Annotated in this window: 51 protein-coding genes (2 of these 51 only partly in view); 30 read left to right on the top strand and 21 right to left on the bottom strand. The window is 46.9% G+C overall.

The window, feature by feature from the left end; translation table 11 throughout:
• The 3 genes from ASG33_RS08750 to ASG33_RS08760 form a co-directional block, all read left to right on the top strand.
• On the top strand, positions 1 to 2,007 hold the 3' portion of the coding sequence (locus ASG33_RS08750; RefSeq protein ID WP_056282694.1) for a DUF3857 domain-containing protein. The gene continues 666 nt to the left of window position 1, outside the view; the window shows 2,007 of its 2,673 coding nt (coding positions 667–2,673); its start codon lies beyond the left edge, outside the window; its stop codon occupies positions 2,005 to 2,007.
• A 39-nt stretch (positions 2,008 to 2,046) separates the two neighbouring features.
• Positions 2,047 to 2,934, top strand: a complete 888-nt coding sequence (locus ASG33_RS08755; RefSeq protein ID WP_082489125.1) for an AraC family transcriptional regulator — start codon at positions 2,047 to 2,049, stop codon at positions 2,932 to 2,934.
• 88 nt (positions 2,935 to 3,022) lie between these two features.
• On the top strand, positions 3,023 to 4,024 hold the full coding sequence (locus ASG33_RS08760) for an aldo/keto reductase (protein WP_056282697.1): 1,002 nt from the start codon (positions 3,023 to 3,025) through the stop codon (positions 4,022 to 4,024).
• A gap of 101 nt (positions 4,025 to 4,125) precedes the next feature.
• Here ASG33_RS08760 and ASG33_RS08765 read toward each other — a convergent pair whose 3' ends face one another.
• From ASG33_RS08765 to ASG33_RS08785, 5 genes are all read right to left on the bottom strand, one after another.
• The gene (locus tag ASG33_RS08765; protein ID WP_056283522.1) at positions 4,126 to 5,817 is read right to left on the bottom strand and encodes a RagB/SusD family nutrient uptake outer membrane protein; all 1,692 of its coding nucleotides are present in this window, start codon (positions 5,815 to 5,817) and stop codon (positions 4,126 to 4,128) included.
• A gap of 10 nt (positions 5,818 to 5,827) precedes the next feature.
• The gene (locus ASG33_RS08770) at positions 5,828 to 8,815 is read right to left on the bottom strand and encodes a TonB-dependent receptor (RefSeq protein ID WP_056282701.1); all 2,988 of its coding nucleotides are present in this window, start codon (positions 8,813 to 8,815) and stop codon (positions 5,828 to 5,830) included.
• 353 nt (positions 8,816 to 9,168) lie between these two features.
• On the bottom strand, positions 9,169 to 9,402 hold the full coding sequence (locus ASG33_RS08775) for a hypothetical protein (RefSeq protein ID WP_056282704.1): 234 nt from the start codon (positions 9,400 to 9,402) through the stop codon (positions 9,169 to 9,171).
• 64 nt (positions 9,403 to 9,466) lie between these two features.
• On the bottom strand, positions 9,467 to 12,010 hold the full coding sequence (locus ASG33_RS08780; RefSeq protein WP_056282707.1) for an ABC transporter permease: 2,544 nt from the start codon (positions 12,008 to 12,010) through the stop codon (positions 9,467 to 9,469).
• 13 nt (positions 12,011 to 12,023) lie between these two features.
• Positions 12,024 to 12,692, bottom strand: coding sequence for an ABC transporter ATP-binding protein (locus ASG33_RS08785; RefSeq protein ID WP_031527537.1), 669 nt, complete (start codon positions 12,690 to 12,692; stop codon positions 12,024 to 12,026).
• A gap of 187 nt (positions 12,693 to 12,879) precedes the next feature.
• Between ASG33_RS08785 and ASG33_RS08790 the strand changes: the two genes are divergently transcribed.
• On the top strand, positions 12,880 to 13,566 hold the full coding sequence (locus tag ASG33_RS08790; protein ID WP_056282709.1) for an arylesterase: 687 nt from the start codon (positions 12,880 to 12,882) through the stop codon (positions 13,564 to 13,566).
• A 79-nt stretch (positions 13,567 to 13,645) separates the two neighbouring features.
• Here the strand turns inward: ASG33_RS08790 and ASG33_RS25530 are convergent, their stop codons facing one another.
• The gene (locus ASG33_RS25530) at positions 13,646 to 13,810 is read right to left on the bottom strand and encodes a lmo0937 family membrane protein (RefSeq protein ID WP_082489155.1); all 165 of its coding nucleotides are present in this window, start codon (positions 13,808 to 13,810) and stop codon (positions 13,646 to 13,648) included.
• Positions 13,811 to 13,982: 172 nt separating this feature from the next.
• Between ASG33_RS25530 and ASG33_RS08795 the strand changes: the two genes are divergently transcribed.
• On the top strand, positions 13,983 to 14,795 hold the full coding sequence (locus ASG33_RS08795; protein WP_056282713.1) for an alpha/beta hydrolase family protein: 813 nt from the start codon (positions 13,983 to 13,985) through the stop codon (positions 14,793 to 14,795).
• 108 nt (positions 14,796 to 14,903) lie between these two features.
• Here ASG33_RS08795 and ASG33_RS08800 read toward each other — a convergent pair whose 3' ends face one another.
• Together ASG33_RS08800 and ASG33_RS08805 are read right to left on the bottom strand one after the other, a co-directional pair.
• The gene (locus ASG33_RS08800) at positions 14,904 to 15,764 is read right to left on the bottom strand and encodes an HNH endonuclease (protein ID WP_056282716.1); all 861 of its coding nucleotides are present in this window, start codon (positions 15,762 to 15,764) and stop codon (positions 14,904 to 14,906) included.
• A gap of 6 nt (positions 15,765 to 15,770) precedes the next feature.
• Complete coding sequence (locus ASG33_RS08805) at positions 15,771 to 17,333, bottom strand: AAA family ATPase (RefSeq protein ID WP_056282719.1); 1,563 nt, start codon at positions 17,331 to 17,333, stop codon at positions 15,771 to 15,773.
• A gap of 125 nt (positions 17,334 to 17,458) precedes the next feature.
• Here ASG33_RS08805 and fucP point away from each other — a divergent pair, with 125 nt between their 5' ends.
• The 4 genes from fucP (at position 17,459) to ASG33_RS08825 (ending at position 22,551) form a co-directional block, all read left to right on the top strand.
• Positions 17,459 to 18,703 (top strand): L-fucose:H+ symporter permease, encoded by a 1,245-nt coding sequence (fucP, locus tag ASG33_RS08810; protein ID WP_056282722.1) that lies wholly within the window; start codon positions 17,459 to 17,461, stop codon positions 18,701 to 18,703.
• A gap of 204 nt (positions 18,704 to 18,907) precedes the next feature.
• Complete coding sequence (locus ASG33_RS08815; protein WP_056282725.1) at positions 18,908 to 19,807, top strand: ROK family protein; 900 nt, start codon at positions 18,908 to 18,910, stop codon at positions 19,805 to 19,807.
• A gap of 71 nt (positions 19,808 to 19,878) precedes the next feature.
• Positions 19,879 to 21,069: a DUF1624 domain-containing protein gene (locus tag ASG33_RS08820; protein ID WP_229238598.1), complete on the top strand. Its 1,191-nt coding sequence runs from the start codon at positions 19,879 to 19,881 to the stop codon at positions 21,067 to 21,069.
• Between the two features lie 72 nt (positions 21,070 to 21,141).
• Positions 21,142 to 22,551: an alpha/beta hydrolase-fold protein gene (locus ASG33_RS08825; protein WP_056282729.1), complete on the top strand. Its 1,410-nt coding sequence runs from the start codon at positions 21,142 to 21,144 to the stop codon at positions 22,549 to 22,551.
• Between the two features lie 48 nt (positions 22,552 to 22,599).
• Here ASG33_RS08825 and ASG33_RS08830 read toward each other — a convergent pair whose 3' ends face one another.
• Both ASG33_RS08830 and ASG33_RS08835 read right to left on the bottom strand, forming a co-directional pair.
• The gene (locus ASG33_RS08830; RefSeq protein ID WP_056282732.1) at positions 22,600 to 23,076 is read right to left on the bottom strand and encodes a group II truncated hemoglobin; all 477 of its coding nucleotides are present in this window, start codon (positions 23,074 to 23,076) and stop codon (positions 22,600 to 22,602) included.
• A gap of 28 nt (positions 23,077 to 23,104) precedes the next feature.
• Positions 23,105 to 25,219 carry an alpha-amylase family protein gene (locus tag ASG33_RS08835; protein ID WP_056282734.1) on the bottom strand — a complete coding sequence of 705 codons (2,115 nt, stop codon included), beginning with the start codon at positions 25,217 to 25,219 and terminating at the stop codon, positions 23,105 to 23,107.
• A gap of 167 nt (positions 25,220 to 25,386) precedes the next feature.
• Between ASG33_RS08835 and ASG33_RS08840 the strand changes: the two genes are divergently transcribed.
• Positions 25,387 to 26,499 (top strand): BamA/TamA family outer membrane protein, encoded by a 1,113-nt coding sequence (locus ASG33_RS08840; RefSeq protein WP_082489157.1) that lies wholly within the window; start codon positions 25,387 to 25,389, stop codon positions 26,497 to 26,499.
• On the opposite strand, the gene ASG33_RS08845 is transcribed toward ASG33_RS08840, so the two are convergent.
• Positions 26,496 to 27,632, bottom strand: coding sequence for an MFS transporter (locus tag ASG33_RS08845; protein WP_056282739.1), 1,137 nt, complete (start codon positions 27,630 to 27,632; stop codon positions 26,496 to 26,498). The two genes, ASG33_RS08840 and ASG33_RS08845, sit on opposite strands and share 4 nt — an antisense overlap.
• A 72-nt stretch (positions 27,633 to 27,704) precedes the next feature.
• On the opposite strand from ASG33_RS08845, the gene ASG33_RS08850 reads away from it, so the two are divergent.
• Positions 27,705 to 28,454: a DeoR/GlpR family DNA-binding transcription regulator gene (locus tag ASG33_RS08850; RefSeq protein WP_056282741.1), complete on the top strand. Its 750-nt coding sequence runs from the start codon at positions 27,705 to 27,707 to the stop codon at positions 28,452 to 28,454.
• A gap of 32 nt (positions 28,455 to 28,486) precedes the next feature.
• A complete protein-coding gene (locus tag ASG33_RS08855) occupies positions 28,487 to 28,717 on the top strand; it encodes a DUF433 domain-containing protein (RefSeq protein WP_056282744.1) in 231 nt (76 codons plus the stop codon).
• A gap of 71 nt (positions 28,718 to 28,788) precedes the next feature.
• Here the strand turns inward: ASG33_RS08855 and ASG33_RS08860 are convergent, their stop codons facing one another.
• The 3 genes from ASG33_RS08860 to ASG33_RS08870 all read right to left on the bottom strand — a co-directional run bounded on the left by ASG33_RS08860 (position 28,789) and on the right by ASG33_RS08870 (position 31,781).
• Positions 28,789 to 30,510 carry a GMC oxidoreductase gene (locus tag ASG33_RS08860; RefSeq protein ID WP_056282747.1) on the bottom strand — a complete coding sequence of 574 codons (1,722 nt, stop codon included), beginning with the start codon at positions 30,508 to 30,510 and terminating at the stop codon, positions 28,789 to 28,791.
• Between the two features lie 27 nt (positions 30,511 to 30,537).
• On the bottom strand, positions 30,538 to 31,068 hold the full coding sequence (locus tag ASG33_RS08865) for a gluconate 2-dehydrogenase subunit 3 family protein (protein ID WP_056282750.1): 531 nt from the start codon (positions 31,066 to 31,068) through the stop codon (positions 30,538 to 30,540).
• 374 nt (positions 31,069 to 31,442) lie between these two features.
• Entirely contained in the window at positions 31,443 to 31,781 is a 339-nt protein-coding gene (locus ASG33_RS08870; protein WP_056282753.1) for a DUF3592 domain-containing protein, read from the bottom strand.
• 173 nt (positions 31,782 to 31,954) lie between these two features.
• On the opposite strand from ASG33_RS08870, the gene ASG33_RS08875 reads away from it, so the two are divergent.
• Positions 31,955 to 33,004 carry an aldo/keto reductase gene (locus tag ASG33_RS08875; RefSeq protein ID WP_056282756.1) on the top strand — a complete coding sequence of 350 codons (1,050 nt, stop codon included), beginning with the start codon at positions 31,955 to 31,957 and terminating at the stop codon, positions 33,002 to 33,004.
• Between the two features lie 4 nt (positions 33,005 to 33,008).
• On the opposite strand, the gene ASG33_RS08880 is transcribed toward ASG33_RS08875, so the two are convergent.
• Entirely contained in the window at positions 33,009 to 33,653 is a 645-nt protein-coding gene (locus ASG33_RS08880; RefSeq protein WP_056283526.1) for a response regulator transcription factor, read from the bottom strand.
• Positions 33,654 to 34,200: 547 nt separating this feature from the next.
• On the opposite strand from ASG33_RS08880, the gene ASG33_RS08885 reads away from it, so the two are divergent.
• The 3 genes from ASG33_RS08885 (at position 34,201) to ASG33_RS25535 (ending at position 38,807) form a co-directional block, all read left to right on the top strand.
• Entirely contained in the window at positions 34,201 to 37,830 is a 3,630-nt protein-coding gene (locus ASG33_RS08885; protein ID WP_056282760.1) for a putative Ig domain-containing protein, read from the top strand.
• 164 nt (positions 37,831 to 37,994) lie between these two features.
• On the top strand, positions 37,995 to 38,495 hold the full coding sequence (locus ASG33_RS08890; protein WP_056282765.1) for a hypothetical protein: 501 nt from the start codon (positions 37,995 to 37,997) through the stop codon (positions 38,493 to 38,495).
• A gap of 117 nt (positions 38,496 to 38,612) precedes the next feature.
• Complete coding sequence (locus ASG33_RS25535; protein ID WP_031527555.1) at positions 38,613 to 38,807, top strand: hypothetical protein; 195 nt, start codon at positions 38,613 to 38,615, stop codon at positions 38,805 to 38,807.
• A 181-nt stretch (positions 38,808 to 38,988) separates the two neighbouring features.
• Here the strand turns inward: ASG33_RS25535 and ASG33_RS08895 are convergent, their stop codons facing one another.
• Entirely contained in the window at positions 38,989 to 39,522 is a 534-nt protein-coding gene (locus ASG33_RS08895) for a YfbU family protein (RefSeq protein ID WP_056282767.1), read from the bottom strand.
• A 152-nt stretch (positions 39,523 to 39,674) separates the two neighbouring features.
• Here ASG33_RS08895 and ASG33_RS08900 point away from each other — a divergent pair, with 152 nt between their 5' ends.
• Positions 39,675 to 39,914, top strand: a complete 240-nt coding sequence (locus tag ASG33_RS08900; protein ID WP_056282771.1) for a hypothetical protein — start codon at positions 39,675 to 39,677, stop codon at positions 39,912 to 39,914.
• Here the strand turns inward: ASG33_RS08900 and ASG33_RS08905 are convergent.
• The 4 genes from ASG33_RS08905 to ASG33_RS08920 all read right to left on the bottom strand — a co-directional run bounded on the left by ASG33_RS08905 (position 39,908) and on the right by ASG33_RS08920 (position 44,554).
• Positions 39,908 to 41,179, bottom strand: coding sequence for a replication-associated recombination protein A (locus ASG33_RS08905; RefSeq protein WP_056282775.1), 1,272 nt, complete (start codon positions 41,177 to 41,179; stop codon positions 39,908 to 39,910). The genes ASG33_RS08900 and ASG33_RS08905 overlap by 7 nt on opposite strands.
• Before the next feature lie 90 nt (positions 41,180 to 41,269).
• On the bottom strand, positions 41,270 to 41,851 hold the full coding sequence (locus ASG33_RS08910; RefSeq protein WP_015815162.1) for an RNA polymerase sigma factor: 582 nt from the start codon (positions 41,849 to 41,851) through the stop codon (positions 41,270 to 41,272).
• A 160-nt stretch (positions 41,852 to 42,011) separates the two neighbouring features.
• Entirely contained in the window at positions 42,012 to 43,649 is a 1,638-nt protein-coding gene (gene ade, locus ASG33_RS08915; RefSeq protein ID WP_200942730.1) for an adenine deaminase, read from the bottom strand.
• On the bottom strand, positions 43,646 to 44,554 hold the full coding sequence (locus tag ASG33_RS08920) for an AraC family transcriptional regulator (RefSeq protein ID WP_056282782.1): 909 nt from the start codon (positions 44,552 to 44,554) through the stop codon (positions 43,646 to 43,648). Before ASG33_RS08920 ends, ade begins: the two co-directional genes overlap by 4 nt.
• A 157-nt stretch (positions 44,555 to 44,711) precedes the next feature.
• Here ASG33_RS08920 and ASG33_RS08925 point away from each other — a divergent pair, with 157 nt between their 5' ends.
• The 7 genes from ASG33_RS08925 (at position 44,712) to ASG33_RS08955 (ending at position 51,098) form a co-directional block, all read left to right on the top strand.
• Complete coding sequence (locus ASG33_RS08925; protein WP_056282785.1) at positions 44,712 to 46,367, top strand: UxaA family hydrolase; 1,656 nt, start codon at positions 44,712 to 44,714, stop codon at positions 46,365 to 46,367.
• Positions 46,368 to 46,449: 82 nt separating this feature from the next.
• Positions 46,450 to 47,223 carry an SDR family NAD(P)-dependent oxidoreductase gene (locus ASG33_RS08930; RefSeq protein WP_056282789.1) on the top strand — a complete coding sequence of 258 codons (774 nt, stop codon included), beginning with the start codon at positions 46,450 to 46,452 and terminating at the stop codon, positions 47,221 to 47,223.
• Positions 47,224 to 47,455: 232 nt separating this feature from the next.
• Positions 47,456 to 48,325 (top strand): fumarylacetoacetate hydrolase family protein, encoded by an 870-nt coding sequence (locus ASG33_RS08935; RefSeq protein WP_056282792.1) that lies wholly within the window; start codon positions 47,456 to 47,458, stop codon positions 48,323 to 48,325.
• An 8-nt stretch (positions 48,326 to 48,333) separates the two neighbouring features.
• Positions 48,334 to 49,164: an amidohydrolase gene (locus ASG33_RS08940; protein ID WP_056282795.1), complete on the top strand. Its 831-nt coding sequence runs from the start codon at positions 48,334 to 48,336 to the stop codon at positions 49,162 to 49,164.
• 10 nt (positions 49,165 to 49,174) lie between these two features.
• The gene (locus ASG33_RS08945) at positions 49,175 to 49,510 is read left to right on the top strand and encodes an L-rhamnose mutarotase (protein WP_056282798.1); all 336 of its coding nucleotides are present in this window, start codon (positions 49,175 to 49,177) and stop codon (positions 49,508 to 49,510) included.
• Positions 49,511 to 49,537: 27 nt separating this feature from the next.
• Complete coding sequence (locus ASG33_RS08950; protein WP_229238599.1) at positions 49,538 to 50,320, top strand: endonuclease/exonuclease/phosphatase family protein; 783 nt, start codon at positions 49,538 to 49,540, stop codon at positions 50,318 to 50,320.
• A gap of 1 nt (position 50,321) precedes the next feature.
• Positions 50,322 to 51,098 (top strand): (Fe-S)-binding protein, encoded by a 777-nt coding sequence (locus ASG33_RS08955; RefSeq protein ID WP_056282801.1) that lies wholly within the window; start codon positions 50,322 to 50,324, stop codon positions 51,096 to 51,098.
• 65 nt (positions 51,099 to 51,163) lie between these two features.
• On the opposite strand, the gene ASG33_RS08960 is transcribed toward ASG33_RS08955, so the two are convergent.
• Entirely contained in the window at positions 51,164 to 51,559 is a 396-nt protein-coding gene (locus ASG33_RS08960) for a hypothetical protein (protein ID WP_056282803.1), read from the bottom strand.
• A 243-nt stretch (positions 51,560 to 51,802) separates the two neighbouring features.
• Between ASG33_RS08960 and ASG33_RS08965 the strand changes: the two genes are divergently transcribed.
• The 6 genes from ASG33_RS08965 to ASG33_RS08990 all read left to right on the top strand — a co-directional run.
• A complete protein-coding gene (locus ASG33_RS08965) occupies positions 51,803 to 53,179 on the top strand; it encodes a lactate utilization protein B (RefSeq protein WP_056282805.1) in 1,377 nt (458 codons plus the stop codon).
• Positions 53,179 to 53,766, top strand: coding sequence for an LUD domain-containing protein (locus ASG33_RS08970; RefSeq protein WP_056282808.1), 588 nt, complete (start codon positions 53,179 to 53,181; stop codon positions 53,764 to 53,766). Before ASG33_RS08965 ends, ASG33_RS08970 begins: the two co-directional genes overlap by 1 nt.
• Position 53,767: 1 nt before the next feature.
• Positions 53,768 to 54,274, top strand: a complete 507-nt coding sequence (locus tag ASG33_RS08975) for a GNAT family N-acetyltransferase (RefSeq protein ID WP_056282812.1) — start codon at positions 53,768 to 53,770, stop codon at positions 54,272 to 54,274.
• 138 nt (positions 54,275 to 54,412) lie between these two features.
• Positions 54,413 to 55,123 carry a (d)CMP kinase gene (gene cmk, locus ASG33_RS08980; protein WP_056282815.1) on the top strand — a complete coding sequence of 237 codons (711 nt, stop codon included), beginning with the start codon at positions 54,413 to 54,415 and terminating at the stop codon, positions 55,121 to 55,123.
• A 2-nt stretch (positions 55,124 to 55,125) separates the two neighbouring features.
• Positions 55,126 to 56,193, top strand: a complete 1,068-nt coding sequence (locus tag ASG33_RS08985) for an FAD-binding oxidoreductase (RefSeq protein WP_056282818.1) — start codon at positions 55,126 to 55,128, stop codon at positions 56,191 to 56,193.
• 16 nt (positions 56,194 to 56,209) lie between these two features.
• On the top strand, positions 56,210 to 57,671 hold the 5' end (the start) of the coding sequence (locus ASG33_RS08990; RefSeq protein ID WP_056282821.1) for a hypothetical protein. It continues 1,748 nt past the right edge of the window; 1,462 of the gene's 3,210 nt are visible here — the first part of the coding sequence; its start codon is at positions 56,210 to 56,212; the stop codon falls past the right edge of the window.

Below are 57,671 nucleotides of genomic sequence, written 5' to 3' on the forward strand. Positions count from 1 at the left end.
GGCCAAAATGTTTATGAATGGGAAGCGACCAATGTAAAAGCCATTACTTACGATGATTACGTGCCGGAATGGTACAATAAAACTCCGTTTGTGCAGGTAACCGAATTCAAAACCTGGAAGGAAGTAGTGGATTGGGGATTAGGTTTTTATGGTGAAACAAAACTTGCCGGAGCAATCAAAAGCAAGGTAACAGGGTGGAAAAAAGAAGGGGAAAGCGACGCGGAGTTTATTGGTAAAGTCGTACGGTTTGTGCAGGATGAGATCCGCTACCTGGGTGTTGAAAGTGGATTGAATTCGCATCAGCCGCATTCGCCTGAGCAGGTATTCCGGCAGCGTTACGGGGATTGTAAAGACAAGGCATTTTTGCTGTGTGCAATCCTTCTTGACCAGGGAATTGAATGCGATCCGATGCTGGTCAATACCTATAAACGCTCACATCTACCCGAGTACCTGCCCTCACCAATCGATTTTAATCATGTCGTGGTGCGCATTCAGGAGCACGCTGGTATTCCCGGCAGGCCGGAAACGAAAGTATTCAGATTTGTAGATCCTACCATTGCTTTGCAGGGTGGCAGTTTAAGCACAATGAGCTTTCCGCCTTACGGTCGCGGGTTATTGCTGCGGAAAGGACAGATCCAGCCGATCTCAATTCCATTGCAGGGCACGGGCAATATTTCCGTCACCGAGGATATCTTCCTGCCGCTTCGCGGCGATACCTCGGCACAAGGTCAGTTCCAGGTAAAAACGGTGTATTTTGAGTCGCTTGCAGATGAGATACGGTCGACGTTCCAGCAAAATATAACATCGAAAACCGAAGAAGCTTACCTCAATTATTACCGCGAGGTTTACAAGCATACGGAACTGGACCTGGCTGATACGCTCACCTACTACGACCAGCGCGATGCGAATAACTTTTCATTGCTGGAAAATTATACAATGCGAAATGCATGGCAGTATGATTCGGCCACCGGGCGTGAATACTTCCACGCGCCGGGACAATTGCTTTACGACCAGCTGCGCATTTTACCTAAGAAGTCGAGAAAAGATCCGGTAGCCCTGCAATATCCTTATCATAATACTTACAAGATCCGGGTCCATATGCCCGAATATTGGAGTATCAAAAAGGAAGCCTGGCGCATTGAGCGGGCCGCTTACACGGTGTCGTTTAGCTCGGATTACATTCCAAAAGAGGCTGTATGGGAACTCTCGTATGAGTACAGGATCCTGCAAGACCATGTTGCCGTTGAAAATATTGCCGAGTTCAGGAAAGATATGTCCAGGTTGGCAGAAAACCTTGATATGGAACTCCGGGCGCCGATTTTAAATTCATCTTCCGGCTCGTCCACTAACTGGGCGGCATTGCTGCTGTCGCTACTCACTGCAGCAGGCTGCGCAGTGCTTTTTCGCAGACTTTACCGCTACTCGCCCCTCAACGGACAGATTTCTGAACCCGCGCTGCCCTTCGGTTCCTGGATACTGCTGACTGGTGTTCAGATTGTCATTTTTCCGTTTGTTACCTTCATAAACCTCACATTCACGGGAGGTGTGCTCTATTTTACAACTGCCGGATGGAATGTGATGACCGGCCACTCGGCGTTGATGGAGTCTCTCTACAAAGCTTCGCTGGTGTTTGAGATAGTTGTATCCACCATTATTTTTTGTTTTTCAATCTTTCTGGCTGTTTTGTATTTCAAAAAGCGTGATTCTTTCCCGCAGCTTTTTTCCTTTTTCCTGATTGGAAATGTTGTATTCGCCATCATCGGTGTCATTGAAGCCCGGACTGTTTATGCAGAGATCGCGGGCTTCGAGGCTGATATTGTCTATAAACAGATCGTCAGGACGCTCATTTCAGCGGCAATCTGGGTGCCTTACTACTATCAATCGAAGCAGGTAGCGGAGACGTTTGTTAATACTTACCCACCGGCAGTCCAGGCGGAATATGCATACGAAGAAAGCCAGGATGAATCAGAAAGCGATTCCGGTGAAATGCGCCATGATGAGGCTTAATGCAGCGCACATTCTCCTTTGAAATTCTTAACTTTGGAAATGCTGGAAACAAGACAACCTCTGCCTGTAAAAGTACCCTCGCCGACCATTGCTGCTCAGACAACGCAGTTCAGGGTATCAGGCGCCAATGAACAAAGCTGTGACCTCGGATCCTATAACCGCCGGGATTTTTACAAGATATCTTTAATCATCGAAGGCGACAGTCAATTGCTTTACGCCAATCGCGGCATCGTGATCGATCGGTCGGCGCTGGTATTTACCAACCCGCTGGTTCCTTATTCCTGGGAAGCGACCAAGCCCCAGTTTGACTGTTTCTTTTGTGTGTTTACGCAGGAATTTCTGAGAGCGGGCAACAGAATGGAGAGTTTTCAGGAATCCGTTTTGTTCAAGCCAGGCGGGGAACCGGTGTATTTTTTAGACGATGATCAGGTAAGCTACCTGCGTGGGATCTTCCAGCGAATGTGCCGGGAAATGGAGAGTGATTACATTTACAAATATGATTTACTCAGAAATCATGTTAATCTCATTATTCACGAGGCTATTAAAATGCAGCCAGCTGTGGCGTATTTCAATCCGCCCAATGCAGCAGCGCGGATCAGCAAGCTATTTTTGACGTTACTCGAAAAGCAATTCCCGGTGGAGTCGCCGCAGCACAGTATTTCCCTCAAAAAAGCGAGTGAATATGCCAGTCAGCTTTCGGTGCACGTGAACCACCTCAATGCGGCAGTACAGGAAGTCACGGGTAAGTCAACCACCGCGCATATCAACGAACGGATCTTGACAGAAGCAAAATCCTTGCTCACCCACACGGACTGGAGTGTTGCAGAAATTGCATTCAGCCTGGGCTTTGAATATGCCTCCTACTTTAACAATTTCTTCAAAAGACACGCGGGTACCACGCCGCTTGCAATCCGGAAATCACTTTGAAAAGTGTAATAATCACTTTGAAAGTCTTAGCAGCCGCCGCCTGAACTGCGTCTACATTTGTGCTTACTAAAAAACAAATAGCAAGCACATGAAAACGACACAATTAGGAAGTCAGGGACTGCAAGTGCCCGTTCAGGGACTGGGCTGCATGGGAATGACTACCATCGCAGGCGGAAATATATACGGTCAGGCAGACGAAAAAGAATCAATCGCTACCATTCACCGCGCATCGGAGCTCGGTATCAATTTCCTCGATACGGCCGATTTGTACGGTCCGCTGCTAAATGAGAGGCTGGTAGCAAAGGCGATTCAGGGAAACCGCGACAAGTATATCGTAGCTACGAAATTTGGTTTTGAAGTGGATGACAATGAGCAGCTTACCTGGGGTTTCAATGGCAAGCCCGAGTATGTTAAAAAGGCGATAGACAGGTCACTTAAGAACCTGGGTACAGATTACGTCGACCTGTATTACCTCCACCGCCTCGATCCCAACACACCCATTGAAGATACAGTAGGCGCGATGTCGGAACTGGTTCAGGCTGGTAAAGTGAAGTACATCGGACTATCGGAGGTATCAGCTGCAACGATCCGGAAAGCACACGCGGTTCATCCGGTGACTGCCGTTCAGACGGAGTATTCACTGTTTGAAAGAGACCCCGAAGTAAATGGCGTGCTGGATGCGACGAGAGAGCTGGGTATAGGCTTTGTGGCTTATTCTCCGCTGGGAAGAGGCTTCATTACAGGGCAGATCAAAAGTCCGGATGATTTCGAAGAAAACGATTTTAGAAGAGGGATACCCCGTTATCAGGGAGATAATTTTTACAAAAACCTCGATCTGCTGAAAGAAATAGAATCCATGGCAGCAAGCAAAGGTATTACCCCTTCGCAACTGGCACTTGCCTGGGTTTTTGCAAATGACATCGTCGCAATCCCAGGTACCAAAAGGATCAAGTACATCGAAGAAAACGCAGCCGCCGCCGAAGTGGTACTTACAGCCGGAGAGAAACAGAAGCTGGAATCAATCGTGCCTGTGGGTGTCGCGGCAGGTACCCGGTACGAAGCTTCGCAAATGCAATGGGTGAATGTGTAGTGCCAGCTGAAAAGCATTGGTTGACAAAAAGCGCGAATTCAAATCAAAAAAACGCCAGCCTGACAGCTGGCGTTTTTTGCATTTATAACAATCAAACAATATCAATACCCTTCGTTCTGAACCAGGTATCCGGGTAGGTTCGAGGCACCGTCGATGGCTGTTTGTGGAATTGGGAAAATACGTTTGCGGACGTCGGAGTTGGTTTTCTCAGCCCATTTGCCTTCATATTTTCCAAAACGGATCATATCCGTACGGCGCAGCATTTCCCAGTAGAATTCAAATCCCCGTTCACGGAACAGCAGGTCAAGGTTCATGCTGGTCAATGCAGGTGGCGCGAGCGTGGCCGTGCGGGAGGCGCGTACCAGGTTCACGTCCGTCAATGCACTTGCCGCATCGCCTTTACGCAGCTTGGCTTCTGCGCGCATCAGGTAAACGTCTGCAAGGCGAACAATTACAATATCCGCTTCCCCTTTGTTCCGGCCCGTGTTGGACTTGCTGCTGAATTCATATTTGGCCACGCGGTATCCTGTATTGTAGTTGCTTCCCACCGCACTGAAATTGATCAGCTCTGAAAAACTTACAGGAAGATCGGGACGGTTGCGCGTCAGGTAAGTAAGCTTGCCTACTTTCAGTCTCCCGTCGGGGCAACGAAGGAATGCGCCATTCACACGGAGCGCACCAAATTGCTGACCTCGCAGGATACCCCGGTTGATCTTATAGTCTGCGTCATTCACGCAGGTATCTGCCGCATTGGTGTAAATGGACATATTTTGCTTGTAAAAGCGCGGGTCGCGGCTTGGGTCAACCGCGCCGTAAGCCTGTACCCACGACTGGTAAAAGTCTGACGTAATACCTGGTCCGTCCGTACCATTTGCGGCGGGGAATTCAGCTAATGGAAACTGGTCTCCCGAGATCGAGAAATACGCCATACGGTTGTGACCATTCAAATCTTCACGCTGGTCCACAGCAAAGATCAGCTCTTCGTTAGTGTGGTTGTTGTTTCCGAATATTGAAAAATAATCAGCCGATAATTTCGCTTGTCCGGACGCAATTACCTTATCTGTATACTGGATTACCTTGTCAAGATCTTCGTTACGGAACTCGATCGCAGGCGCATAACGGTTGCGGTAAACCCCCGCATTCAGGTATAGTCTTGCCAGCAGGCTCCATGCAGCAGCCTGGTTCAACCGGCCCGGACCAACAGCTGATTTCGGTTTCAGCAAAGGTTCGGCTGCGAGCAGCTCACTTTCAATGTACTTCACAGCTTCTTCGCCGCGGATGATCGTGGACGGTGTTCCCGGATCTTCTTTCACAAACACAATCCCGAACATATCGAGCAAAACCATATTGTAGTAAGCACGCATTGCTCTTGCTTCTGCCAGGTAAATGGCCGCACTCGGGTCGGTAGACTGTTTGTAGCTCGTAATCGCGGTAATGGAGCGGGAAATGGATTGTACCAGCTGGTTCCAGGTGTTGTTCACGTTGGGATCAGTGGCGGTGGTATTATGCTGGTGCAGTGCCAGGTAAATCCCGTTATCACCCCAGTCGGTACCGCCGCGATAGGGTAGTATCGCTTCATCCGTGCTGATTTCCTGCAATGCAAAATAATTGGTATGCAGGAACAGGTTGGGCAGCAATGCATAAACGGGCGCGATCAATCCATTTGCTTCATCCTGGGGAGAAAGCTTGTTGCTCAGCGTTTCGTCCAGCACTTCTTCCTGCAGATTGGTACAGGCAGTAGTAAAATATAGCAGGCTGGCTGCCGTGAATATGAGGGATAGTCTCTTTTTCATTTTGTAATAATTAAAAACCAACATTGACACCAAACAGCACAGTTCTCGCTTTCGGGTAGCTCAGGTAATCGATACCATAGGAAGTAACCCCCTTGATTTCGCGGTCGTTGTTCACTTCCGGATCGTACCCGTTGTATTTCGTCCATACAGCCAGGTTCTGGCCGGTAACTGAAAGCCGCACGGTTTGCACCCATTTGTTGATGCCCAACTTGGTCGTGTTCAGGTTGTATCCCAATACAAGATTGTTCAACCGCAGGAATGCGCCGCTTTTCAGAAACCTGGTTGACACAGGCGCTGAGTTGTTGATCGATTCCTCGGTGGTAGTCAATGCGTCGCGTGTTACATTCAGACCTTTCGATAATTTCAATTTGAAGAAATTTGAGTTGGCTGTGTTATCGTAAACCTTATTGCCTGCTACCCCATTGAAATTGGCTGCAAGATCAAAACCTTTGAAACTTACATTTCCATTGAAATTGTACATGCGGGTTGGAAGCGCGGTACCTGCGGCAATCCGGTCGTTGTCGGTAACAATGCCGTCGCCGTCCACATCACGGAACTTGCTGATCCCGTTTTCATCAAATCCAATGTGTTCTTTGAGGAAAAACGTACCAATCGGCTGGCCGCTCAGATACCCATTGATCGTAGCAGATGTAAGTCCCGAGCCCTGCGCAGAACCAGAAGGAATGACCGAGTATGGAGAGCCTGTCACTTCATTTTTGATGAATGTGATATTTCCGCCAAGTCCGTATCTCAAACCATTTTCAAGCGAGTTCCGGTAATTCAGTTCGAGTTCAACACCGCGGTTAACAATGCGCATGTCAGGTACATTGGTCCAGAATGTTCCTGCCGGCTGCACGGGATCGGCAGGGATTACTTCCAGCAATATTTTTCTTGAAGCCTTTAAGAAATAGTCGATTTCTCCGCTTAATGCACCTTTGAACAAACCAAAATCAAGTCCGATATCCGTTTGCTGCGATACTTCCCATTGAATGTCAGGATTGGCAAGACGCGTGTAGGTAGTACCTGCCGGATAAGGACTGGTACCGTCGAGCGGGTAGCTGGTTGTTCCCGAAACGACGGAAGTAAATCTCGCCTGTGTGATTTTGGAAGGAATTTCCTGGTTACCCGTTGATCCCCAGCCTGCGCGTAATTTCAGCTCCGAAAAGGGTGAAGATTTCATGAATGGTTCTTCCGAGATCCGCCAGCCAAGCGAGAAGGAGGGGAAAGAACCATATTTATTGTTGGCACCAAACTTCGACGAACCGTCAACCCTCAGTGTCGCCGTGGCGAGGTACCTGTCTTTGAAACCGTAGTTTACACGTCCAAAGAACGATTGCAGCTCATTGATCGTCGCAAAACCCCCTGGTTGGTTCAATACCAGCGTCAGGTCTTGTCCCAAACCTGGGTTATAAATGGGTTCAATGTCCGAGATCGGGAATTTATTGATGCTGAAATTTCTCTCCTGCAGGAAGATGCGCTGGTAAGAATGTCCCGCCAATGCGCTGAAACTATGAACCTTGCTGTTGAATGTATAGGTCAGGTAGTTTTCGATCAGGCGGTTGGAGTTTTTGTTGCTCCAATTTTCCAGGCGGCCAATTTCGTAAGGAACTGTGTTGGGCAGCGTTTGCTTGTCTTCCACGGAAGTAGAGTGGTCAAGACCAAAGTTGAGCTTGTATACCAGTCCTTTGATGATCGTCACAGAGGGCGAAATGCTGGCCAGCACACGGTTGGTGTTCACCAGTTCTTTATAAAGCCGCAGCGAAATCAGCGGGTTTGTACCATCCTGGTATTGGAATGGTTCGCCATTGTCATTATACGGTTTGTAAGTCGGGTTTGCCGTGATTGCGCCACCGATGATACTTTGAATATTTGGGCGCTGTGTTTTGGTGTTGGTCGCATTCAGGTTTACATCCAATGTAACGCGGTCATTCAGCAGCTTTTGAGAAATATTGATGCGGCCTGAGTAACGGTCCTGGCTGCTGCCCCTCAGGATGCCCTCCTGTTTTTGAGCGCCAAATGACGCATAGTAAGTCATGCGATCGCTTCCGCCACCGATGGAAAGGTTATGGTTGTGGGTTTTGGCTGTCCGCGAAATCTCCTTCTGCCAGTCGGTATCAGCTCCTTCGTTGATCACGGTACTTCCCAGTTTCTTAGCCTCAGAAACAAAATCAGCACTGTTCAGTACATCCAGCGGGCGCGCCATTTTGGAGATCCCCAGGCTACCCGAGTAGGTAATGCTCGCCTGTCCCGACTTACCCTTTTTGGTAGTGATCAGGATAACACCGTTTGCTCCCCGTGCACCATAAATCGCTGTGGCAGAGGCATCTTTCAGCACGTCCATGGACTCAATGTCCTGCGGATTGAGGAAATTGAGAGGGTTACCATCTCCACCTGTGCTGCTGTTGTCCAGCGCCATTCCGTCTACCACAAACAGCGGTGTACTTCCCGTACGCACGCCACCCGGGCCACGAACTGTAATGCTGTTTTTCGCACCTGGCTCACCGGTAGCAGAAGTAACATTGACACCGGATACCTTACCTTGCAGCAATTGTTCCGGCGAGTTGATGATACCGGAGTTGAACTCTGTGCTTTTGAGTGACTTAACCGAACCTGTAATATCTTTTTTAGCAGTACTTCCGTAACCTACCACTACTACTTCGCCCAGGTTTTCAGCCGTTTCTTTAAGGCTAACCTGCACCGAAGCTGCATTCGCCGCAGTCAGAAGGAAATTGGACAATGTTTGTTTTTCAAAACCGATGTAGCTGAATTCCAGGTTGTAACTTACTTCTGTTTGCAGGTTTGCAAATGAGAAGCTACCATTTTCGTCGGTTGTAGCGCCCTGCTTGTTGCCACCAGTCACGTCCGAGATAACAACAGTAACGCCCGGGAGTGGCTCTGAGCTGCCTGCTGCAAGTACTTTTCCTTTGAGGGTCACATTCTGCATTAACGGGGCCGGCGCTGCGTACGCGTGCAGGCTCAGCAGCACCGCAAACAGCATTGCATAACTTCGCCACAGACCAGTTCCGACTGATCGGGATAGAGTTTTCTTCATACTTGTGGATTATTAAATTGGAACAACATTAATGGTGAGTATTTATAAAGAAGGATTGAATGCAAGATTGCAATTGTATTTTTGAAACAAATTATAGAATATAGCTAATACTGATTTCAAACGTTTGAAATTCTGTGCAAACGTTTGAAAAAATAGAGGAACAAATAGGATGAAATTGATATTGCTATCAATTTACTGGATTTAGGAGGGCGCAAAAGTGGCAGTTGCGTTCGGAATGAAGGCAATCCGGAAGTTTAAGGAATTGTTAAATTGTGACAGAATGAGAAGTAAAATAAGCGTTACGCCGCGCTTTCAAGCGGACTGATCTTGATAGTGAGACCATAAGCCTGCATCAACTCGTCGAGCTCCATTTTATGCTTTTTTAGCAAAGAGCGGTAGTCATTCACCTGACCTTGGGGGCTGTTATGATCTTCATGGAGCTTCAAAGTCTGATTGGTCAATGCAATCAGTTCCAGTAAACGGGATACGCGAAGCCCCCATTCTTGTAGTTGAGGTAATTCCTGCTCCTGCATAACTTAATATCTTAGTTCTATAATACCCTTTCCTTGTCAGTTCTTGATCTCGAAATGTCGGAATTCAAACATCTTGCCGCAAGACTTCTAATGGCGGGCGGGACAGGATTCCGCGGCTGTTGATTAATCCGATGATGACAGTCAGCAGCGAAACGAAGAAAAACACGCCTAGCACCGGGAGCAGCTCTGGTTTGAATTCGGCTTCAAAGCTGAATTTGGCTAATGCGAAACTGCCGATCAATGCGATGATGATGCCGGTTAATGCAGCCAGAGCACCCAGGAAGAAGTATTCCAATGCGGTGATCGCGAAAATTTGTCTGCGGCTTGCACCCAGCGTTCTCAGCAGAACGCTCTCCTGCAAGCGCTGGTATTTACTGATCATCACAGAAGAGATCAGCACGATCAGTCCTGTCAGAATACTGAACCCTGCCATAAACCGGATCACAAAGCCTATTTTATTGAAAATATCATCGAGCAAACGTAGCACCAGTGCCAGGTCAATAATGGCGATGTTGGGATACTTTCTCACAACCGCCTGCTGAAATGTAGCAGATACCTCCGGGCTCGGCACGTGCGTGAGCATGGCGTGGAACTGCGGCGCATCTTCCAGCACACCCGTTGGGAATACCACCAGGAAGTTGGTCTGCACCTCGCCCCAGTTTACCTCCCGCAAGCTGGAAACCCGCGTGTTCATCAAGGTCCCCTGCACGTTGAAAACCATGGTATCTCCAAGCTCAATCTTGCTGCGGTCTGCGAAACCCTCTTCCAGCGAAATGGGCACGAGTCCTGTCGCAGGATCATATTTTCCTTCCCATTTACCTTTTGTAATCTTTTCAGAAGAGGTAGTTGAGTCGCGGAAAGTGACGCGGTACTCTCTCCCGAAAATCCTGCGCGATTGTTCCATGGTGGTATCGCCCTCAAAATCGGCCGCCGTTTTTCCATTCAGCTCTTCCAGTCGCATATTCACAATGGAAACACTTTGGTTCACCGGCACCCGCTGCGCCTTGGCAATGGCGAGCACGCCTTCCTTCTGATGGCCCTGAATATCAAAAAGCACAATATTGGGTTGGTTGCCGCTGGTTGATAGCTTGACGCGTTCCAGCAAAATGCTTTGTACAAAAAACAAGGTGCAAATGAGCGTTGTCCCCAGACCAATCGAGACGATCAGTATTGTAGTCTGGTTGTTGGGCCGGTAGAGGTTAGCCAGTCCCTGGCGCCATAAGTAGCTCCAAGAAACCGGAAAAAACCGCCGCACAAGCCAGGTAAGCAGCAGCGCCATTCCATATAACACCAAAAATGAACCGAGGATACTCGCTGTAAATGCCAGCGCTTCAACCCAGGTACGCATTTGTAAAAACGAGAACCCGAAAATGAACAGCACGATCAAAAGATATAGCAGCCAGGTAACCGGGTCTCTTTCAAGCTTTACGGGATCAAGCGAAACGCGGAGTACGTTCAGCGGGGATACGCTGCGAATGGAAAGGAGCGGGGGTAATGCAAAAAGTACGGAGATCAGGATGCCGATCGCCAGCCCCTGTGCGATCGCCGTCCAGGAAATTGCGGTTGTGAGTTCAAACGGAAGTAAGTCTTTGATCACAACCGGTAAAAACTGCTGGATCGCGGTACCAAGTGCGGCTCCTATTACTGAACCGATAATGCCGATGCCGAGGATCTGGATCAGGTAAATGAGGAATGCCTGAGATGCTTTTACACCCAAACACCTCAGAATAGCAATGGATTTCAGTTTTTCGCGTATGTAAATGTGAATGGCGCTCGCCACTCCGATGCAGCCCAGCAGCAATGCAACAAAGCCAACCAGGGCCAGAAAGCGTGTGAGGTCCCGGAAGGAGCGGCCCGTGTCTTCCTTTTGCTGCTGTACCGTGTTATGATCGAGGTCAAACTTCTCAAAACGCGGTTCCAGATTTTTGACCAGCTTTTCAACATCGGTACCCGGTGCGAAACGGAAATAGTAGCGATAAGCCACGCGGCTCCCTTTTTGCATTAAGCCTGTCTCGCCAAGGTACTGCATCGGAATGTAAACCGTGGGGGCAACAGAGCTTGTGATGCCGGTTGCTCCCGGCGCTTTTTCAAGGATTCCGGCGATCGCGAAGGTTACTTCACCAATCCTGACAGAGTCGCCCACTTTGGCATTATATTGCAGCATCAGCGTCTGATCCACCAGCGCCTCGCGTCTGGTCCTGAACGTTTTCTCAGCTGTAACCGGAACCGTCTCGAATTTTCCATAATACGGAAATGCACCTGACAATGCTTTTACCTGCGCCAGTCTGTTGCCGCCGCTTTTTGTAAAATAAACCATTGATGCAAAGCTGCGCTCCTCCGAGCGGATTTTGCCGAGTGAATCCACCAGCTCTTTGGCTTTTCCCTCCACCGCGCGATTTCCGTAAAGCGCAAGATCCGCACCGATGAGAGTAGCGGCCTGGTTGTCAATGTTCTCTTTCAGGTTGTCGCCCAGGGCGTAAATGGCGACCAATGCGGCTATGCCAAGAATGATCGAAGAAATGAAAAGTACCAGGCGGGAGCGGTTTTTCCGACTGTCGCGCCACGCCATTTGCAGCAGCCAGGATATATTCAGGTTGTTGGAGTCCATCAGGGATTCGGGGTTATGCTACCAGTTTTCCGCCTTTGATGCGGATGATCCTTTGCGTTTTTGCGGCCAGTTCCAGGTCGTGGGTTACTACCACCAGCGTAGTCCCGGCTTCTTTATTGAGGTCAAAAAGCAGGTTAACTACCTTCTCGCTGGTTTCAGCGTCGAGGTTTCCGGTAGGTTCGTCGGCAAAAAGGATCTGCGGTTGATTGGAAAACGCGCGAGCGAGCGAAACGCGCTGCTGCTCTCCGCCGCTCAGCTGGGTAGGGTAGTGGTGGCTCCGCTCTGCAAGGCCGACCTTGTCAAGCAGGTCAAGTGCGCGGGATTTGATATTTCTTTCACCCCGAAGTTCAAGAGGTACCATTACGTTTTCCAGGGCTGTGAGGGTGGGAAGCAGCTGGAAATTCTGGAAAATGAATCCTACATATTTGTTTCTTACCGCAGCGAGCTGGTCTTCATTCAATCCGTTGAGCCTGGTACCATGCAGCTCCACATTCCCGGAAGTTGCCCGGTCAAGCCCCGCGCACAAGCCGAGCAGCGTCGTTTTTCCGCTTCCCGACGGACCTACAATGGACATTGTCGAACCTGCTGCTACTGAAAAATGAATGTTGTCTAATACGGTCAGCGATCGGTCACCGCTCTTATATATTTTACTTACCTGCTGCAGATCGAGTATTGTATCCATCTAATGTTCCTATTTTTATGATTTCGTGGTGCTAAGCTTGGGCAACCTGTTTTATTCTAATTTGGTTCTTTTGGTTTTATGTCGATTATAAATATAGGTTAAACGGCATTGAAAACTAAATGAGCGGTTTGAGGGCAATTTCCAGGAGGGTTTGTCTTTTTAATTTCAGTCAAAATCAATATCTGTTATGAAGCGCATTTCATTTTTTATTTACACACTTTTCATTCCGCTGCTGCTGTTTTCTTGTGATAGCGGGAAAAAGGAGGGAGCTGAATCCGGCGAAGAAACAGCCAAAGCGCCGGCCCGGCAGGATTCTGCTAAGAAGAAGACCATCGTATTTTTCGGGAACAGTCTTACCGCTGCCTACGGGCTCGACGATCCTAGCCAGGGTTTTGTTGGATTGATCCAGAAGAAAATAGATTCACTCGGACTTAACTATAAGGTAATCAATGCAGGGGTGAGCGGCGAAACTACCTCCGGCGGAAACAGCCGCATTGACTGGCTGTTGAAGCAGCCGCTTGATGTATTTGTTCTGGAACTTGGGGGGAACGACGGCTTGCGGGGTATTCCTGTTCCTGAAACAAAAAAGAACTTGCAGGCGATGATAGATAAGGTGCACTCAAAATATCCCCAGGTGAAAATTGTGCTCGCAGGAATGCAGATACCGCCTAACATTGGCCAGAAGTATGCTTCCGATTTCCGCGCTGTTTATGCTGACCTGGCTAAAAAGAACAATATCACGCTGATCCCGTTTTTGCTGGAAGGGGTAGGTGGCGAAGCGAAACTCAACCTGCCCGACGGCATTCACCCTACCGCAGAGGGTCACAAGATCCTGGCTCAGAACGTGTGGGTGGTCATTGAAGACATGCTTTAAGAATACTAGTTTAAATAAAAAGGCCCGGAGCTGTTTAAAACAGGACTCCGGGCCTTTTTTATTTCAATGTCTCCTTGCTCTACACAACCCTGTCGCCACGAATCAAACGAAGAATAATCGCCACTACGGCAATCACTAAAAGAATGTGGATAATGTTACCAAGTCCAAAGCTTGCGAAGCCGAAATAGCCTATCAACCAAAGGATTACAAGGATGACAGCTATTGTATAAAGAAGATTTCCCATTGTCTTGTGTTTTGAGTTAGAGATGTTAGAGATATGATTACATGCTATCAATTTAGATGCCAGCAATAAATACCTGCATTTCGCGCCATAACTTTCCCCGGATTCTACAATATTTGCGCTGCATTGAAATTACATAGCCATAAGTTGTAGAAATTTATCTCAAAGCTCTTCTATGAAGCGAACATTACTAAGCCTGCTCATTCTTTTAACAATTTCTTTTTCCACAAAGGCTGCCGTTGTCGATACTGTGGACACTTACAGTGCCGCAATGAAGAAAAATATCAAGGCAGTTGTGATCCGGCCGGACAACTATGCGACCGCCGGCGAGATGCCCGTCGTTTACCTTTTGCACGGTTACAGCGGCAATTATGCAGACTGGGTGAAGAAGGCAGCCGGTTTTCAGAAAGCGGCGGATTTGTACCAGATGATGATCGTTTGTCCCGACGGCGGCTTTGGAAGCTGGTACTGGGACAGTCCCGATCCGGCATTTAAATATGAAACCTACGTGGCCAAAGAGCTCGTGGCGTTTGTGGATAGCAAGTATAAAACGATCAAAGACCGCAAAGGCCGGGCCATTACAGGGCTGAGTATGGGCGGGCACGGCGGGTTATACCTCGCTTTCCGGCACCAGGATGTATTCGGCGCGGCGGGCAGCATGAGCGGGGGAGTGGATATTCGTCCTTTTCCCAATAACTGGGATATGGCAAAAAGATTGGGCAAGTACGCCGAGAAGCCGAAAGAATGGGAAGAAAATACGGTGATCAACATGCTGCATTTGCTGACCCCGAACACATTGTCTTTAATTATTGACTGCGGCCGCGAAGACTTCTTTTTTGAGGTAAATGAAAAACTGCACCGCGAGCTGGCCTACCGCAACATTCCCCACGATTACATTGTCAGGCCCGGCGCGCACAACTGGGCTTACTGGACCAATGCAGTACAATACCAGCTGCTTTTCATGAGCAACTTTTTTAACAGGAAATAAGCGAAATGATTTTTCGCGTAGACAATTGTGCTCAGAATAGGTGGTGAATGACACTCTAGATGACTAATAGCTCTTTGTAAATCAACACCAGGGGGGGGGTATATTTTCTTATAAAGACCCGGCTTTAAACAGTTCAAACAACTTCTTTACGGCATGTTTCTGTTTATCCTCAAAGGAGTTTGCAATATAAACATCAAACTTATAGAACATGAAATAGCCGAAACGAGAATACTGCTTGCTGACAAGTTGCAGTTGTGCTAACCTCCTAAATATGCCTTTAAGTGAATAACGACATTGATCCAGTGTAATGTGTTTTAAGAGATATTCGGATAGGATTTCTTTAATGTCTGTTCTGTATTCTTGCAAAAGTGAGTAGCGCTTGAAAATTAGCTCATCTCTGTTCAAATCACACACTATAATTGTTTGTTGAGCTCTCTCATTGAGCCCGACGATTTCTCCATTGTGGTTGAATAAGAATTGATCTTCGACTTTGTCAATTTCGGGATGCAATAACTGAGGATTCTCTGCTAGAAAATTCTTCGAGTTTGCTAACACAAATTCTTCACTAGGCATGCCCATGTTTAAAATGCCTGGTGTACTTATTCTCTGTCCTGATATAGGAAATCTGTTGCGCTTCTTATTATTGCACTTGCTGCAGCTAAGAATTAGGTTACTCCATTCATAAGCAAGCCAATAATATCCCTGGTGCTTTATATCTTCCAGAACCTTCGCTTTTGGCCGATAATGCTCCACTTGCATCGGAGCTCCTGCAGATGTATCGGTTTCACAATAACCACATTTCGAATGGTACAACTCAATCAGCGATGAGATAGTTAAGTCCCTGTAGAGCTTTGAGTTAAAAGGATGTTTGTTCTTTCTTGATAGAGCGTCAAGTATATGGGATGTTCTGGTTAAAGAGGTAGCTAGGCTTTGCGGAGGATTCTTAAAATCTTTTTCTATACTGATCATTTCATTCTATCCATTGGTCTTTGGTTCAAATAATTCGTCTGGGAACTGTTCATTGCTGCTTTCAAACTCCTTTAAAAATTCATCAATAGCCTCATTTTTCTCCATTTCTTCAAATGTGTCCTCAGTGCGTACCTCTGTAAGCTCCTCTATTTGAGACGAAAAAATATTATCCATGTCAAATATACCTGAGGTTAAAAGTAGATTTGGAGTCAATGTTTTGAGATCTACATCTACTTTCTGTATTGTTATTCCCTCTTCTTTAGTTCGTGTGACTTTGAGGATAGTCGAATTTTTAGGTGCGCCTAGCAATGGAATTGGGCTATGAGTAGAAACAATGAATTGAATTTTTGGAAAAACTTCACTAAAAAGCTCTGGAATCTGTTTCTGCAATTTGGGGTGCCAATGTAGATCAAGTTCGTCGATTATAACAATCCCAGTTAGATCAGAAGGGTCAAGTATATCTTTTTGAGTATTTGACAACCTGATAATCATATCGCCAGCTATACCTACGATGCTTCGAAATCCGGAAGCTATTTTTTCAAAAGTAAGCGGTTCATATCTAGCGTTTTCATTGAATACATCTTTCTCTATGTACTCAATTCGATCTGTGTCTTTGTTTAGCTGAATGTCAGCTAAATAAGGGACAAGTCTGCAAAAGGCAGTGCGAACCAGCTGGAACCTTTTATCACCCTTCAATGCCCATTTAACCAACTCAAATTCAACATTAAGTAAATCGCCGTCGGTTCTGAATAAACTGTACAGTGTTCCTTGTTTTTCCGATATCTCGCTGATTGAACTGTTTGATTGCATATTTAATCTTACGGGGCCATAAGCTGCAATATGAGTCAACGGAGAAGGGTTGGTTCGAAAGTCATTGATAAGGTTGTCTTCATGGCTCTTGTATTCAACTCTTATTCGCGAATTCTCTTCCTGGTCAAAATCGTAAGGTCCGTCCTTTGAACCATGCAGCCCTAAAAGGATGGATTGCAAGACCGTGCTTTTTCCGAAGCCGTTTTCGCCAACCAAAAAGACCCAATGCGTATCTACGGGCAAATTTTCAATTGTAGCTCGTTTGATCCCCTGGAAGTTAGAGACAGACAGGCTTTTTAGACAATGGTCGAGTATATTGTTTTCTTCGAAATACCTATTAGGCTCGTTCTGGAGAAACAGTTCATCATCTTCTAAGAAAAACAGGCTAGTGAAATCTATGGAATCCAGGCGAATGAAGGACTTTATAAGATCTATCCATTCCTTGAAAGCGCTTGTAACTTCATAATCATGTAAATTCCGGGCCTCTTGTAAAGATTGATCAATAGGAGTGAACTTGTCCTCGGGTACCTGTTCCACAACATATAGGACCTTCATCTTATTCATGAAGCCTTGAACTACCTCATAATCAGAAATTTCGAAGTAAATCTTTCTAAATTCCTTGTATGTTATTTTCAGCCCAAAGTGCTTGTGAGCCTTGATCTCGAATTTTATTGCCGAATCATTAATTTGCTGTTTGATACTTTCCGCAATTCTATGCCATTCGTTAACAACTTGAATCGGGTGACTTTTAGCATTCATAAAATCTCAAATTAGGAGCAGTTCAAAAATACTAATATCTGCTCATAAATGTCATTTTTAAAGATCTCTACTTTACATTTGCATAACTAGAGTTAACCTACAAATTATTTCACTATTCAGCTATAATGAGCAATTATTCCTCTCCTGCACCGGCTGGCGCTCCCAAATTCACTGAAAACAGATACCTGATTACCCTCATTTTTGTCACTTCGCTTTTCATGTTCTGGGGCATCGCCATTACCATGGGAGATGTTTTGAATAAGCATTTTCAGCACGTACTCAGCCTGACCAAGACGCAGTCTGCTTTTGTGCAGTTTGCGATTTTCGGGGCTTATGGTGTAATGGGGATACCAGCGGGGCTTTTTATGAAGCGTTTCGGTTATAAAAATGGGGTACTCTTCGGTCTGGCGCTTTTTGCACTCGGATCGTTTTTGTTTGTTCCCGCGGCGGCGGCGGCTTCATTCCCGTTTTTTGGTGGTGCATTGTTCATTCTGGGCTGCGGTATTTCCACGCTCGAGACAGTAGCGCACCCGTTTGTTGCCTCGCTCGGTGACCAGCGTACCAGCGATATGCGCATCAACTTTGCACAGGCATTTAATGCATTGGGTACCATCATCGGTCCTGCGGTAGGTTCTTATTTTTTGTTGAGAAACAATGTTGAAGGCAGCACTGACCTTACTTCGGTTAAAACATTATATATCGTAATCGGAAGTGTTATCGCGACGATCGCCGTGCTTTTTTCTTTCGTTAAGGTACCTGCATTAACTGACCCGCACGTGGCAGCAGATCCCGCGGCTGCGAATGTGGATACCCACCCTGAGAAGGGTCTTTTTGAGCATACGCATTTTAAGTGGGCGGTATTTGCGCAATTTTTCAATGTAGCCGCACAAGCAGGTACCTGGGCGTTTTTCATTAATTATGGTCATGAGAAAATGGGCTTCACGGATGCGGTCGCAGGTAACTGGATGATCCTCTTTTTCGTGCTGATGCTTGCCGGCCGTTTCATCGGCACGTTCCTGATGCGTTTCATCGCACCGCCTTCCTTACTTGCCATTTTCGCAGCATGTAATATCGTGATGTGCCTTATTATCGCGCAAAGTCTGGGCTGGCCGTCGTTTATCGCATTGCTGATGCTCAACTTCTTTTTCAGCATTATGTTCCCGACGATTTTTAGTCTGGGTTTAAAAAACCTTGGAAAACATACGCAGCAAGCTTCTTCCTTTATTTCAATGGGTGTAGTAGGAGGCGCATTTTTCCCATTCGCAATGGGAGCGGTAGCAGAAACCAATGTAGCACACGCCTACTACCTGCCGATTATCTGCTATACTGTGATATTCCTGTTCGGATATAAGTTTTATAAGGTAAAATAACTTCGGCCGTCGGCTTTCGGCAGTCGGCTTTCGGCTGTTGGCTATTAGCCGTTAGCTTTTAGCCATTAGCTAGTCAAGGGTACATAGGATATATTACAGTTAAGTAGATAGCAAACGCTAATAGCTAACAGCTAACAGCTAACAGCTCATAGCTGACAGCTACCAGCTACCAGCCAAAAACATTTAAACAAGAGATTACAAATAATGAAACTCTGGGGGATTGACTTAGGAGGTACTAAAATAGAATGTGCGGTGCTGGACTCTGCGCAGAATCTGGAAGTGATTGCGAGAATGCGCCTGCCGACTGAATCGGCGAAAGGGTATGAGCATATTTTGTCTCAGATCAAGAGACTGATAGATATGGTAGCAGAACAGGTGGGAGAGCGCCCGACCAAAATCGGGTTTGCTACGCCAGGAGTACTGGAACCGGATTCTCAGCTGATGAAAAACTCCAATACTACCTGCCTGAACGGAATGCCGCTCAAAGCTGATTTGCAGAAAATTCTCGATGTACCCTGTCAGCTTGCAAATGACGCCAACTGTTTTGCATTGGCAGAGGCGCTAATGGGAGCGGGCAAGGAGCACCATGCAGCCGAGGTTGTTTTCGGTGTGATCATGGGTACCGGAGTCGGTGGCGGTTTGGTTGTGAATAATAAAATCATTGCCGGTCACCACGGTATCGGCGGAGAATGGGGCCACAATATATTGGAAGAAAACGGCCAGCCTTGTTACTGCGGTAAAGCCGGTTGTGTGGAGCAGGTTATTTCTGGTCCTGCATTGGAGAGATTTTACGAGCAGCAAAGTGGCGAGCGTCTTACCATGAAAGTGATTCTGGAAAGGTACCGAGAAGGAAATGACGTGCACGCGAGTGCTACGATCGAGCGGCTGCTTGAATATTACGGCCGCGCCATTTCCACATTGATCAATGTGATCGATCCGGGATTGATCGTAATTGGTGGTGGGGTAGGTAATGTGGACTTGCTTTATACAGCGGGTTATGAGCGGATCAGAAAGTACATTTTTAACAAAGGTGTGGTTACCACACCGATTGTGAAACCCAAGCTGGGAGACAGTGCGGGTGTTTTTGGCGCAGCTTTGCTCTAAAGTTCACGCTATTAACCAGTGCCGGTCTGTCGTTTGAAAAATAGTTCGTTAAACCATAACGCTCCATTACAGTGACAAACGCGAAGGCAGTTCAGCGTATCCAATCCATTGACATTGTCCGGGGCCTGATCATCGTGATCATGGCGCTGGACCACGTCCGTGATTACTTCCACATTACCGCTTTCACCGGCGACCCGCTCGATCCGAAGACTACGACGGGAATGCTCTTCTTTACGCGCTGGATTACCCACCTTTGCGCACCTTCTTTCATGTTACTTTCGGGCATTTCCGCCTATTTGTCCGGGCAGAACAAAACGCCGGCAAGTACCTCTTCTTTCCTGATCAAGCGCGGTTTCTGGCTGATCCTGGTGGATATAGTCTTCATGACATTCGGCTTTACGTTTGATATTACCTTCAAAACAATCCTGCTGGCGGTACTCTGGGCTTTGGGCGGGAGTATGATCCTGCTTGGTTTGCTGGCACGTTTCCTGTCTCCGAAAGCTATTTTAGCTGTCGGACTGGTTATCGTATTTGCCCACAATCTTCTGGATTACATTCAGTTGGTGCCCAATTCTCCTGCCGACATTGTACTCGGTATATTCTTTACGGGAGCAGGTACGTTCATTCCGCGGGGTGATGGGGGTAACATTGCATTTTTGTACGTGATTGTGCCCTGGGCTGGCATTATGATGTCCGGCTACGGACTGGGTACCCTCTATAACCGGAGCTTTCCAGCTGAAAACCGCAGAAAGATCCTTGTGATCACAGGCATCGTGCTGACGATCCTTTTTGTTTTGCTGCGTTTTATCAATAAATATGGCGACCCTGCGCCGTGGAGCGTGCAGCAGGAGAGTTTTCGTACTTTTCTGTCTTTTATGAATGTACGTAAATACCCGCCTTCGCTGATATTCACACTCGCAACACAAGGTCCGGTACTGCTGCTGTTAGCCTTTTCAGAGCGTTGGAATAATGCATTTACCCGCTTCTTCACGGTTTATGGAAAAGTGCCGTTTTTCTTCTTTTTGGTACATTTCTATCTGATACACCTGGTGAGTGCAATCGCGGTTCTTGCTTCGGGTTACACCTGGGCGCAGGCTACGGATGATAAGCTGTTTTTTAAGTTTCGTCCTGATGATTTTGGTTACGGGCTTGGCTGGGTTTACATTATCTGGATCCTGATCGTGCTGGCTCTTTACATTCCCTGTAAACGGTTTGGTGAATACCGGGCCCGTGAGCGCAAATGGTGGCTGAGCTACTTATAGCTTGTCTCTTTAACCCTGGCAAGTAGAATTTTATCATCTTCATTTTATTACAACAACCTAAACATTGCTGTAATGAAATACCTGTTTTCACTGGCTTTGTGCCTGTGCGCTTTCCGGAGTTTGGCGCAAGACAATGCTGAAACTTACCCGGTTGATCCTGCTTCGCAACAACAAGCCAATGTGCCGAAAGGCGAAATCCTGAAATTTACATTTGAACAATCCAAAATATTCCCCGGTACCTGGCGCGAATACTGGGTGTACGTGCCTGCACAGTACAAACCGGATCAGCCTGCCTGTGTGTATGTGAACCAGGACGGGATCCAATGGAATGCGCCAACGGTCTTTGACAATCTCATTCACAGCAAAGAAATGCCGGTAACAATTGGCGTATTTGTGATGCATGGAAAGGTACGAGCCGCTGATCCGGCAAAGGCAAATGACCGCTTTAACCGCAGTTTTGAGTACGACGGATTAGGCGATGCTTACGCAAAGTTTATCCTGGAAGAGCTTCTGCCGGAAGTAGAGAAGCAAAAAACAAGCGACGGAAGAGCAATCCGCCTTTCAAAAAGCGGGAACGACCGGGCCATAGGCGGATCAAGCAGCGGGGCAGTTTGTGCATTTACCGCCGCCTGGGAGAGACCGGATGCATTTACCCGCGTTTTCAGCGCAATCGGGACTTATGTAGGTCTGCGAGGCGCCGACCGTTACCATACATTGGTCCGCAAATTTGAACCAAAACCAATACGGATCTACATGCAGGACGGTGCTAACGATCTGAACATCTACGCTGGTGACTGGTGGATGGCGAACCAGACCATGTTGCGTGCGCTTACATTTGCCGGCTACGAGGTGCTGCATCAATGGGGCGAAGGCGGGCACAATGGAAAACACGGCTCGGCTATATTTCCGGAAGCAATGCGGTATTTATGGAAAAACTGGCCTGAACCTGTGAAGAAAGGTACTTCGCAAAATCAGGTATTGTCTTCGATTTTAATCGAGGGACAGGATTGGGAAGCAGCAAACGACGGCGCTCAGGTTCTTGCCAAAAAGTCAAAAGCCAAACTCGGTGCCAATCGGGCATTGTCCCCTGATCAGACGCTGCTTTACGAGACAGAACCCGCATCCCATTGGGTATGGTCCTCGCAGATCCAGCGAGACGGAACAAAGGCGCATAGACAGAAATATGGCTGGCTGCACGTGAATGATTCAGAAGAAAGCGCGCTGGCCGGCGGGCTGGTGTGTGATATGGAAGGCCGCATATATGTGGCAACCGCAGCCGGTATCCAGATTTTAGATCAAACCGGTCGCGTAAATGCAATTATCCCGATGCCTGAGGGTGTACCGTTAAAGGTTGCATTTGGCGGAAAAGATTCAAACGAATTATATGCAACCACATCCCACAAAATCTACAAACGTAAATTAAACACAAAAAGCACAGCTGCATCTGAAACCCCAACAAAGCCCGCTCCACCAAAATTATAAAGCATCAGTATTCCCAAAAGGGCCCACTAGGGCCCAAACATCGGTAGATCAAATATAAGGGCCGCCCGGCACGCCCCAGCCCCATTTCGGCATCGGTTCGTCCGGGTTCATTTCAAGTGTTTCGGCATTGGAATTGATCACCGCAATGCGCGTGCCCCATTCAATGTAAGCGACGAATGCGGATCGGAATTCGGGATCGTCGGGCAGGTTAAGTTCATCAGCAGTTTCCAGCAGCAGCGCGACCCAGCGCTGGCGATGTTGTTCGGTAAGGTGTTTGGATAAGTGTTTTTGGATCATTTTGAAGTGGCTGCCTTCTTCGCTGCTGTACATTTCGGGGCCACCGAAAACCTCTGCAAGGAAATGGGCAACATGGAGCTGATGTTCCGGCGACATGTATTTGAAAACCGGTTCCAGCAACGGGTCATTCAGCACCTTTTTGTAAAATTGCTGCGTCAGGTTTTCGAAGGTGGACATTCCGCCGGCCCATTCGTACAAAGTAGGTACTGATTTTTCGGATTCACTCATTTCAGTGCTGTTTAGCGATGTTAATCTGTCAATTCCACTCCATAACAATCCCGTCAAATCCATTCAGTCCGGCAAGTTCAAGTTGAATCTGGCCATTTTTCCAGACAAATTTCACAGGTTTCCCGCTGGCCAGGGAGAATACCTTTTCAGGTTTTTTCTCGCATTCAAACTGAAAATTCAGATTGTACAAAGGCAAAGGTTCAAAATAGGTATTGCCACTGAAACCGGTCAGGTTGATCAGGTGCAGGATCAAACCGTCGCTTGTTTGTCCGCTGTTATTATTGTTGACGGTATTCCGTGTAAATTCCTTTAAAATAGTTTCAACTCTTGCCGGCGCATTGGTTCTGATCTGACGTGTGTTTTCCGGTAAAACATAACTGATTGCGTCCAGAAGCAGGTTTTTGTGTTCCTGGTACCCGTGCATGTAGTAGATTTTACCAAGGTTAACAGGAAAAATAAGCGCCTTGCTTTTAGGGTGGTTTTTGATTCCCATTGCATAGTAGCCTGTCGGATCGTGGCCGCCGATGATTTCGGGCGGACCGGGGCGGCCTTTTGCAAGTACCGGCAGCAGCTTCTGGTCAGCACCTGACAGGTCATACAAACCGAGATTGAATTTCCAGAAAATCATCTTCTGTCCAGCAAAACTTTTGAATATCGCACGGTTGTCGGGCACGAGGTAGTTGCCCGCGCCGTCATTGTCTTTCTTTTCGATCTTTGCGCCAAACAGCGTCTGCAAAGTTTCCGGACTGTCGAACAGGGTGCGGTTCGTGGCGATCACGTGCGTGCCTGCATTGACGGCTTCTTTCAAAACCTGCAAAGCCTCGGGTTTAAGGTAAGTGATCTCAGGCAGGATCAGCAGCTTGTAGCCTTTCACTTTCTCTGCGAGGTTGTGTATCTGCCCGTCTTCAATGATATCGAATGGGATATGTGCCTCGCGCAACATCAACTGGATGCCGCGGTATTCCTGCATCGGATCACCGCTTGGCCAGGCGCCGGGAGCCACGACAGCAATCTTCGCAATGGATTTGTATTTGCCAAAATAGGGCTCATGCTTCTTGTGAAATGCATATACCTTTCTGAAAACCTCAAAATTGCGCTCGTCTTCATAGCCGCGCATATCGCCCATCATGCTCATATCCAAGCCTGATCCATTTGCAATATTCTCATAGAGCCGGATCTGTACTTCCTGCGGTTCCACTGCATTGTACCTCGACTGAAAAGAAATTTGCTGGATACTTGCATTGCTGATAATGTGGTCCGGAAAGGAGTTTACCGCATTGCCAACATTGTCGCTCGCGGAATACGGCCAGTAGGGAAGGGTTGTCATGCTCTGGGATTCGTGGCGGATAATATCCACGAACTTATCGGAATAGGTGCAGATCGCAACTTGCTTGTTTTTGGACTTTACCAGCTTGTGCAGCCGCTCCGACCAGTCTTCGACAGTATGTTTTTTGAATTCCAGGTATCTCTGAAAAAGAGGGTCCGCCTTGTTTTCTTCGGTAGGTAACTGCTGCCCGCCTGAAAACGCAGCAAAGCGTTTTTTGTCAAACTCATTCTGATCAATGCCGTGGTATTTGCCTTCGTAGGGATTGTTGACCTGGTAACCCGGCATATTAAGGAAAATACCATCGATCGGAAATTTGTCCATCACTTCTTCAATGATCTGGAAGGATTTCTCCTGCACATAAGGCGCATTGATGGAAACCACGTACATATCGGTATTGATGATCCTTTCGCCCTTCGGTGAGATATAGCACCATTCAGGATGCGCTTTGAAAATGCTTTCATGCACACGGCTGAAATCGAATCGGACAATTACTTTGATCTGCTGTTCATGGCATTTTCGTATGATATCGCCGAGCACATTGTTTTTTACGTGTGGGTTCTGATAATGGAAGTCCAGATTGGTAGGGTAAAAAGCCATAATACCGCCTGCATTGATGAGCAGCGTGTTGGCTGAGCACTTGACGAGATCTTCCACAACAGAATCTGCGTGAATTGTAGCTGCCTCGTAGTCGGGCAGGTTCATTTGAATGACGCGCAGGTTATTCCTTTTCCACCAAAGCTCCTTGTTTGTAGTGTTTTGGGCAAAAGTGATCGTGGAAAGTAGTAGCAGAATGGTTAGGAAAAGGTATTTCATCATATAATGTTCATTTCGCTGAAAAGGGGCCGGTGTTTTTGTATCTACTTGGAAAATCGCATTTCAAGGTATCCCGAAGAGCCAAATAGAAGCTGGCTTAATTTTTTAACGTAGTAAGCTATTGCTACTCATAACTCCTAAGTATCCTGAAATTGAACAAGTTTACATTTTTGTTCCTGCTTGCGTCTGTGGTGACGAACATACCTGCCGCTTTCGGTCAGGGTGACTGGTTTAAGCGTTTTGTTGCAAAAACGGTATCGGATACTACTTCTCCTGGCGAGTCGAGTTTCAGGATTTATCCCACATTAGGTTATTCTCCTGAAACGAGCTTTGAGTTTGGCTTGTCATCCCTTTTGATTTTTCAGGCAAAAAAAGATACACTCAACCGCCTGAGCGAGGTTCAGGCTTTTACGTTCGTGACTCTGGAGGGGCAGTACGGTATCTGGCTCGACAATGCGATATATGGAGATAAGGACAAATGGTTTTTTCTTGGACGTACCCGCTTCCAGCGTTTTCCATTACTTTATTATGGCATTGGTCCCAAAACACCCGATAAAGATCCTGCGCTGATCGATGCGAACTACATTCTCCTGAGGCAGAGGGTCTTGCGTAAAATCGTTCCTGATCTTTTCGCAGGCCCGGAAATTGATTACCAGCAGCTTTATAATGCCGGTTTTGAACAGCCCGACGATCACTTTTATGACAAGCCGCTTGGCGCCGACGGAGCCAGAAATATCGGACTGGGCGCGGCGCTCGTATATGACACCCGGCACAATGTGCTTAATGTGAGAAAAGGGTTTTTTGGAGAAATATCTTTTCTGAAATACAGTCCGGCACTGGGCAGCAATCAAAACTTCCGAACAATCAACCTTGATGTAAGAGGATCACATCCGACCAGCATCCGGAATGTATTGGCCTGGCAGGTTTACGGAAATTTCAACACTGGCAATGTCCCGTTCAACCAGCTTGCATTAATGGGCGGCGAGATGATCATGCGCGGCTATTACTACGGCAGGTACCGCGATAAGAGTATGCTGGCTACGCAGGTTGAGCATCGCTGGCTTCCATTTGGGTTCAGCAAACGTTTTGGCGCAGTCGCTTTCGCGGGTACGGCGGTAGTCGGGCCACGGATCAGGGACTTCTCGTTCAAATACATCCGCCCGTCTGGCGGAGTAGGTTTGCGTTACTTGCTTTTTCCTAAAAAAGACATATTTCTGCGTCTGGATGTTGGTTTTACCAAAGATGGCCCGGGCTTTTACTTGTTTACAGGAGAAGCATTTTAATCACGGTGCTTGTAACCAAATGCAACTATAAAAAGCAGTATGCCCACCAATCCCAGTGCCGCTGAGAGCGAGGTGATCTCTGCAATGATCCCGATCAAAGCCGGCCCGGCGAGCTGTCCCGAATAGCCCAGTATGGTCACTGCTGACAAGGCAATGGATGGAGGAATGCCGGGAATGCGGCCCGCAGCTGTAAAGAATACAGGAACCACATTTGCTGCACCTAATCCTACAAGTACAAAGCCGAACAAAGTCGTAGCAGCCCAGGGAGCCAGCACGGCAATCAGAAAGCCTGTTCCGGCCAGCAGTGTTCCGTATAAAACTACTTTTGCTGGCCCGAGCCTATGGATGATCCCGTCGCCGGCAAGGCGCATGACGGCCATTGCCACCGAAAATGCAGCATAACCCATTCCTGAAAGTGACGGATCAAAGTCGCGCGAGAATTGCAGGAAAACCGCACTCCAGTCGAGCATAGAACCTTCTGCAAGGAAGATAATGAAGCACATAATGCCGAGAACCAGCACAGGTCCTTTGGGTAATACGAAATTGGTACTATCCATTTTTGCCTCTTCTGAATGTGGCAGCAGGTGTTTGATCTGGGTGACGGTAATAAGTACGAGCATCGCGGAGATCGTCATAGCGGCGATGTTGGGCGATAATCCTGCCTTAATCAAAAACCCGAGTCCGATTGAACCTAGCAGTCCGCCGACACTGAACAATCCGTGAAATGAGGACATAATGTGGCTTCCGAAGCGATCCTGAACGAGTACCGCCTGTGCATTCATCGCCACATCAATGGAACCTACTCCTGCGCCGAAGACGAACAGGGCTGCGGCAAGCTGATAGGATGAAGTGGTTAGCAGCAGCAAAGGAAGTAAGGCAGCGATCACGAATGCGGAGATCAATGCGATAACCCTGCTGCCGTATTTGTTGATCAGAAACCCGGAAACCGGCATTGTAAAGATCGCGCCGGCGCCAAGTGCGAGTAGTACGACGCCAAGATCGGCATCATTGAGGCCCAGCCGGATTTTGGCAAAGGGTACCATAGGTGCCCAGCTCGACAACCCAATGCCGCAAACCAGGAAAATGAGTAAAACTGCTTTGCGTGCCCGTTTGATCTTTACTTGTTCATTCATCAGGATAGTAGTTCGTATTTCGTTTTGCAAACTAATGCAAATTTGCATAATATTGCAAAAACTATTTTTGTTATGTTAAAGGAGAAACGCTTCTCTTATATTCTGGCCAAATTGCAGGATAACCAGCAAGTCGGTTTTGCAGAACTGAGTGAAGAGCTGCAGGTATCCGAGGATACGGTCAGGCGTGATATTGACACTTTGTCGAACAATGGCTTGTTAATGAAAGTACGGGGGGGAGCTATTCCACGTTCGCATAATCCATTGACTTTCAAAGAGCGGATCAGTTACCTGAAAGATGATAAGGAAGTGATTGCATTAAAAGCCCAGTCGTTGATCAGGAGCGGACAAACGATATTCCTCGACGGTGGTACCTCGGTTTTCACACTTGTTTCGCTGCTTCCTACGGACATCAAATTGACGGTAATTACAAACAATACCGCAATTATTCCAGCACTTTCGGCGTATCCGGGTATCCGGTTGATTTTACTGGGAGGCATTTATTTTCGGGAGTTGGAGACGATCGTGGGGACGCAGGCAATCAAAATGGTCATGAACTTTCAGGCGGATCTGTATTTTATGGGTGTTTGCGCGCTGGATGTAAATAAAGGTGTTACTGCCAGCTATCTGGAAGAAGCCGAGCTGAAACAGGCTATGCTTCAAAACGCCGCCAGCGCAGTTGCATTAAGCACCTTTGAAAAGCTCGAAACTTTCGAAAGCTATCGCGTATGTGCGATCGCTGACCTTCAATGCATTATTACCGAACTGGATGCAGCAAATCCAAAGTTGCTGCCGTTCCGCGCAGAGGGTGTTAAAGTTCTTTGAGAATATGTATTTTTGAGTAAAACAGAGACGATATGAAAAGCTGGCAGGAACGAATCAGTATAGATAATCAGGTGCGTTTTGGCAAACCGTGCATCACCGGGACGCGCATTGCGGTTTTGGATATTTTGGGGTGGCTGGCTAATGGTATGTCTTACGACGATATTATGGCAGACTTTCCATCATTGACCAGAGAAGACATCCTGGCTGCCCTTGCATTCGCTGCTAATCGCGAAGAGAATACACGGATCTTAGTATCTGCCTGAAAGCAAGGTATTCTTGAAATATTTTGAAACGTAAAACGGTCGCTTATTAAAGGCGACCGTTTTACGTTTTACTAGATATTCTTCTTCTTACTTTCTTTAACAGCAAAGTCAACTGCCCGGGCTGTGAGCGCCATGTAGGTGAGCGACGGGTTTACGCAGGAGGCGGAAGTCATGGAGGCTCCGTCTGTTACAAACACGTTTTTCACAGCATGCAACTGGTTGTTTCCATTCAGGACAGAGGTTTTAGGATCACGTCCCATTCTTGCTGTGCCCATTTCATGGATCGCCATTCCCAGGTAAGATCCATTGTCATAGGTTTTTACATTCTTAACTCCTGATTTTTCCAGCATTTCTGCTGCATCATTCATCATATCCACGCGCATTTTCTTTTCATTCTCGCGAAGATCTGCATCGAAAACGACAGTAGGGATACCAAACTTGTCTTTCTTCTCTTTGCTGAGGTACATGTGGTTTTCATGGTAAGGAAGTGTCTCCCCAAAACCGCCGAAGCCCATTGTCCAGCTTCCAGGTGTGGTAAGCTCTTCTTTGAAATCCGCACCGAAAGCGAGTTCGGCCACATTGCGTTGCCAGCCCTGCCGGCCGCCACCACCCTGGTAGCCGAAACCACGGAGGTAGTCGCGTTTGTCGGATCCGATGTTGCGGTAGCGCGGTACATAGATACCGTTTGCGCGCCGGCCGAAATAATATTTGTCCAGGTCACCTTCCCAGACGCCGCTTGCGCCGGTGCGGAAATGGTGGTCCATTAAGTTATGACCCAGCTCGCCGGAATCGTTACCCATTCCATTTGGAAAGCGGTCGGAGGTGGAGTTAAGCAATAATGCCGCAGAAGCAATTGCGCTGGCACAAACGAAGATGATACCCGCGAAATACTCTCTTTCCTGCAATGTTTTAGTATCCACCACCCGCACGCCGGTTGCTCTTCCGCCTGCTTTTTTGCCGTCGTACATAATTTCCTTTACAGCAGAATCAGGACGCAGTGTTAGCAAGCCTGTCTTAACCGCAGGTGGCAATGTACTCGATTGTGTACTGAAATAAGCGCCGTACGGACAACCGTAAGAGCAGCGGTTGCGGTACTGGCACGGAGAGCGGCCCCCTTCCAGTTGAATTTTCGTAGGCTGGGACAAGTTAGCCACGCGGCCGATTGTCATTGTGCGTCCGGGGAATTCCTTTTCCAGGCGCTTCCTTACCTCTTTTTCCACAAAATACATATCCATAGGAGGAAGGAACTCGCTGTCCGGCAACTGTGGCAAGCCCAGCTTTTCGCCCGAGATACCCACGTGTTTTTCAACATAAGAGTACCAGGGAGCAATGTCTTTGTAGCGGATCGGCCAGTCAACTGCGATACCATCTTTCAGGTTGGCTTCAAAGTCGATGTCACTGAGCCGGTACGATTGTCTTCCCCACATAATGGACTTACCGCCGACGATATCAGGACGGAACCAGTCGAAGCGCTTTTTCTCTTCGTAAGGTGCGTCCATATCGTTCATCCAATACTTCTCGGTATTCTCATTATAGGGATAATCGCGGGAAAGGAATGGGTGTGTTTCTTTTTGTTTTACGGTTAAACGGCCGTTGTACTTGGTTTCCCAGGGTGCTTTCAATGCATTTTCGTAACCTGTCACGTGTTCCAGGTTCTTGCCTTTTTCGAGCATCAGTACTTTGAGCCCTTTTTCAGTGAGCTCTTTTGCGGCCCAGCCGCCGGATACGCCAGAACCGATCACGATTGCGTCGTAAGTGTTTTCTTTTAATGCGTCAATATTGAGATTCGCCATTTTTGATAGATTTAGCAGGGTTTTGGATTAAAGTGCCCAGCTTTTCTGGCCTTTTGGCATTTGCCAAGAACCATCAAAGCGGCCAGGGATCGGCAGGTAGTCGAGCGCCTGCGTAGCGCCGATCTCGGAAGTAAAGTAACCTGTCACAGTTAATCCTTTCATCTGCAGGAAAAAAGGCTTGTCAGCAACGGTAGTTTTCTTGATGATCTCGTTCTTTTGCGTTTGATCGAGTGAAACAAATCCCTTGTTGTAAGTCTGCTTACTCAATGCATCCACCTGATCGAGGCCGGCATAAAACTTCTTCTGCTCGTCGATCGCGTAACAATCCTGCAATACGCGGGTTATAAATTTCTCTGCACCGGCAGCTTTGGCGCCTGGCGTGCTGGTAGTGGGAATAATTACGTCAGCAACTTCTGCCAGAAGCGCTTCCTGGCTTTCTGTAATGGAAATAGAAGGGCCAAAATTCAACTTTTCCCCCATGATCCCGGCCATTAAAGGGGCCGAGAGGGTACCTCCCATGAGGAAGGTTATTTTTTGAACAGCTTCTCTACGGTTCATGGATTGGGTTTGATATGGTGAAATACGAAAAGGTAAAATTGATCTTTAAATATAACACTGATCTCTTTTCAAACCAGCAATTTGGGATAGGAATGATGGAAATTCCCGATTGTTAATCCAACAGCGCCGCTTGCTCATCAAATATTTGAAGGTAGATTTTGAGGTAGCATATTTGAAGCATATTCTAGGCCTTTCTAGATCGCCGATCTCCCCGGTCGGCATATGACTGAAAAGGTTAAGTAATAGAGGAACGTTGAGTAAATAATGCAAATAACTTCTCTGAGATTTCAGGGAAGTTATTTTTTTGGCTCAAAATGAAGGCCGAATCATTATCCTGCCAAGTCTTAAAATGACGTTTCCTATGCCAGAAGGCATTAAAGCATAATCACCCGCTTTGGTTTGCTGGGATCATATTTTACGTGAATGCGCGCGCCGATCCGCAATGCGGCCAGTTCTGACACTTTTGTCCACCGGTCCAATTCAATCACGTAGTTCCGCATTCTTTTTGGCTCGACCTGCAATCTCAGCCTTATTTTGGCAATCGGGCCGCTGCGCGCTGCATTCAGCATTTCAACATCCAGGATCGTAGCCGCAGTTTCTTCGCCATGCGTTGCGATATCGCTCTTACATTGCTTTATCAGACGTTTTCGGATCACTTTTAAAAGTGTCGAAATGCCGAAGACAATAATGCCGGTCAGTAAGAATGTTTGCATATTTTTAGTTTAATTGAGCGCAGCTCAATTAAGGACGGCGGAAAGCCTTTCGCAAACGCGATTATTCAAAGGCTGAACAGCAATGAGCAACCGAAATAAGTTTGTGATGGTTTGTAGTAAATGTTCTATAATCCTCGGGGGCAACTTATCTAAATTATTAAACTGTCATTGATATGGAATACAGACAATTGGGCGCATCGGGCTTGAAAGTGCCTGTGCTGAGCTTCGGTACCGGGACTTTTGGCGGTGGCGGAGACTTCTTTAAGGCTTGGGGCAACACACAGGTGGACGAGGCTAAACAGCTGGTGGGCCTGTGCATGGACGCTGGAATCAACTTTTTCGATACTGCGAATGTGTACTCACAAGGTGCAGCTGAGGAAATACTTGGTAAAGCAATTATCGGAATGCGCGACCAGATTATCCTGTCTACAAAGGCTACATTTAAAATGGGGAGCAAGCCCAACGATTTCGGCTCGTCGCGGTTTTATCTTGTAAAAGCCTGCGAAGATAGCCTGCGTCGCCTGCAAACCGACTATATAGATATTTACCACATGCACGGTTTCGATGGCGTAACTCCCGTTGAAGAAACACTAAGTGCATTGGACGATCTGGTTCGTGCTGGAAAAATCAGGTATATAGCCTGTTCTAATTTCTCGGGCTGGCATCTGATGAAATCCCTTTCCGTTTCTGAACGGTATGGTTGGTCGAAGTACATTGCGCACCAGGCACATTATTCTTTGCTGAGCCGGGAGCTTGAATGGGAGCTGATGCCGCTTGCGTTGGATCAAAACGTTGGTACCATTGTGTGGAGCCCGCTTTCGGCTGGCCGACTGGGAGGTAAGTACCGCCGCAATCAGCCCATTCCCGCAGATGGCCGCATTGCGCAGGGCGGGGGAGAGGGGCCGGCTATTCCGGAGGACTTTTTCTATAATCTGATCGACGTGCTTGACGAGGTGGCGGGTGAAACCGGGAAAACAGTCGCGCAGGTTGCATTGAACTGGCTTTTGCAGCGCCCAACAGTGAGCAACATTGTTATTGGTGCCAGAAACGAGGACCAGCTGAAACAAAGTCTCGGCGCTATCGGCTGGAACCTCAGCCTCGATCAGGTAAAGAAACTCGATGCAGCTAGCGAGAAAGCGCCTGTATATCCGTACTGGCATCAAAGAAAAAATCCGGATCTCAATCCGCTCCCTGATTTTTACGATCGCTTGAATCGCAGCTAGCGCCTTATTGCTTTTGCAGCTCGGGAATGAAGAGCTTGTGCTGGATTGCGTACACGATCAGATCAGTCGTGCGTTTCACCTTCATTTTGTCCATTACACTGCGGTGGTAATACTGTACGGTATGCACGCTCAATTTGAGATCGTATGCAATCTCCTTGATCGTGTGGCCGCCGCATACCCGCTGTAATACTTCATTTTCCCTGGGCGACAGGTGAAAAGCGAGCTGCTCGCCGGCAAATACGCTATTGATCAGCATATCCTTCAATGCTGTGCCAATAAACTGTTTGCCGGCGGCTACTGCAAAAATGCATTCACTGAATTCTTCAAATAAGGTATACCTGGACAACACGCCGTGTGCTCCGCGTTTGATTGTGCTTTTTACTACGTGAACGTCAGGCTCGTCGCAAAGCACGATTACTTTCAGCCCGTCGGGCAAAGCTGATTTACACTTTTCGAGCATATCGTGACCTTCCTCATCTACTATTGATGAGTTTACTACTGCTACGTCCGGACACTCGTCTGCCAACTCTTCCAAAAAGTCTTTTCCGGTAATGAATGTGTTTATACTATCGAACTCCGGATTTTGTAGTAGCAGCTGTTTTAGTGAGTCAATTAAAAGTAGGTTTACGTCTACAAGTGCAATTCTCATATCATTTTCGTGATTGGCTTCAAAGTCAGGCTTTAAAGCTTTTACATGTGTCTGCAATCTGGTTTTCAGTTACGCAGATAACACGATTTTAAGTGTTCAAATGGTGAATAATGCCTAAATAAAGCCATTTATTCGGATTAAGCTTCATTTTTCCTTCGAAAAATAATACTATTTATTTACCGGACGAGGCTATTCCTGTCGAAAATACCTTTCCTCTTTGTAGCTAAAATTAATTCGATACCTACTATAAACAACTGGTAAAATTATAGTAAAAATATGCGGGTTTTCTTTGATGGTTTAATGGACAATATTTGTGGCATATAGAACTATTGCTGCGCATAAATAGGACTATATCTGTCTATTCACATCAATTTAATTCGCAAACTATGTCTTCATCAGCTACCTAATTACCAGTCGCCTTTCTAACACGTTCTCCGGGGCTTTGAACAGGAAGCCGTTCCGCTAAACCTTGGTCCTTCTGTTCTGCGATCATCTCAGCATACGGGTTTTCCAGCCTATGCCATTACTCTACTAACTCATCTTTTCTATGACAACACGTTTTCAAAACCACTATCTATCGGAATATTCAGGCCGCCACGACGCTGCCATATTCTCGGATCAACCAGGATCATTTAAAAAATATACGGGCAAGTTCTTTGCTTTGATACTGAGCTTGTTAATGCTGGCGCAAGCTTCCTTTGCGCAGCAGTCAAACCTGGTTTGTAACGATCAGACCAACTTTTCGGCACCAACGTTTGGCAATTTGACAGTAACGACAACAGTAGCCCCCAATAGCGGAGGAAATCAGACAACTGTAGCAAATACCTCTAATTTGACGGACAATGATGCTGCGACATCTGCTCAGGTTACACTGCGGGCGACCCGTAGTGGCACACTGTGTGGTACGGCCACAAATGCATCAGGAGTGATCAGGGTGGAAAGTCCCTCTGGTACTACTTACCAGCTAGGCAATTATGTAGGATTTATAACCAGTAATGATCTGGCGGATTTTGCCAGTGTGAACGTGGCAGCGACATTAAACGGGACCAGTGTCTCATCAACTTCAACCCCAATAATCTCTCAAATCGGGTCAAACCTTTATGAAGTCGGATTTGTAACAACAGGTAGCGGTAGTTTTAACGGTATTGAGATATCGCTCACTTTGAATGCACAACCATTACTTACCGGCTGCGGTACCGTTGAAGAATCTGTAAACGTATACAACGCATTTCAGGTAAATTACTGCACAACGCCAAGTTTCCCTGTTAATATTGCCAAAAACGCGAGCCTACCTGATTTTAATGTAACTGCATCCAGCAGTGGCGGGAACCTCGCTCAACTTTTAACTGTGGGCGGCATCGTTGATGAAGGAAATGCGATCAGCAGAAGTACAGATGATTATGCGCGCCTTGTTCAGTTGGTAGGTAGCTTAGGAACTAAATTCCTTCAGGTTCATGATAATGTCACTACTTATCCCTCCGGAACGTTCGCCGGATTTGAAATAAGTACAGCAAGTACGCTGCAGGTTAATTTGCTATCTGATATTACCATACAAACAAGCCTGAATGGAACAGTTGTTGACTCTGAATCGGGCACCGGCCTTGTCGTATCGGGAGAGTTGCTGTCGGCAGGCACCAGGAAGACAATTGGTTTTACCTCTACCGGACCTTTTAACGAAGTCCGCATTATTTTCAACGGCTTGGGATTACTCGTAGGTGAAACGCGAATCTACAATGCGGTTTTCCAGCGCTTCGCAGAAGGTCCCGCGCTGGCGTGTAACACACCTACGCAACTGACAGCTCCTGCTTATCCGCTCACAGTTGGTCTTACCAATACCGGTCTTTCCGGAACTGCCTGTGTGGCTTGTTCTATCTCGGATCAAAACAATGTGATAGACGCAGATGTAAATACCCCTGCCACCATTAACGTTCTGGCTGCTGTGGGTGCAGAAGGTTCTATATCTGTTAAAAAAGAGGGGATTTCTTATCAGGCTGGTACTTTCGCAGGGTTCTCGATTGGTAATGCGCAGCTGGTTGGTTTGAGCCTTTTCAAAAACATTACCATTACGACTTACCTTGACGGAGAAGAGCAGGAATCTCAAAGTGGCACGGGAGGGCTGATCAATGTCGGCGTACTCACCGGCTCCCGTCAAACTGTCGGTTTTGTGACGAATGAGGAATTTGACGAAATCAGGATCACGGTCGAGCAAACGGCAGATGTTACTTCTACAACGCTGGTTTACGGACCTGTGATTACAAACTTCTGTAATGATGGGGCGCTCACCTGCAATACACCGGTTAATGTAACAAATCCAAACTATGCAGTTTTTGTAAATGCAGCTAATACCGCGATCAACTCTGCACTATGTGCCAATTGCCAAATCACAGAATCGCAGGCTGTTGTGGATGGGTCGTCTTCCGACGATTACGCGAGCATCAATCTGGCTGCAGCAGTAGGCAACATAGCAGGATTTTCTGTTAAAAATGCGATCACCGACTATCCTGCCGGCACATACGCCGGGTTCGATATCCTTACCGGCTCTTTGCTGAATGTGGATGCGCTGGCAGCGATCCGGATCCGGACTTATCTGAACGGCGCTGAAACTGCTTACTCGGCGGGTACTGGATACACTGGAACTGCCTTGTTGGTAGGAGCGGGGCTACTTACATCATCCGGCCGCCAGACAGTTGGAGTTGTTGCAGAGGATGTGTTTGATGAAGTTAAGATTGAATTTACAAATCTCTTGAATGTGCCACTTGGTACAGTGCGTATTTACAATGCGGTTATTCAGCAGATGTGCAACAACAATCCGGTTGTTTGCGGAACAACAGGCTTACTGGTTGCTCCCGCACAGCCGGTCGTGGTGGAAAGCTCCCGCACAGGTCTGACAGGTGTATGTGCATTATGTGAGGTGCAGGATGCGAACAACGTCATTACCGCATCTACTTCGGACTTTGCAGTGCTAAGAGTTCCGGTAGGTGCAGCAGGCTCTGCGTCCGTTTCTGTGAAAAACGGCGTGGTAACTTATGGTGCAGGAACAGTCGCAGGTTTTACCATCCAGGATCTTCAAGGGATTGTTTCATTGGATTTACTCCAGTCGCTGACACTCTCTACCTACCTGAATGGACAGCCAACCGGCGAAACTGCGTCAGGTAATACGCTGATCGCCCTACGTCTGCTGCTTCCATTGATTGGCAATGGTACGGAAAACGATATTTACAATGTGAACTTTACAGCTACCCAGCCGTTTGACGAGATCAGGCTTTCTGTTAATTCACTAGCTGGCTTGCTTAATCAGGTTCGGGTTTACGGAGCATTTGTAACACCATTTGCAGATGGTTGCCTGACACCAGGTCTGACATTCAATGAAATTCCTTATAATGCTTATGTAGCCACTGCATATAATGGAGTGAATCCTGTAAGTGTTGCAACATACACAGGTGAGGGTGAAACTTATTCAGTTGTGTCAGGAACTGGCTTCAACAGGCTGCCACCAGGATTGTCAATCGACCCGAATACGGGAGTGATCAGCGGGTTCCCGGATGAAAATTCACAGGGTATCTACACTTTCCTTGTAGAGGTGAGGGATTCAAATGGCAACCGGATTGGACAGAGAACATACCAGATCAATGTACAGGACAGTTCGCTACCCGTTACCCTGGCCAGCTTCACCGCCATCGCGGAGGGCATAACTACTTCGCTCAGCTGGGCTACTTCCGAAGAGGCAAACAGTGACCGCTTCGATGTGGAACGCAGCCAAAATGGTAAGGTTTGGTCGAAAATAGGCTCCGTTCAATCTGCTCAGGAGAGCAAAGGGATGAAGTACTACAACTTCTCGGATAACATGCCGGCAGGTGGAATGAATTACTACCGCTTGAAAATGGTCGACCTCGACGAAAGCTTTGCTTACAGCCAGATCAGGGAGGTAAAATTCGGATCCACTGGCTTTGTTTCTCCAAACCCGGTAAGATCAGGTGAAATGCTGAAAATCACGCTGACCGACTGGTCAAAAGTGAAGCAGGTACAAGTGATCAATGCAGCTGGAAAAATAGTGTTTGAATCCAGCAATGCGTTTTCTGCCGGTATCAACACCACTAATTTGTCGACTGGCTCTTACATTGTCAAAGTAATCCAGCTTGACGGCAATGTGTCGACGCACAGATTTGTTAAACAGTAGCCCTGTAAACACGATACACATTCAGACCGCCGGAATTTATCCGGCGGTTTGTTTTTTTATTCAACGGATTCGCCTCAATACACTCGAATATATTTGACAGCTGCGATATATACATATATTTGCGCAATAAGTTCTTGTACAACCTAGCCTAGTTATCGCACCTTATGCCCGGAAGAAAAAGCAAAAAACGTAAATGGAAAAAAGCGGCCATTGTCGTACTTAAATGGGTCAGCGCTATTTTGCCGGTTTGCGCGTTTATTTACATTCTTTATTACTACAAACAATTCGATTTTTTAAAGGAGAAAAAAGAAGCGGTTTCCAAAACCGAAGTAATCTCCAATTCGGACTCAGCGGCTACATTTTCCATGAATGCCAAAGAGGCGCTACTCAAAAAGATCCTGATTCAGAATAATGAGTGGCATTCCGTCGGTGGGGTAGCAATCCACAGTATGACAATCGTGAACGGAACAGACAAAAAACTGTCGAGCGTAGATGTGGAATTTAAATACCTGTCTGAAACGCAGTCGGTGGTTACCTCCAAGATTGTCAACGTAAAAGCGGCTGTTGCGCCTGGTAAGTCCTACAAGGTTTCCGGCGTAAGTGCCGGGTACGTCAACAACAGCGTAGTAGGTTGCGACACCAAGGTCGCCAACGCCAGATTCTAAGTTAAGTTGTGGTGTAAATTCCTCAAATTCATACTGTAACGCTTGCAAAAGCCTGGTATGATATTTTCATGTTTAAGGTCAGTAGTGTAAAACATCCTGACTAAAAACCTGAAAATTATGGCACAGCTACTTCAAAACTTCTACCTGATACTTCCGTATCTGTTCTTTGTGTTATTGCTGGTTGCCGGCGGCGTTGGAGTGTGGCTGATAGCACAACTGAAAAAGGGGAGCCACTACCAGAATTATTCAGTCGGAGACAGGCTTTTTATGAAGCGTAACGCGTCACGGCTACGAAAAATGCAATTGAATTAATAACGATCTTATATAAAGAAAAACATCCCGGATGCAAATGTATCCGGGATGTTTGATTTTACTCAACGTTATTGAAAACCATTGCTGGCTTTCAGGATCAAAATTAATGATTTGTTAACTCATAACCGAGACTTTTCTTGGAAACAATTATATAATTTGTTGTTTCTAAGTAGAAAAGGTTCTAAGCTGGGTTAAGGGAAAGTACCTCAATAAACTTCTTCAAATCAGATGCAGAATATTGCAGTTTTTCTGCCTTTTCGTACTCTGAGAAAATAGACAGCATTCTGTTGTATTTAAGCATAGAAGTCCCTTTGTGCGATTTTAGCTGTCTGCCTTTATACTCGCCATGCTGATCCATCCTGTCAACCAGGTACGACATCATATAATAGTGCATTCCACTGTCTTCATCAAAACCTTCAAATTCGAGAGAAGAGAGGTCTAGTGTTTCTTTTTCATCGTCTGTCAGCAGCCGAATGGAGTCATTAATCCGGCCATACATTTTCATAATGTCCGAAATTTCATTGTAAACGCTGATTGGTACCTCTTCATAAAGTGTATTAAATACTTTCGGGTAAAGACCTGTATAGCCTTTTTCAAGGATTTCTATCCTTCTTTCGTTGGCATCCTTCTCGGTTTCGTCACCTATAATTGCCAGAATTTTGCACTGATTAATGAGGAGCTGGCGTTGCAGCAGGGAGATGCTTTCAGGGATCATTTTCGTATAGATAGCTGTGGTATTGCGAGCAAGTTAGTAGCAAAATGTAGCAAAAGATATGAGATTAATCAACGGGCGCTCAGAAATTTGAAGCAATGCACGCATCTTTGTATTTATTCTTACTCAATTTCCGCTAAGCTTACCTTTTGATCATGGAAACTACTGAGAAACCTTCGCAGGGCGCGAACGATTTACTGCACGGGAATGCCACCTTGCCGCCCACCCCGGAACAGCTCGCCGCATTTGTAGCAAGCCGGGAAACCGAAGAAAACATGCAGAAATTGGCCGGAAAGTTGGCTGAAGAATGGAATGAAGAAATGGACATCACGCACAAGCCGGATCTTTCCTATGCCAGATTTGAAGAAAGGCGCAGGAGCGCGGGAGATCAGTAATCGTACCAGTCTCCCCACCAGTTTTGCAGCTTTTTCCGGATTTCTTCCTCGCGTGCATTTCTGCCGGGTTCAAAAAATTTGCTGCCTTTGATCTCGTCGGGCAGAAAGTTCTGTTTCGCAAAGTTGCCCTCGAATTCGTGGGCGTATTTATAATCCTTTCCGTAACCGATTTGCTTCATCAGTTTGGTAGGCGCATTGCGCAGGTGCAATGGAACGGGTAAATGCGCGGTTTTTTCAGCTGCCTGCATTGCCGCAGAAATTGCCGTGTAGCTCGCATTGCTCTTCGGAGAAGTTGCCAGATATATCGCCACTTGAGATAAAATAATGCGGCATTCGGGATAGCCCACTACATTTACGGCCTGCATGCATTCGTTTGCCATAATGATAGCGGTAGGATTTGCATTTCCGATATCTTCCGAAGCCAGGATCAGCATGCGTCGTGCAATAAACGCAGGATCTTCGCCGGCAACGATCATCCGCGCCATCCAGTAAAGTGCTCCATTCGGGTCACTTCCACGCAGCGACTTGATGAATGCAGAAATGATATCATAATGCTGCTCTCCCGATTTATCGTATCGTGCAATGTTCTGCTGGGCAACCTCGACCACCCATTCATCTGTAATCTCAATTTCAGTTACCTCACCTTTTGCCAACACGACGAGTTCGAGCAGGTTCAGTAATTTTCTGCCGTCTCCGCCCGAAAGCCTGAATAATGCATCAAAGGAATCAAACCTGATGTTTTTCTCGCTAAGCCATTTATCTTTTTCAAGCGCTCTTTTGATCAGGTTTTTCAATTCATCCTCACCGAAAGCTTCAAGAATGTAAACCTGACAACGGGAGAGTAAAGCGGAATTGATCTCGAAAGAAGGGTTTTCCGTCGTCGCTCCGATCAGAGTAACCTGTCCCTTTTCTACTGCGCCGAGCAATGCATCCTGCTGACTTTTATTATAGCGATGTATTTCATCAATAAACAAAATAGCAGGAAAAAGACCCGAAGGTCGCGCCAGCACTTCGCGCAGATCTTTCACACCCGAACTGATCGCGCTCAGGTTGTAAAACTGGCGTTTGGTCGTTTCCGCAATCAGCAATGCAAGCGTAGTTTTACCAACCCCTGGCGGTCCCCAGAAAATCATCGAAGGGATTGCATTTTGTAGAATGGCGCGGCGCAGCGGGCCTTTCGGACCCAGCAATTTTTCCTGGCCAACAAAATCATCCAAGGTTCGGGGGCGCAAACGTTCTGCAAGCGGGGTGCTTAAAAGCGTCATTCAGGTGTATCTGGTTTGTTAATGGTACCCATATCAACAAAAAAAGCGTGGCTAAGTTCGCCACGCTTCTCTTCTCAAATAGTAAAAAGCTTAGAATGTAAGCCTGTCAAGTGTCATTTGTTTTTTAAGATTACCCAAGGCACCAAAAACAAGATTGTATACCGATTGAATGTTGATTTTCATCAGGTCGGCGATCTCGTGGTTATTCAGGTTCATGTAAAATTTCAGGAAGATCGCCTCACGCTGGCGGCGTGGAAGTCCATTGATCGCCACATTCAGGTGCTGGTTGGTCGATTCGAATTCTTCTTCTGAAATCAGGTGGTTTTCGTGGGAAGGAGTGTTGATATGCCAGTATTCCACCGGGATATCTTCGTTGCTGGTGTGCTTTTGCTGTGCATTCAGGTGGCGCACCAGTTTTCTTTTAATTGACGCCATAAGATAAAACCGAACGGAAGTGGTATCACCCAGCGTCATTCGGTTTCTCCAGAGTTCAACGAACAGGTCGTGAATGCAGTCTTTAATTAATGGTTTGTCAATGGTAAACTGTGAACAGTACTGGTAAAGAATGTGAACGTAAGAGCGGTACAGGCATGCATAAGCATTTTCATCGCCTTTTCTGAATTGATCCCAAAAACAGAGTTCTTCTTCTTGCTTGTAGCGTAGGTGAGCCATTGTTTGGAAAGGATTTTGATTGGGGTTAGGAATTGGAATGTAATAATAAGGGTCATTATAACACTTGTAAATATATTTATAAAAAAACGTATTTAAAAAATATTTTCGTCAGAAAATTATATTTCAAAGTTTAATGTTGCTATTTCCTGATTTATGTAACTTATCGAATACTTAATGGCACAAAATTGAAGTTTGCGCCGTCAAAAAGGCCTTTGTCGCTCAGTTTCAATGCAGGTATCACAAGTAATGCCATAAATGACAAGCTCATAAAAGGCGATTTTAGGGTAGATTTCAGCTTGTCTTTCACAAATTGATCAATCTCCGTATAAGCCGCCGCTACTTTGTAGCCATCCTCGTCGCTCATCAATCCGGCAATAGGCAAGGCAAGCAGCTGCTCTTCCTCAACTCCGACAGCAGAAACGCCACCCCTTGCCCCGATAATCAGGTTAACCGCTTTCGCAATTGCTTCGTCACTGGTACCCACAGCGATAATGTTGTGTGAATCGTGCGCGACAGAAGATGCAATAGCGCCGGATTTAAGGCCAAAATTCCGGATCAATGCAACTGCCGGTCTGATATCCGAATACCGGTTTACGACAGCTATTTTCAGGATATCCTGATCTATATCAACTGCAATCTTTCCGTTTTTCACCTGCACGGCCGCATTCAATTCTCCGGTAATCAACTGACCGTCAAACACCTCTATTACCCTTACTCCAATCTCGTTTTCTTTGCTATCAGTTGATAAACCAAATTCGTCCGCATTCTTAAAGCTGCATTCAAAATGGTTTGGATGCGCGCTCCTAAGGTCGTAAATGAGCGTTTTTCCGTTCTCAGCCACAGTTTCGCCATTGATCCTCGTTTCGAGAATCCGGAAATCATTTAGATTATTTACCAGGATCATATCTGCAGGATCGTCAACTTTCAGCAAGCCTACCGGCAGCTTGTAATGCAGCACAGGATTGATACAAGCGGCGAGCAGTACATCCCACAAGTTGTAGCCGAGCGCGAGCGCGCGTTTGACCAGTACATTAATATGTCCCTCTACCAGATTGTCCGGGTGCTTGTCATCGGAGCAAAACATCATGTATTCCGGGAACTCTGCGATGAGCGGGATCAATGCGTCGAAATTGCGGGCCGCACTTCCTTCGCGGAGAAGGATTTTGACACCATAGTCAATTTTCTCACGTGCCTCCTCATACGTAAAGCATTCATGGTCAGTACTAATGCCGTTTGATGCATACTTCTTGGCTGCTTCACCACGCAGTCCGGGGGCGTGTCCGTCTATTACCTTATTATAATGCTTTGCCCAGGCGATCTTTTGCATCATATCCGGATCCTCATTCAATACACCAGGAAAATTCATTACCTCGGCCAGGTAGCCAATTTCCGGCTTCGCGAGCAGCATTCCGACCTGCTCTGCGTCAATGGTCGCGCCGGCTGTTTCAAAAACAGTGGCCGGAACACAGGAAGGTGCGCCAAAACAAAACTTGAATGGCACGCGCTTACCGTCTTCAATCATAAATTCAACGCCGGACAATCCCAATACGTTGCCGATTTCATGTGGGTCTGAAACGGTTGCTACGGTACCATGCACTACCGCAAGCCGGGCAAATTGCGCGGGTGTGAGCATGGCGCTTTCTATATGTACGTGCGCATCGATAAATCCTGGCATCGCATAAGGAAGGTGAGGATCTTCCTGGCCTGTATTTTCAATGCGAACTATCCTGCCGGCTGCCATTTCCAGTTCGGCGGCGTAAACTAATTTCTCTTGTATATCAACGATATTGACTTTCATAATGCGGGATTGAGCGTGGTAAGGTGCCCGGAAATCGGGATTTTCCTGAATTCTTTCTGATAGTGCATCGGACTTTTTCCGGTATGCAGCTTAAAGTACTTATTGAAATTGGCAAAATTGTTAAAACCGCTTTCGAAGCATACCTGGGCAATAGGCAGCTTGGCTTCCGACAGCAGCTTGCAGGCGTGACCAATGCGAAGTTCGAGTAAAAACTGGGAATACGTTTTCCTGCTCCTGCTTTTGAAATACCGGCAAAATGAATGCGGACTGATATTGGCCACCTCCGATATTTCCTCAATGGATATCTTCTTTTGGAAGTTACTGAGGGAATACTGGTAAATGTGATTGATCCTGTCGGTGTCAAACTGATCGTATTCATGAAGGTTGGGCGTATCAGTCAGCAACTCCACGTCGGCACAATGCGACAGGCTTTCGAGAATTTGCAGCAGTGAAATAATGGAATTTCCATTGGTTTGGTCTAAAAGATCTTTCAGCAGCTTTTTGACAGTCTGGGTACCTGCGCCGGAGATCTTCATCCCTAACCTGGCTTTTACAAGCAATTCTGAAATGGATTTGTTTTCGGGAAGTTCAAGAAAGGATTTGCCAAAAATATCTTCAGAGAAGTGTAATACGGTAGCTTGTGCGTACAACTGGCTTTCACGATCGAAATACTTTTCATCACATCGCCAGTAATGCGGCAGGTTTGGTCCGATCAGCAGCAGGTCCCCATTCTGGAAGCTGCTGATATTGTCACCAACAAACTGGGTTCCAGAGCCTTGTTCAATATGGATCAGTTCAAGTTCGGGGTGATAATGCCAGCGATTGTAAAAGTAGAGTACCACATCCTGCCGGATGCTGAAAGATTTTTGCAAACCTTTGGGTACTTTGAGCAGCTGCGGTTTCATAAATAATTACAGGATTAATCCTTAAATTAGAAATATATGCCAATATAGTTGAATAATTTGCTACGATATTCATTTCTGATATTGATATATTATGTTGTTTTGTTTCAAGATTCCAATATCATCCACCATCCTGATCTGTATTAATAATCGTTAAATTATGGCTTCACAGCTTTTGAAAATACATCCTTCTGACAATGTTATAGTTGCTCTTCGCGATTTGCCGGCCGGCGCTCAGGTTAACTGGGACGGCGCTGATTATGGATTGCAATATGGTGTTTCGGCCAAGCACAAGTTTGTAACAGAAGACATTGAAACCGGCGGCGCTATCATTATGTACGGCGTGCTCGTTGGCCGTGCTACCCAGCCGATCAAAAAGGGAGAGCCAATCACAACTTTTAATCTCAAACACGACGCGCACGATTACAGCACTGCCAAGCGTCAGCCTTATTCTTATACACAACCAGATGTAAGTAAATGGGTTAACCGTACTTTCAATGGATATCACCGGGAAGACGGCCGCGTAGGTACCTATAATTACTGGCTCGTGCTGCCGCTGGTTTTTTGTGAAAACCGCAACGTTTTGATCATGAAGGATGCATTTGAGCGGGAGCTGGGTTATGCACAAACCGATATGTATCGCGACCAGGTAAGAGAGTTCCTGCATTTGTACCAGGCAGGAGATATGCGCAGGATCAAAAGTCTGGAAACGTTCGTGGATGCGCCGGTGCAAGCCAGGAGAAAGCCGGAGCGGCCGTTTGCCAATGTAGATGGGGTAAAATTCCTTACCCACGAAGGTGGATGCGGAGGTACCCGCTTCGATGCCAATACTTTATGTGCTTTATTCGCAGCTTATGCAGTACATCCCAATGTGGCAGGTATCACCGTGCTGAGTCTGGGTTGCCAGAACTCGGAGCTGAAAACGCTGGAAGACGAGATCAGGAAACGTGACCCGAATTTCAACAAACCGTTCTTTGCATTTGAACACCAGAAAGGTACCGAGTACTCGCTTATGTCAGGCGCTATCAAGGAGACTTTCATGGGATTGACGAAAATAAATACATTTGAAAGATCACCTGCGCCATTGTCCAAGCTTTCAGTCGGACTGAAATGCGGCGGCTCCGACGGATTCTCGGGTATTTCTGCAAACCCTGTACTGGGGCATTTGTCTGATCTGGTGGTGGGGCTGAACGGGCAAACTTTGCTGGCAGAATTTCCGGAGCTGAATGGGGTAGAGCAGGAGCTCCTGAACCGCTGCGTGACAGAAGAAAAAGCAGCGAAGTTTGAGAAGCTGATGCGCGACTATGCAGGAAAAGCGGAAGCAGTAGGTTCGGCATTTGCATTTAATCCTTCGCCGGGTAATATCAAGGATGGATTGATTACGGATGCGATCAAGTCTGCCGGAGCTGCGCGAAAAGGTGGAAATGCATTCATTTCAGATGTTTTGAATTACACCGAAAGAGCTACTGCATCAGGCTTGCAGCTGGTTTGTACACCTGGTAATGACGTGGAAGCAACCACGGGACAAACTGCGGCAGGGGCTAATATCATCCTTTTCACAACCGGACTGGGAACACCGACAGGTAACCCGATCTGTCCGGTGGCAAAAGTGGCTACGAACTCGGCGCTGGCCAACCGGATGCCGGATGTAATCGACTTTGATTGCGGACCTGTTGTAGACGGTACGCAAACGATCGAACAGAATGCAGAAGCCTTGCTGGAATACGTCATCAATGTAGCCAGCGGGGAGCTTACCAAGGCGCAGCAACTCGGTCAGGACGATTTCATTCCCTGGAAAAGGGGCGTTTCACTCTGATCACAGATTTGATCCAAAAAACAGGAAAGCAGGGTATATATCGTTAAAAAAGGCCTTTTTCTTTTATACTAATACTAAATGCATGTTTGATTTAAGTGGAAAAACAGCGCTGGTTACAGGCGGCGCGAGCGGTATCGGGTTAGCCATTTCAAAGACTTTCGCAAAGCAGGGTGCCACAGTGCATATACTGGAACTGAATATTGATTTGGCCAAACAAGTTGCCAATGAGCTTGTTGCAGATGGCGGGAAAGCCGAAGCGCACGCAGTAGATATTTCCAAACAAGCCGATGTGGTGAATGTGGTCAATGCGATCGCAACCAGTTCTCCGATCCATATTCTTGTAAACAATGCGGGTATCGCGCACATAGGCAAGGCGGATACGACTTCCGAGATCGATTTCGACCGGATTATGAGCGTCAATGTAAAAGGTGTTTACAACTGTCTGATGGCGACTATTCCGCATTTGAAAGCGAATGGCGGCGGCGTAATCCTGAATATGGCTTCCATTGCAGCCACGGTAGGTATCCCTGACAGGTTTGCATATTCCACAGCCAAAGGCGCGGTTTACTCTATGACCTTATCAGTCGCGCGGGACTATCTCGTGGAAGGGATACGCTGTAACAGCATTTCCCCGGCGCGCGTGCACACGCCATTTGTAGATGGGTTTATCGCGAAGAACTATCCGGGTAAAGAAGAAGAAATGTTCGAAAAACTATCAAAAACGCAGCCCATCGGAAGAATGGCGAAACCGGAAGAAATAGGAGCCCTGGCACTATACCTCTGCTCCGACGAAGCCGGCTTCATCACAGGCTGCGATTATCTGATCGATGGTGGATTTGAGAAGTTGAATAATTAGGGGGCTGTCGGCCGTCGGCAATCGGCTGTCGGCTTTTTTGCAGCAAGCTGCTTTGCATTACTAGGCAGCATATATTAAAGATTAACAACAACAACAACATAAACACAGGCCGAAAGCTGACTGCAGAAAGCCGATGTAAAAATCAATCTAACCAAACACAGGCCGAAAGCCGACTGCCGAAGGCCGAAGTAAATAGGCCGAAAGCTGACAGCTGAAAGCCGAAATAAAAAAAATGAAACTATTCCGATTTGGTGCTTTTGAGCAGGAGAAACCAGGGGTTGAACTTGCTGATGGTAAGAAAATAGATGTCTCCGCATTCGGGGAAGATTATAATGAAAAATTCTTCGCAACTGGCGGTCTGAGCCGGTTAAGCGAGTGGTTGGACACGAATGCAGCTACTGCCCCTTCGGTAGAAGATGGTTTCCGGTTTGGATCCTGCATTGCGCGGCCTTCCAAGATCGTCTGCATTGGGATGAACTACGCGAAGCATGCTTACGAATCGGGCGCGACGGAATTGCCGAAAGAGCCGATCGTATTCTTCAAATCCACTTCTGCGCTTTGCGGACCATTTGATCAGGTGATTATCCCACGAAATTCAGAAAAGACGGACTGGGAAGTGGAGCTGGCCGTAATTATTGGTAAAAAGGCGAGCTATGTAGACGAAGTGAATGCATTGGAGTATGTAGCCGGCTATGCCGTGCATAATGACTACTCCGAGCGCGCCTTCCAAATGGAGCGCGGCGGCCAGTGGGTGAAGGGTAAAAGCAATGATACTTTCGCGCCGCTCGGACCTTATCTGGTGACCAGCGACGAAGTAGGAAATGCCAACAACCTTGATTTATGGCTGAGCCTGAATGGAGACAAAATTCAGGATAGCAATACTTCCGATATGATATTTCAGGTGCCTTTCCTGATCAGCTACCTCAGCCAGTTTATGACATTGCTGCCGGGTGATGTGATCACCACAGGCACCCCCGCCGGTGTAGGTCTCGGTATGAAGCCGCAGGTATACCTCAAACCGGGCGATGTAGTGGAGCTTGGCATTGAAAAGCTGGGTAACCAGAAGCAGGAAGCAGTTGCGTGGAAAGCGCTCATTCAATAATAAAAACCATGACCATAGACAGTCACCAGCATTTCTGGATTTTTGATGAAGAAAGAGATTCGTGGATTACGCCGGAAATGGGTGCGATCCGGAAGAATTTTTTACCGGAGAATCTTTGGCCCGTGCTCAGGCAAAACGGGGTAAATGGCTGTGTGGCTGTGCAGGCTTCTTCAACTGATTCGGAAACCGAGTTTCTGCTTCAACTCGCCGAAGCCAACGATTTTATCAAAGGTGTTGTAGGCTGGGTCGATTTGTTTTCGTCCGATTTGTATCGCAAGCTGGAAAGGTATTCACAGTTTGAGAAGCTGAGAGGCTTTCGGCACGTGGCGCAGGGACAACCCGAGGGTTTTTTGCTGCAACCTGATTTTATCAAAGGCGTAGGTCAGCTCGTTGCATTTGACTTTGCCTATGATATCCTCATTTACCAGAACCAGCTGAAAGAAGCTTTCAATTTTGCTGTGAAGTTGCCCAATGTTCGTTTTGTGCTGGACCATATTGCCAAGCCCAAGATCAAAAATGGTGAGCTTAAACCCTGGGCTGATGATATACGTGCCCTCGCAGAGCTGCCCAATGTAAGTTGCAAAGTGTCGGGTATGGTTACCGAAGCCGATTGGGTCAATTGGGAAAAAGCCGATTTCAGGCCGTACCTGGATACTGTATTTGAAGCTTTTGGTACCGAAAGACTGATGTTTGGCTCCGACTGGCCAGTGTGCCTGGTCGCGGCGGAATATGAAGGTGCGAAAGGTATCCTGACCGATTATCTGAGCATGTTTTCCGATTCGGAAGTACGGCAGGTAATGGGTAAGAATGCAATCGATTTTTATAAGCTGGATATCTAAATAAAATAAAATGAAAAGGTACTGTCTTGCTGTCGACCTGGTTGACGATCCTGTGATGATCAGCGAATACGAAGCTTATCACAAGCAGCTCAGACCGGAAATCGAGAAGAGTATCAGGGATGCGGGCATTACGCAAATGGAGATTTTCCGGCTTGGCGACAGGTTGTTCATGATCATGGAAACGGAAGATGATTTCAGTTTTGATAATAAAGCCCAAATGGATGCGGCAAATGCCAAAGTTCAGGAATGGGAACAATTAATGTGGAAATACCAAAAGGCGCTGCCCCAGGCCAAGCCTGGTGAAAAGTGGGTTTTGATGGACAGGATTTTTGCCCTCGAACCATAGCAATTTTGTGAACCAGATTCGAATAGTTTGAGCAGACTAGGCTATATTTTACTGATTACAATTGTTTCATGCAGCTTATCGGCATCGCAGCCGCGCCGCGCAACGGAAGTGAAAGTAATGAGCTTCAATATCCGGCACGGTCTCAATCTGAAAGAGGAGTCGAACCTGAGGGATATTCTTAAAATTATCTCCGACCACAAGCCAGACCTGATTGCTTTACAAGCAGTTGACAGCCTGGTGGATAAGGGAAAAACACAGTTTCAGCTCCGGCAGATCGCCGTACAAACCGGAATGCATTACTTGTACGGAGTGGCCGACCGCTCGGAAAATGGGTCGCAGGGTGTGGGGATATTGTCGAGGTGGACTTTTGAAAATACTCAATCTATTGCTTTGCCTACCACGCAGGGAGCAGATCCGAAAGTGCTGCTTTGCGGACTTGTCAATCCGGTAAAGGGACTTACGTTCCGGATTTGCAGCTCGCGGCTTGAATATGCCTCGGTAATGGACCGGGCTTTACAGGCTGCTTATATTAACCAGATGCTGGTCAACAGCATTCAGCCAGTGCTGATCGGAATGGATATGGGCGCGCGTCCCAATGAGCAGCCTTACTTTTCATTCCGTAAAAATTGGCAGGATGCAGCACAAGGCTCGCAAATGCAAACGTGGAATGAAGGATTGCCGGGCGACAGGCTCGATTACATTTTTGCATTGCTGAATAACAGAGTACGCGTCAAGAACTATAAAGTTCTGCGGAACTATCCAGAAGTTTCGGATCACTATCCTATCCTTGCCACCATTGAATTTTGGTAAAATGAATTACTCAAACCTCAAAATCGGATTATTTATTCCCTGTTATGTTGATCAGTTTTATCCGCAGGTAGGTATCGCAACTCTCGAACTGCTGGAAAAACTGGGCTGCCGGGTTACATTTCCGCTGAATCAGACTTGTTGCGGCCAACCGATGGCTAACTCGGGTTTTGAGCACCTTTCGAGATCCTGTGATAACCTGTTTTTTGACCAGTTTTCGGAATGCGACTACGTGGTTTCGCCCTCGGGTAGCTGTGTGTTGCATATTAAAGAGCATTTGAAAGCAGATAATCGTGCGGACGAGTCGAAGGTTTTGCGCAAGAGAGTGTATGAGTTGGTTGAATTCATTACCGATATCCTGAAAATAGACCATATCGAAGCAGAGTTTCCGTACCGCGTCGGACTTCACCAGGGTTGCCACGGGCAAAGAGGGCTACATCTTTCGCAAATGTCGGAGCTTAATGCGGAGCCGTTTTCAAAACCGGTCACTCTTTTAAAGCAGGTGCGTGGATTGGAGCTGATCGACCTGGACCGTATGGATGAATGCTGCGGTTTTGGCGGAACGTTTTGTGTGAGTGAAGAAGCAGTGTCGGTGAAAATGGGTAAGGACAGGGTTGCTGATCACATCAGGCACAATGCTGAATTTATTACAGGCTCGGATATGAGCTGCCTGATGCATTTAGGCGGGATTTTAAAGCGGAACAATTCAAAGGTCCAGATAAAGCATATAGCCGAAATTTTGAACAGCGCTATAAAACAAATACCGGAACCCATCGCGTGAGTCCCGGTACTTTACAAAGTTTACGGATGTGCTCCGTGCCGGTTCAGAATCTGAGAAGAGCCTCGTTAGTTGATTGAAGAAACAACGCGGCTCGTTGTAGTCAAAATGTCAAACGATTGTGAAGCTTTCTCTTTTCCGTCCGTGATTTCGAAGGTATAAGTACCGTCCATCAGGGTCGATAAGTCAAAATACTTCAAATAGCTGTTGTCAACGCGTCTGCTTTCTGAGAAAAGTACATTCTTCTCAGTGTCCAGGATACGCACTGCGACATTCTTTGAAACTGGGTTATTATATGAAACGCGGAATTGCATTGGTTTAATCTGCAGAATGGTCAGTTTGTCAGTAGCCGACTTTGTATTTTCAGCAGAAACGATGTTGTCCTGAGCGATAGAATTAAAAGCAGAACCTGATAGAAGCAAGCCAGTCAAGGCTGCGATGATAAGAGTGTTTTTGGTTTTCATAGGAGTGAAAATTTTAATGTGTCTAAAAAAAGTTAAACTAAACTTTAATTGAGACTCCGATGCCCCGATCGAAAAACTTTGTGCTTCAAAAGTATAAGATATTGCATTACAATAAAATAGCTTTTTTTGAGAAAATTAAAAGTTGTTTATTAAACAATTTGCAAACTTGAAATAGTGCAACGAATGTGAAAAGTGCAATTCTTATTCTTCTAAAAGTACTATTACTAAATTGTTAAGGTAATTATGTCTAAGACAATCGTAGAGCATTCCGAAGCCTCGGAAGTCTTCAACCGGGACGAACCATATGTTGACTGGCACGACGAAACGCTGTGGTTCGTGCGCCAGAAACGGGATAAATCATCCAAGTTGCTGCCTGAATGGGAGCAGCTGCGTGAAACTGCATCGGGCATTAAAAACTATGTTTTGTCTCATATGGACGAGCTGCTGATCAGTTTTGAGCAGAAAGCCAAAGAGAACGGCGTGCATGTGCACTGGGCAGCGAATGCGGCCGAGCATAATGAAATTGTGCTGGGTCTGTTGCGAAACCACGGCATTACCAAAATGGTAAAAAGTAAATCAATGCTGACCGAGGAATGTCACATGAATGAATTCCTCGTAAATAACGGCATTGAAGTTATTGATACTGATTTGGGCGAGCGCATTGTGCAGCTAAGGCAGGAGCCGCCGAGCCACATTGTACTGCCGGCTATTCACCTGAAAAAGAAAGATATAGGCGATCTTTTTCACGAGCATCTTGGTACGGAAGCAGGCGCAACTGATCCGCAGTACCTGACCGAAGCCGCAAGACAACACCTGCGTGACAAATTCCTGACGCGCCGGGCCGCATTGACCGGTGTCAATTTCGCCATCGCTGAAACGGGTGGATTTGTGGTTGCTACCAATGAAGGAAATGCAGATATGGGCGCGCACCTGGCGGATATTCACATTGCCTGTATGGGTTTTGAGAAAATTATCCCGAAGCAGGAGCACCTCGGGGTGTTTTTGAGATTGCTCGCGAGAAGCGCCACGGGGCAGCCAGTTACTACCTATAACAGTCATTTCAAGAAGCCCCGGGAAGGTCAGGAAATGCACATTGTTATTGTTGACAATGGCCGCACAACCCAGCTGGGCCGCGCTGATTTCCGGAACTCGCTTAAATGTATCCGTTGCGGCGCCTGCATGAACACTTGTCCGGTGTACCGGCGGAGCGGCGGGCACAGCTACCACAATGCAGTTGCCGGGCCGATCGGCTCTATCCTCGCGCCAAACCTGGATATGACGAAGAATGCGGATCTGCCGTTTGCAAGTACGCTTTGCGGAAGCTGCTCGAATGTATGTCCGGTGAAGATCGATATACACGATCAGCTTTATAAATGGAGGCAGGTACTGGCAAAAGCCGGCCACGTACCTCAGTCTAAAGGTTTAGGGATCCGTGCCATGTCAATGGTATTGTCGCAGCCGCGGTTTTATCAATGGTCGGGCAGGTTGGGCCGTTCGGTAATGCGTACGATGCCATTTGTAGTTAATAACGGATTAAATCCCTGGTATAAACAACGCGATATGCCCGAAGCGCCGAAAGAGAGTTTTCGCGATTGGTATATCCGAAACCGCAAAGAATAATGGGTACAAGAGAACAAATCCTGGAAAAGATCCGCCTGAACAAGCCGGACCCGATTGCACTTCCGGAGCAGATGAGGTTTACCAGCTTTTTCGAGAACACGGAAGTCAAGTTTATCGAAACACTTCAATCAGTTTATACGGAAGTTGTTGTGGTAAAGAATGCACAGGCACTCGCAGAAAAGGTGGAGGAACTGTACGCAGGCGTCGTAAACCGCGCGACCAACATTCCGCAGCTGGCTTCCTGGGCTGATTTCAGTTTGAATGTAACAGACCCGCACGAACTTGAACTGATTGAAATTGCTATCCTGAAAGCAGAATTTGGTGTAGCGGAGAATGGGGCAGTCTGGATTTCCGATAGTCATTTGCAGCATCGCGTCCTGCCTTTTATCACACAAAACCTGGCACTCGCCATTCCCCGCTCGGCTATTGTGAACAATATGCACGATGCTTATGAGCGGCTTACTGACACGACTGGCTGGGGCTGTTTCATCGCCGGTCCGTCGAAAACGGCGGACATTGAGCAATCGCTGGTGATAGGAGCGCACGGTGCCCGCAGTATGGTGATATTCTTGATTGAGGAGGAATAGCATGGAACAAGCGATTGAGCTCCGGCCTTTTCAGCGAAATATGGCGGCCGACCTGGCCCGGCTTGCAGATAATCCTAAAGTTTCAGCGCAGGTGCGGGACAATTTTCCTTATCCTTATACCATTGCCGATGCGCATTACTGGATCGATATGTGCAGCAATGCAAATAGTAATGCATTTCAGCGCGCCGTTTTCTTTGAAGGTAAATTTGCCGGTGGAATTGGGGTTGTACGGCAGGAAGATATTTACCGAAACAATGCAGAAATCGGCTACTGGCTAGGCGAACCTTTCTGGGGATGCAATATCATGACGGCCGCACTTCGCGAAATGACAAGCTGGATATTTGAAAATACCTCCATAACGAGATTGTTTGCCGGTGTTTTTGAGACCAATGCGGCTTCTGTGCGCGTACTCGAAAAAGCAGGCTATGAACTGGAAGCGGTTCACCGTAAAGCAATTATTAAGAATGGCCTCGTGCTTGACGAGCACTTGTATGTAAAGCTGGCCTGAGCGCTGCTATCTTTTTCTCCAAAAACTTGCTGGAAAAAAGTCCCCGGCGAGTTCTTTCCTCTATTTTTGCATAGTTCACGATATTTATTTTTCCGGCTGATCTGCGTTTGTTGAAACCGGAAAATGACGACTCCAATTATGCCAAAAATCATTGTTGCAATTGATGGCTATTCCAGTTGTGGCAAAAGCACAACGGCGAAACAGGTTGCAAAACAGCTCAACTATCCCTATATAGACACTGGTGCAATGTACCGTGCTGTGACCTTGTATTTTATTCAAAATCACGTCAGTCTCACCAATCCGAAGGAGGTTGAAACTGCTTTAAGCAACATTCAGATTTCCTTTCGGCGGCACGCACAGCTGGGTCGTAACGATACCTATCTGAATGGCGTGAATGTTGAGGATGAAATCCGCAAAATGTATGTTTCCGAAAAGGTAAGTGACGTCAGTGCGATTGCAGAAGTCCGGCATGCATTGGTGGCGCAACAACAGCGAATGGGTAAAACGAAGGGGATTGTAATGGATGGACGCGATATAGGTACCGTCGTGTTTCCGCAGGCTGAACTGAAAATATTCATGACAGCCGATCCCCTTATCCGGGCGCAGAGAAGACAAATTGAACTGATGGAAAAAGGGGAGCTGGTAGGTCTGGCAGAAATTGCCGATAACCTGAAAATGCGCGACCACATCGACACCCATCGCGCCGAAAGCCCGTTGCGGCAGGCAGATGATGCTGTTTACATTGATAATTCCATGATGACGCTCGACGAGCAGGTAGAGCTGGTCGTGCGCCTCGCCGACGAGCAGATCGGACTCTCGCTGCGCCGTCGAAACGCCAGCAAGGCTTGAAAATGGCTGATTCTGATTACGATTACCTCATTGTTGGCCAGGGACTTGCGGGTACAACTCTTGCATTGCACTTACTTGATCAGGGTAAGAAAGTCCTTGTACTGGGAGATACTGCATTACCTTCTTCCTCCAAAGTCGCCGCGGGGATATTTAACCCTTTGACAGGCAAGAAGCTGGTTAAAACCTGGCTTGCCGACGATCTTTTTCCATACGCCCGGGATTTTTACACAAACCTTGAAAATAGGCTGAGTTGCAAGCTGCTTTATTCCGTCCCGATTTTCCGGCCATTCAGATCCATTGAGGAGCAGAATACGTACTTAGCCCAGACAGCCGACCCGGCAATTGCGCCTTACATTGCAACGGTTCAGGGTGCGGATTTGTCGGAGTATGTGGAATCGCCTTTTGGCGGTCTGGAAGTAACGCAGTCGGGGTGGGTGGATTTGCCTTTGTTGCTGGATAGGAGCAAGGCTTATTTTCAGGAAGTTGGGTGTTACCAGGAGGCTAGCTTTAATGCGGCCGATATTCAGGTTGATACTCTCTTTGTTAGTTGGAATAATCTGACTTTCAATAAGGTAGTTTTTTGTCAGGGTTTTTTTGGAAATGATAATCCTTATTTCAGCTGGCTGCCATTTGCACCTGTAAAGGGGCAGATACTTGATGTAGCAACCGATGTTGCATTGCCGGATTATATTGTAAACCAGGGAATATTCATGCTGCCAACAGGTGAGAATGTGATGCGGGTAGGGGCGACTTACTCCTGGGACCCGCTCGATTGGGAACCCACTGCGGCCGCAGAAAACGAGCTGAAAGAAAAGCTGGATGCATTGATCAAAATACCTTACCGCATTCAATCTGCTGCTGCTGGTGTTCGGCCTTCCGTGAAGGACCGGCGGCCGCTGGTCGGCATTCATCCGGAGTATGGTAACGTTTGTATTTTCAATGGCTTAGGTACCAAAGGAGTAACACTTGCGCCTTTTTTCGCAAATCAGCTCACCGGGCACCTTGAAAACGGCAAAGAATTGAATCCCTTAGTTAATATTAAAAGGTATTTTTCGTTATATTTCCGTTGAAGACAGCCCAAGTATTATGAGCATTAGAAATATATACAAACTAACTTTCTCGGTCGGATTAATAGCGGTTTTAGGAGTATTTACGCAAACACACGCGCAGCGCTATCCTTCTCAGGAAACTTTCGGAAAGAACAGGGTTCAGTTCAAGAAGTTCAACTGGAAGATTTTCAAAACCACCAATTTCGAAATTTACCACTACCAGGGCGGCACCAATCTCGCCCGCCTTACGGCCCAGTATGCTGAAAGTGAGTTTGATAAAATCACGGACATACTTGGCTGGACTCCCTACAACCGCGTTAAAATCTTCCTTTACAACTCGCCTGCCGAGCTCGAACAGAGTAATATGGGCTTGTCTACACTCGACAACCTGAACGAGCAGAAGCTGGACCTTTCGCAGTCGCGGGTAGAAGTTGCTTACACGGGTGATCAGGTAGGTTTCCGCAAGAAACTGGTGAAAGATATCAGCTTGCTGTTTGTGTATGATATGCTTTACGGCGGCAATATGAAAGAGGCGCTGCAAAGCTCGCTTTTGCTGACGCTCCCTGAATGGTTTATGTCGGGTACTGCTGCTTACATTGCCGACGGCTGGTCTCCCGAGCTAAACGATTACATGCGGGATTTCTTCAAAAACAGGAATGTAAGAAAGCCGACTTTGATGACCGGAAACGATGCAACACTGATCGGTCAGTCCATCTGGAATTACATTGCCGAACGTTACGGGAAAGATAAAATTTCGGATATCCTTAATCTGACGCGCATTATCCGTACGGAACAGACAAGTATTACGAGTACTTTGGGTGTACCATCTTACAACCGCTTCCTACGCGACTGGCGCGCCTACTACCTCAATCAGAATAAAAACGCAGAACAGTTCTACGCCGAGCCAAGTCCATCCTGGAAGTACAAGCTCAATGAATTCAATGTTTCGGATGCGACAGCTGTTATCAAAATTTCGCCTGACAACAAATTCACTGCTGTCAGCGAGATCAAAAATGGCAGGTACCGGGTGTATCTATTTGATAGTGAAACGCGCTCAAAGAAGATTATCCGTCAGGGAAAACTGGATCTGATCGGTGGAAGAGCTAAAACGCAGCCGCCGCTTCTGGCGTGGTTCAGGAACAATCAGCTGGCTGTTCTTGCCTCTGAAAATGAGCGTAAGAACCTGTACGTGTATGAAAAGCTGGGCACTAAAAAAGTGAAGATCAAGCTGAGGAGAAACATCAGAGGTCTTGATCAGATCATGGATATGGACATTTCTCACGATGGTACCATGCTGGCTGTGAGTGCGGATAAGGGTGGACAAAACGATCTATTCCTGATCAGCGTGGCGCGTGCTTCGCCGCTCGCATTGACCAATGACCTTTATGATGATCTCTCGCCACGGTTTATCCAGGGCTCTTCACGTAAAGTGGTATTTTCATCAAACCGCCCGGTTGATTCGGTAGGAACTGCTGATAAAGGAAGCTACAAATCGATCT

Origin of the sequence: Dyadobacter sp. Leaf189, from assembly GCF_001424405.1 — a bacterium.
Lineage (GTDB): Bacteria > Bacteroidota > Bacteroidia > Cytophagales > Spirosomataceae > Dyadobacter.

Bases quoted from the DNA above. Each gene is read 5' to 3' on its own strand.
- ASG33_RS08780 (WP_056282707.1), bottom strand. From the start codon at position 12,010: ATGGACTCCAACAACCTGAATATATCCTGGCTGCTGCAAATGGCGTGG.
- ASG33_RS08940 (WP_056282795.1), top strand. From the start codon at position 48,334: ATGACCATAGACAGTCACCAGCATTTCTGGATTTTTGATGAAGAAAGA.
- ASG33_RS08815 (WP_056282725.1), top strand. From the start codon at position 18,908: ATGAAACTCTGGGGGATTGACTTAGGAGGTACTAAAATAGAATGTGCG.
- ASG33_RS08890 (WP_056282765.1), top strand. From the start codon at position 37,995: ATGCCCGGAAGAAAAAGCAAAAAACGTAAATGGAAAAAAGCGGCCATT.
- ASG33_RS08895 (WP_056282767.1), bottom strand. From the start codon at position 39,522: ATGATCCCTGAAAGCATCTCCCTGCTGCAACGCCAGCTCCTCATTAAT.
- ASG33_RS08795 (WP_056282713.1), top strand. From the start codon at position 13,983: ATGAAGCGAACATTACTAAGCCTGCTCATTCTTTTAACAATTTCTTTT.
- ASG33_RS08930 (WP_056282789.1), top strand. From the start codon at position 46,450: ATGTTTGATTTAAGTGGAAAAACAGCGCTGGTTACAGGCGGCGCGAGC.
- ASG33_RS08925 (WP_056282785.1), top strand. From the start codon at position 44,712: ATGGCTTCACAGCTTTTGAAAATACATCCTTCTGACAATGTTATAGTT.
- ASG33_RS08845 (WP_056282739.1), bottom strand. From the start codon at position 27,632: ATGAATGAACAAGTAAAGATCAAACGGGCACGCAAAGCAGTTTTACTC.
- ASG33_RS08910 (WP_015815162.1), bottom strand. From the start codon at position 41,851: ATGGCTCACCTACGCTACAAGCAAGAAGAAGAACTCTGTTTTTGGGAT.
- fucP (WP_056282722.1), top strand. From the start codon at position 17,459: ATGAGCAATTATTCCTCTCCTGCACCGGCTGGCGCTCCCAAATTCACT.
- ASG33_RS25530 (WP_082489155.1), bottom strand. From the start codon at position 13,810: ATGGGAAATCTTCTTTATACAATAGCTGTCATCCTTGTAATCCTTTGG.
- cmk (WP_056282815.1), top strand. From the start codon at position 54,413: ATGCCAAAAATCATTGTTGCAATTGATGGCTATTCCAGTTGTGGCAAA.
- ASG33_RS08875 (WP_056282756.1), top strand. From the start codon at position 31,955: ATGGAATACAGACAATTGGGCGCATCGGGCTTGAAAGTGCCTGTGCTG.
- ASG33_RS08860 (WP_056282747.1), bottom strand. From the start codon at position 30,510: ATGGCGAATCTCAATATTGACGCATTAAAAGAAAACACTTACGACGCA.
- ASG33_RS08920 (WP_056282782.1), bottom strand. From the start codon at position 44,554: ATGAAACCGCAGCTGCTCAAAGTACCCAAAGGTTTGCAAAAATCTTTC.
- ASG33_RS08935 (WP_056282792.1), top strand. From the start codon at position 47,456: ATGAAACTATTCCGATTTGGTGCTTTTGAGCAGGAGAAACCAGGGGTT.
- ASG33_RS08985 (WP_056282818.1), top strand. From the start codon at position 55,126: ATGGCTGATTCTGATTACGATTACCTCATTGTTGGCCAGGGACTTGCG.
- ASG33_RS08800 (WP_056282716.1), bottom strand. From the start codon at position 15,764: ATGATCAGTATAGAAAAAGATTTTAAGAATCCTCCGCAAAGCCTAGCT.
- ASG33_RS08835 (WP_056282734.1), bottom strand. From the start codon at position 25,219: ATGATGAAATACCTTTTCCTAACCATTCTGCTACTACTTTCCACGATC.
- ASG33_RS08960 (WP_056282803.1), bottom strand. From the start codon at position 51,559: ATGAAAACCAAAAACACTCTTATCATCGCAGCCTTGACTGGCTTGCTT.
- ASG33_RS08765 (WP_056283522.1), bottom strand. From the start codon at position 5,817: ATGAAAAAGAGACTATCCCTCATATTCACGGCAGCCAGCCTGCTATAT.
- ASG33_RS08770 (WP_056282701.1), bottom strand. From the start codon at position 8,815: ATGCTGTTTGCGGTGCTGCTGAGCCTGCACGCGTACGCAGCGCCGGCC.
- ASG33_RS08760 (WP_056282697.1), top strand. From the start codon at position 3,023: ATGAAAACGACACAATTAGGAAGTCAGGGACTGCAAGTGCCCGTTCAG.
- ASG33_RS25535 (WP_031527555.1), top strand. From the start codon at position 38,613: ATGGCACAGCTACTTCAAAACTTCTACCTGATACTTCCGTATCTGTTC.
- ade (WP_200942730.1), bottom strand. From the start codon at position 43,649: ATGAAAGTCAATATCGTTGATATACAAGAGAAATTAGTTTACGCCGCC.
- ASG33_RS08830 (WP_056282732.1), bottom strand. From the start codon at position 23,076: ATGAGTGAATCCGAAAAATCAGTACCTACTTTGTACGAATGGGCCGGC.
- ASG33_RS08885 (WP_056282760.1), top strand. From the start codon at position 34,201: ATGACAACACGTTTTCAAAACCACTATCTATCGGAATATTCAGGCCGC.
- ASG33_RS08785 (WP_031527537.1), bottom strand. From the start codon at position 12,692: ATGGATACAATACTCGATCTGCAGCAGGTAAGTAAAATATATAAGAGC.
- ASG33_RS08805 (WP_056282719.1), bottom strand. From the start codon at position 17,333: ATGAATGCTAAAAGTCACCCGATTCAAGTTGTTAACGAATGGCATAGA.
- ASG33_RS08870 (WP_056282753.1), bottom strand. From the start codon at position 31,781: ATGCAAACATTCTTACTGACCGGCATTATTGTCTTCGGCATTTCGACA.
- ASG33_RS08965 (WP_056282805.1), top strand. From the start codon at position 51,803: ATGTCTAAGACAATCGTAGAGCATTCCGAAGCCTCGGAAGTCTTCAAC.
- ASG33_RS08850 (WP_056282741.1), top strand. From the start codon at position 27,705: ATGTTAAAGGAGAAACGCTTCTCTTATATTCTGGCCAAATTGCAGGAT.
- ASG33_RS08790 (WP_056282709.1), top strand. From the start codon at position 12,880: ATGAAGCGCATTTCATTTTTTATTTACACACTTTTCATTCCGCTGCTG.
- ASG33_RS08855 (WP_056282744.1), top strand. From the start codon at position 28,487: ATGAAAAGCTGGCAGGAACGAATCAGTATAGATAATCAGGTGCGTTTT.
- ASG33_RS08755 (WP_082489125.1), top strand. From the start codon at position 2,047: ATGCTGGAAACAAGACAACCTCTGCCTGTAAAAGTACCCTCGCCGACC.
- ASG33_RS08865 (WP_056282750.1), bottom strand. From the start codon at position 31,068: ATGAACCGTAGAGAAGCTGTTCAAAAAATAACCTTCCTCATGGGAGGT.
- ASG33_RS08975 (WP_056282812.1), top strand. From the start codon at position 53,768: ATGGAACAAGCGATTGAGCTCCGGCCTTTTCAGCGAAATATGGCGGCC.
- ASG33_RS08880 (WP_056283526.1), bottom strand. From the start codon at position 33,653: ATGAGAATTGCACTTGTAGACGTAAACCTACTTTTAATTGACTCACTA.
- ASG33_RS08775 (WP_056282704.1), bottom strand. From the start codon at position 9,402: ATGCAGGAGCAGGAATTACCTCAACTACAAGAATGGGGGCTTCGCGTA.
- ASG33_RS08905 (WP_056282775.1), bottom strand. From the start codon at position 41,179: ATGACGCTTTTAAGCACCCCGCTTGCAGAACGTTTGCGCCCCCGAACC.
- ASG33_RS08945 (WP_056282798.1), top strand. From the start codon at position 49,175: ATGAAAAGGTACTGTCTTGCTGTCGACCTGGTTGACGATCCTGTGATG.
- ASG33_RS08970 (WP_056282808.1), top strand. From the start codon at position 53,179: ATGGGTACAAGAGAACAAATCCTGGAAAAGATCCGCCTGAACAAGCCG.
- ASG33_RS08955 (WP_056282801.1), top strand. From the start codon at position 50,322: ATGAATTACTCAAACCTCAAAATCGGATTATTTATTCCCTGTTATGTT.
- ASG33_RS08825 (WP_056282729.1), top strand. From the start codon at position 21,142: ATGAAATACCTGTTTTCACTGGCTTTGTGCCTGTGCGCTTTCCGGAGT.
- ASG33_RS08900 (WP_056282771.1), top strand. From the start codon at position 39,675: ATGGAAACTACTGAGAAACCTTCGCAGGGCGCGAACGATTTACTGCAC.